The following is a 54321-nucleotide window of genomic DNA, read 5'->3' on the forward strand; positions in this document are numbered from 1 at the left end:
CCACTACTCCATCGACTCTTCCCGGCGTGTCGCAACCTCGGAGCAGCTCCAGGAGCTTGACGCAGGCGTCGCGCGGCCCTTCGGCCACGACCTCCACCCGGCCGTCGTCGGTGTTCCTGGCCCATCCTGCCAGGCCGAGCTCCAGCGCCCTGGCTCTGGTCCACCAGCGGAACCCGACTCCCTGCACCCGTCCGCGCACCCAGGCCGTCAGCCGTACGTCGTCCATATCACCCGCTGTGTCTCGACCAGTGTCCTCAGCCGCGTCTCCTGCGGCTCCTCCCGCGCCGGGCCGTCAAGCCACCATCGGCCCGGCCACCGCCGCTTGCCCGGCCGCCGCGGCGCCGAACGCCCGGATCACCGCTGTTTCCGCCTCCTTGACCCAGGCCAGCCCGAGTATCGACGGAGGCAGCCCGGTGACGGGCACGAAGCTCACGTCGGGGCGCCGGTGGTGAGCGGCCGTCGGCGCGCAGAACAGCATGCCACCCCGGCCGAGCGCCACCTGGGTCAGCCCCTCCTGACCGGTGGACACCGTACCCGCCCTGGGGATCACCCGCCCGCGCGGGGTCAGGGAGGGCGTGATCCGCTCCAGCCAGGCGCGGGGCGCGGGGCCGTCGAGCCCGATCAGGCGGATGCCGGCCAGTTCCTCCGCGTCGATCCCGGCCCGCCCGGCCCACGGATGACGGACGGATACGCCGAGCTCGTAGGAGACCCGGTTCAGGGCCTCACCCGTGGCCAGGTCAGGCTCGTCCACCGGCAGCAGCGTGAACGCGAGATCGATCCGCCCCTCCCGTAGCCTCCCGAACGGGTCGGAGAGCGGGATCTCCACCAACTCGACCTCGCACCCGGGATGGCGGCTCTCGAAAGCCCGCACGCTGCCCGTGACGACGTCTGTGGGACTGGCCAGGAACCCCACCCTGAGCACGCCGGTGACCTCCCGGGCGGCCGCCTTCGCCCGGCCCACCGCGCTCGCCAGACCGTCGTAGGCGGGCCGCAGATCGGACAGGAAACGCTCGCCGAGAGGCGTGAGGCGCACCCGCCTGCTGGTCCGGTGGAACAGCCTGGCGCCGATCCGGCTCTCAAGCGAGCGCATGAGCTGGCTCACCCGGCCCGGCGACAGGTAGAGACGCTCCGCCGTACGGGCGAAATGCAGCTCCTCGCTGAGCACGACGAAGCACTCCAGCTCTTTGAACTCCATCCCATCCTCCGCTGATCGCTTAACCTGACTCAACCAAGCCTTCGGCCTTCGTCATTGTTCCCGGGACGGGCCGGCGGCGAGTCTGAGCGGCATGACGACGACCGTTGAGCCCGCCTCCGAATCCGCCGCCGACCGGGCGCGGTGGCTCGCCGTGACCTCCTTGGCGGCGGGCACCTTCATCCTCGTGACCAGCGAGATGCTGCCCGTCGGCCTGTTGACGTCGATCGGGTCCAGCCTGGGCGTGTCCGACGGCACCGCCGGCCTGATGATGACCGCGCCCGGCCTGGTCGCCGCCGTCGCGGCGCCCGTGCTGGCGATCACCACCCGGCGGCTGGACCGGCGCGTCACGCTGCTGGGGCTGATGGCCCTGCTGGGGGTCGCCAACCTGGCGGGCGCGCTGGCCCAGGACTATCCGTTCATGCTGGCCGCCCGGGTGCTGACGGGAGTGAGCATCGGCGGGTTCTGGGCCTTCGCGGCCGCTCTCGGGCCGCGGCTGGTGCCGGACCGGTTCGTCGGCCGGGCCACGTCGATCATCCTGTCGGGCGTGTCCGTGGCGTCCGTGCTGGGCGTGCCGGCGGCGGCGTTCCTCTCCTCGTTCGCGGACTGGAGAGCGGCGTTCGCCGCCCTGGGGGTGGCCGCGCTTGCCCTGGTCGCCCTGCTGGCCGCGACGCTCCCGCCGCTGCCCGGCGAACCGCCCACCAAGCCCGGCCCGTCCGGGGCCGCGGCGGGTGGCACAGGGAAGCTCTCACGGCCGCTCAAGGTGGTTCTCGTCCTGACCGTGCTGATCGTGTCCGGCCACTTCGCCGCCTACACCTACGTACGGCCGTTCCTGGAGCAGGTAGCGGGCGCGGGTCCCGCCTTCGTCGGCGCGGCGCTCCTCCTGTACGGCGCCGCGGGCGTGGCGGGAAACTTCGCAGCGGGCGCGCGGGCGGCGGCAAGGCCCAGGGCCGTGCTCGTCACCCTGGCCGCGCTCATGGCCGTCGCCACCGCGGCGCTGCCGCTGATCGACCTGCCCCTGGCCGCGCTGGTGGTGTGGGGCGTGGGTTACGGCGGCGTGGGCGTGACCCTGCAGCTGTGGATCATGCGGTCGGGCGGCGGCGAGCTCGGCACCGCGCTCTTCGTCTGCGCCTTCAACGTCTCCATCGCGCTCGGCGCGTTCGCCGGCGGCCGGGTGGCGGACGGGGTCTCCGTCGCCGCGGTGATGTGGCTGGGAGCGGCGCTCGCCGCCGTCAGCGTGGCCGTCGCTGGCATCGGGGGCAGAAGTAGGAGGAGCGGTTCATGAACGGCTCGCGCCTGATCGGGGTGCCGCAGCGCGAGCAGGGCTGGTCCTGCCTCCCGTAGACCTCCAGCGAGCGGTCGAAGTAGCCGCTCTCGCCGTTGACGTTGACGTAGAGGCTGTCGAAGGACGTGCCGCCCTGCAGCAGCGCGGCGCCCATGACCTGGCGGACCGCCGCCAGCAGCTCGGTGATCTTGGGGCGTGTCAGTGTGTTGGTGGGCCGCGCCCAGTGGAGGCGGGCCAGCCAGAGCGCCTCGTCGGCGTAGATGTTGCCGACGCCGCTGATCAGCGACTGGTCGAGCAGCGCCCGCTTGATCTCGGTCCGCTTCCCGCGCAGGCCGGCGGCGAAGCGGGCGTCGTCGAAGGCCTCCTCGAACGGATCGGGCGCGATGTGCGTGATCGGCTCAGGCACGCCGGCGACCAGCGGGCTGACCATGATGTGGCCGAACGTCCGCTGGTCGACGAAGCGCAGGTCGGGGCCGCCGTCACGGAAGCGGATCCGCACCCGCAGATGCTTCTCCGGCGGCGCGTCCCGCTCCACCACGAGCAACTGGCCGCTCATCCCGAGATGGGCCATCAGCGCGTCCTCGTCGCCCGACAGCGGCAGCCAGAGATACTTGCCGCGCCGCTCGGCCGAGACCAGCGTGCGGCCGCGCAGCCGCGCAGCCAGCTCCAGGGCCCCGGGCAGGTGGCGCCTGATCGCGCGGGGATGGAGCACCTCGGTCGAGTCGATCTCCCGCCCGATCACCCACTGTCGCAGGCCGCGGCGGACGACCTCGACCTCGGGCAGCTCCGGCAACCTAGCCCGCCGGCTGGCTCTCGCGCTGCTCGCGGCCGGCCCTGATGCGGGTCCAGGCGGCCTCGGCGGCCTGCTGCTCGGCCTCCTTCTTGCTGCGGCCGGTGCCGGAACCGTAGGACTCGCCGCCCACCCGCACCTCGGCGGTGAACGACTTGGCGTGGTCGGGGCCGCTCTCCTCGACGTGGTATTCGGGCACGCCGAGCGCCTCCGAGGCGGTCAGCTCCTGCAGCGAGGTCTTCCAGTCGAGCCCCGCGCCGAGCGAGGCCGAGCGCACGATCAGCGGGTCGAAGAGGTGGTGGACGACCCGGAACGCCTCGTCGAGCCCCTTGTCGACGTAGACGGCGCCGATGAGCGCCTCCAGGGTGTCGGCCAATATGGAGGACTTGTCGCGCCCGCCGGTGCCCTCCTCGCCCCGGCCCAGCCGCAGGAACCGGCCGACGCCGAGCCCTCTGGCCACGTCGGCCAGGGCACGCATGTTGACCACCGCGGCCCGCAGCTTGGCCAGCTGGCCCTCGGGCAGGTCGGGGTGGTTGTGGTAGAGGGTGTCGGTGACCACGAGGCCGAGCACGGAGTCGCCCAGGAACTCCAGGCGCTCGTTGGTCGGCAGGCCGCCGTTCTCGTACGCGTAGGAGCGGTGCGTGAGCGCCCGCTCCAGGATGTCGGGGCCGAGAGCCACCGACAGGACTCGCTCGAGCTCGTCTTTGGCGACCTCCACGGCCACCGGCTTAGGACCTGCGCCCACGTGCTTTCCTCCTCGGACATCTCCACATGGCGCGACGGCCGCGGATGATGCCCGAAAACGTGGTGGGCGTCGGGGGATCGGATCCCCGGCGTCCACCACGGCCGCGGGCGAGACCGCCACCGCACACGTCTGAGACGGTAACGCCGACCGGGGCACAATGGCACCCGGCCGGAATCACGTCAACTCGGTGGATCAGGCAGACGGCTCGACGACCTGACGACGGTTGTAGGTGCCGCAGGTGGGGCACGCGATGTGCGGCTGCTTCGGAGACCGGCACTGCGGGCAGCTCACCAGGGCGACAGCAGTCGTCTTCCACTGGGAGCGACGGGCGCGGGTGTTGCTCCGCGACATCTTTCGCTTCGGGACGGCCACGTCACTTCTCCTGATCGTTATCGTTCTCGGTCATCAGACCCTGCAACGACGCCCAGCGGGCGTCGATCTTCTCGTGACGGTGATCGTCACCGGCCTCGGCCAGCTTGATCCCGCACTCCGTGCACAGCCCTTGGCAGTCGTCCTGACAGACGGGGCTCAGCGGAAGCGAGAGCACCACCGCGTCGCGGAACGTCGGCTCCAGGTCGAACAACTCGCCGTCGAGCAGCGAATCGTCCTCGGAGGCGTCCTCGTCGGAGTAGAAGAACAGCTCCTGCAGCTCGACCTCGATGTCGGAGGACACCGGATCCAGGCACCGCGCGCACTCCCCGGACAACGGGGCGTGCGCCGTGCCCGAGACGAGCACGCCTTCCATCACTGCTTCGAGCCGGAGAGCCAGCTCGACCTCGGCGTCCTTGAGGACGCCGATCATGTCGACGCCGAGATCCGCCGGCGCAGGGAGGACCAGGGAGAGCTCGCGCATCGTGCCCGGCCGCTTTCCCAGGTCATGGGTGGAGATCACCCAAGGGGAGCGGGGGTCGAGGTGCTGAGTCATCCTGCTCTCGCTAGGCATGGCGAAATCGCTGTCGTACAGGGCCGAAAAGAAAGGATACCAGGTCGCCGTCAGCCCTTGAGCCGCTCGACGAGCAGCTTGTGGACCAGGTCGGGGACCAGGCCAGACACGTCTCCACCGTACCGGGCGATCTCCTTCACCCGGCTCGACGACAGGAACGAGTATTCGGGATTGGTCGGCATGAACAGCGTCTCCACGCCCGACAACCGGTAGTTGAGCTGCGCCATCTGGAGCTCGTAGTCGAAGTCGCTGACCACCCGGATGCCCTTGACGATGGCCGGGATGTCGTTCTGCTTGCAGAAGTCGACCAGCAGGCCGTGGAACTTGAGCACCTTGACGTTCGAGTACTCCTTGGTCACCGTCTGCAGGATCTCGATCCGCTCGTCGACGGTGAACAGGCTGCTCTTCTCGATATTGATGAGCACGGCGACGACGACCTCGTCGTACAACCGGGCGGCTCTGGCGATGATGTCGAGGTGGCCGTTGGTGATGGGGTCGAACGACCCCGGGCAGACTACGCGGCGCAAGACGCCTCCTCTGGTCTACGGACGGTCATCATTCCCCGGCGGCGCGACCGTACCAAACGGACGCTTCGCCGTAACGACGGACCCTCTCCTCAATGAAACCATCCGGCCACACCAGGGCTTTTCCTCTGCTTTCCCGCTCAAAAGCCACCAAAGCGCTAGGCAGCAACCACCCGTTGTCCCGCAGCGACTCCAGCACCCGGGTCGCCTCCTCGCCGCCCACCGCGTACGGAGGATCGGCGAACACGATGTCGTACGGCTCCGCGCACGGCTTGGCCAGCACCCGCTCCACCCGGTCGGCCACGACCCCGGCGCCGTCGAGCCGGAGCGCCGCCATGTTGGCCCGGATCGTGCGCACCGCCTTCGGGTCGGACTCCACCATCAGCGCATGGGCCGCGCCCCGCGACAGTGCCTCCAGCCCGACCGCCCCCGAACCCGCGTACAGGTCCAGCACCCGGGCGCCCGCGAGCCCGTACAGCGAGTCGAGCGTCAAGAAGATGCCTTCGCGCGCCCTGTCACTGGTCGGCCTCGTGCCGCGGCCCGGCGGCACCTCCAGCCGCCGTCCACCTGCGGCGCCCGCGATGATACGAGTCATGTGGGCCATTGTTCCGCATGTTCACGCAGGTCAAGAGTGGACAAGTGTCGGCCTCGACTGCGCAAGGGTGATTCACACCGGTGCGCTCAGTGAGCAAGATGAGTTCTGCGGCCTTCGAGGTGACCCAGAGGAGGCCGACCGGCGTGATCGTGAGCCCTTCCGCACGTCGGTACCCTCGGCACCTGACCCGAGGGATGGGCCCAGCCGGGGACGGCATTCGGGGGGAGGCCGTCCCCGCGGCTGGGTCCTTTTCTTACTTCGTCCTTCTCCGGCGCGCGGCGCCTTGACGCCGCCCGGTCAGGTTTTCTCCAGGTATTCGGCCTTCTCGTCTTCCAGGAGTCTGTCGATCTCGGCCCTCAGCGCGGGGTGGGAGGCCAGCTCCGGGTCCTCGGCGAGGAGGGCGGCGGACTCCTCGCGGGCCGCGGCGATGACGTCCTCGTCCCTGAGGAGCTGCAGCAGCTTCAGGGACGAGCGCTTGCCCGACTGGGCGGCGCCCAGGACGTCGCCTTCACGGCGCTGCTCCAGGTCGACCCGGGAGAGCTCGAACCCGTCGAGTGTCGAGGCGACCGCGTCGAGACGGGCGCGGGCGGGGGTGCCGTCGGCGAAGTCGGTGACCAGCAGGCAGAGGCCCGGCAGGCCGCCCCGGCCGACGCGGCCGCGGAGCTGGTGGAGCTGGGAGACGCCGAACCGGTCGGCGTCCATGATGATCATGACGGAGGAGTTGGGCACGTCCACGCCGACCTCGATGACCGTGGTCGCGACCAGGATGTCGAGCTCGCCGCGGGTGAAGGCGCGCATGACCGCGTCCTTCTCCTCCGGCGGGAGCTTGCCGTGCAGGACGCCCAGCCTCAGGTCGTGGAACGGCCCCTGGCCGAGCAGCTCGGCCACGTCGAGCACCGCGAGCGGCGGGCGGCGCTCGTCGTCGGCCGCCGGGGTCTCCTGGGCCGCCAGGTCGCCCTCGTCGCCTTCGAGGTCGCCGATGCGCGGGCAGACGATGTAGGCCTGCCTGCCGAGCGCGACCTCCTCGCGGACCCGCTCCCACGTGCGCTCCAGGTAGTGGGGCTTCTGCGCGGCGGGCACCACGTGGGTGGTGATCGGCGCGCGGCCCGAGGGGAGCTGCGAGAGCGTGGACACCTCCAGGTCGCCGAAGACCGTCATGGCGACCGTGCGCGGGATCGGGGTGGCGGTCATCACCAGCACGTGCGGGCGCGCCTCGCCCGCCTTCTCGCGCAGCGCGTCGCGCTGCTCGACGCCGAAGCGGTGTTGCTCGTCGACCACCACGAGGCCCAGGTCGGCGAACTGGACGTGCTCCTGCAGCAGGGCGTGGGTGCCGACGATCACGCCTGCCGTGCCGGAGGCCGCGTCGAGCAGGGCCGCCCGGCGGGCCTGGGCGCCCATGGAGCCGGTCAGCAGGGTGACGGCGGTGCCGCCGAACATGCCGCCCTGCGCCAGATCGCCCAGCATCGAGGTGATCGAGCGGTGGTGCTGCTGGGCGAGCACCTCGGTGGGGGCGAGCAGCACCGCCTGGCCGCCCGCGTCGACCACCTGCAGCATGGCCCGCAGCGCCACCACGGTCTTGCCCGCGCCGACCTCGCCCTGCAGCAGCCGGTGCATCGGGTGCGCGGCGGCCAGGTCGTCGGCGATCTCCTCGCCGACCTGGGCCTGGCCCTCCGTGAGCGCGAACGGCAGCCGCCCGTCGAAGGCCGCGAGCATGCCGTCATCGCGGCGCGGCCGCGGCCTGGCCGGCCAGGCGACGGCCGCCTGCCGGCGCTGCAGCAGCACGGACTGCAGCACGAACGCCTCGTCGAACTTCAGCCGCTTGCGCGCCCGCTGCACGTCGGCATGGTCCTTCGGCCGGTGGATCGCCTCCAGCGCGTCGGCCAGGCCGGTGAGGCGGTGACGGGCGCGCAGCTCGCCGGGCAGCGGATCGTCCAGCGGGCCCAGCGTGTCGAGGACCACGCCGACGGCCCGCCTGATCGCCCAGGGCGTGATGTCCTTGCCCGCCGGATAGATCGGCACGGGTGCGGCGGCGAACTCCTCGGCGCTCGCCTCACCCTCCTCGAACAGCTCGAACTCCGGGTGGGCGAGCTGCCAGCGCGGTTTCGCGCGGGCGCCGAACAGGCCGACCTTGCCGGCGAACATGCCGCGCCGCCCCGCCTTGAGCCGCGACTCCGCGGCGTGGGAGCCCTTGCCGAAGAACGACAGGTAGATCTTGTTGCCGGTGCCGTCGACGACCTCGACCTCCAGCCACGTGCCGCCGCGGTTGCGCATCGGCTTGCGCATCAGCCGGGTCACCTCACCGACCACGGTGACGTGCTCGTCGACCGACAGCGCGTCGAGCGAGGTCAGCTCGCCGCGCTCGGCGTAGCGGCGAGGATAGTGGCGCAGCAGGTCGCCCACGGTCTCCAGGCCGAGCACGCCGCCCAGCAGCTTGGCGGTCTTCGGGTCGAGCGCCTTCGTCAGAGGCTCGTCGAAACGGCTCACGGCACCTAGTTCTACCGCGTACGGCCGACAGGAATCACTCGACACCGATGAGAAGCGGGTAACCGCCCTGCTCGCCGCCGTAGACGACGAGGTCCGCGTCGGGCCTGGCGCGCCGCAGGTGAGCGGCCACGCCGTCGGCGAGCCCGGCCGGCGCGCCGGCCCCGGTCACCAGCGTCACCAGCTCGCCGCCGCCCGCCAGCATCCGGTCGACCACCAGCGCGGCGACCTCCTCCAGCGTCCGCCCGATCACCGCCACGTCGCCGTCGATCAGCCCCAGGACGTCGCCGGGGTGGCACAGGCCCGCGCTGGTGACCCCCTCGCGGTCGGCGACAGCGAGATGGCCGTAGCGGGTGTGGCCGGCCGCGCCCGTCATGGCCACCACGTCGTCGTCGTAGCGCCGCAGCGGGTCGTGCACGGCCAGCGCCGCCAGCCCCTGCACGGTCGCCCTGGTGGGCAGCACGGTCACCACCACGCCGTCCTCGCGGGCGATCTCCGCCGCAGCCACGGCCACCGCGCCGGCGTCCTCGTCGTTGGGCAGCACCACGACCTCGCGGCCCGCCTGCCGGATCGCGGCGAGCATGGCGGGCAGCGCGGGCCGGCCGCCCGGCTCGCGGCGCACCACGACCGCGCCGCACTCCTCGAACAGCTTCGCGATGCCCTCGCCCGCCGCCACGGCCACCACTCCCCTGCCGTCGCCCACGCCCCTGGCGCGCTCGGCGAGGTAGGTGACCCTGATGCGGTGCGGCCTGCCCACCCGCAGCGCCGCCTCGATGGCGGGCCCGGCCTCCCCGACGTGGACGTGCACGTTCCACAGGCCGTCGCCGCCGACCACGACCAGCGAGTCGCCCATCGCGTCGAGCTCCTCGCGCAGCTTGCCGACCGCGCCGTCGTCGGCGTCGAGGAGGTACATCACCTCGTAGCCGGCGCCCACCTCGGTCATCGGCGTGACCCTCGCCGTCGGCGCGGGCACGTCGTAGCGCTCGCGGTGGCTGCCGGTGATCGCCGCGGCCAGCGACTCCAGCACGATGGCCAGCCCCGCGCCGCCCGCGTCGACCACGCCGCTGCGGGCCAGCACGTCGAGCTGGTCGGGCGTACGGCGCAGCGCGGCGCGGGCCTCCTCGGCGGCCCGCCGCGCCACCTCCGCCGGCCCGCTCTCCACCTCCTGCACGGCCGCGGCCGCCGCGGTCAGGACGCTCAGCACGGTGCCCTCGACGGGCCTGGCCACGCACCCGCGCGCCAGGTCGGCGGCCCTGGACAGCGCCGCGCGCAGGTCGGCGCCGTCCTTCAGGACCTCGGCCAGCCCGCGCAGCGCCTGGCTGACGATCACCCCGGAGTTTCCGCGCGCGCCCACGAGCGCCCCGTACGAGAGCGTCTGCCACATCACGCCGGCGTCCACGTCGTCGGGCAGCGACTCCACCGCCTCGGCGGCCGAGAGCATCGTGAGATGCAGGTTGGTGCCGGTGTCGCCGTCGGCCACCGGGAACACGTTCAGCGCGTCGATGTCGGCCCTGGCCCTGCCCAGCGCGTCGGCCGCCAGCCGCGCCCACCGCCGCACCGAGGGCGGATCGAGAACGTCCATGGGCACGCCCCGACCTCCCGGTGCTACAGTTTCGACACAGAGGAGAATATCGTCGCGTCACGCCCGGTCCCAGTGATCGGTTCGCACGCACTGGTGGCGATCCGATATTCTTGCCTGGCTAGCCGGTTGTCCCGGCATGCCCTCCGCCCTCACAGCATCAGCGGACAGGGCTACATCGACTGTTTTAAGGAGCGATACCGTGGCTTCCGTCTGCGATGTCTGCCGCAAGGGACCGACTTTCGGCAACAACGTGTCCCACTCCCACCGCCGCACCCGCCGCCGCTGGAACCCCAACATCCAGACGGTCCGCGCCGTCGTCGGCGGGACGCCGAAGAAGCTCAACGTGTGCACCTCCTGCATCAAAGCCGGCAAGGTCACCCGCTGAGCCACACCTGACGAAGAAGCCCGCACTCCGCGAGGGGTAGCGGGCTTCTCGCTTTCACCGCGCCCGCCTCTCCACGAGTGGCGGGCTTTCGCGCGTACGGGCCCGGCGGGTCAGCGCCAGCGCCAGGCGTGGTCCACGGGGCCGATGCCGGCGCCGAGCGGGAAGCCGTGGGCGATCGCGCCCGTGACGTACTCCTTGGCCTTGCCGACCGCGCCCGGCACGTCCTCGCCCAGAGCCAGGTACGAGGCGATCGCCGAGGCCAGCGTGCAGCCGGTGCCGTGCGTGTGACGGTTGTCGTGACGCTCGGCGGTGAACCGGTGCTCGGTGACGCCGTCCGTCAGCAGGTCCACCGGGGCGCCCGGCAGGTGGCCGCCCTTGATCAGCGCCCACCTGGGCCCGAGTGCGAGCACGGCGTCGGCGGCGCGGCGCAGGTCGTCCTCGTCCTCGACCTTGACGGAGGTGAGCTGCTCCACCTCCCACAGGTTCGGGGTCACCACGGTCGCCACCGGCATCAGCCGCGCCCGTACCGTCTGCACGGCCTCAGGCGCCAGCAGCGCGTCGCCGTGCTTCGACACCCCCACGGGGTCCACCACGACCGGGGCCGCGTACGCGCCGAGCGCCTCGGCCACGGTCTCCACCAGGGCCGGAGAGGCGAGCATGCCCGTCTTGACCGCCTGGGCGCCGATGTCGCCCAGCACCGAGTCGAGCTGCGCCCGCACCGCCTCGGGCGGCAGCTCCCAGTAACCCTGGACGCCGATCGAGTTCTGCGCGGTCACGGCCGCGATCACGCTCATGCCGTGCACGCCGAGGGCCAGCATGGTCTTCAGGTCGGCCTGGATGCCCGCGCCGCCGCCGGAGTCGGATCCGGCGACGGTGAGGACGCGTGCGGGACTCATGGGAGAAGCTGAATCCGTCATGTCCCCCATCCAACCACTTGACCAGCGACGCAGCGGCCGCGCTCCGGTCAGGCGACGGCGCACTCCCCGCCGACGAGGCCGCAGCTCTTCGGCGCGCCCGCCCTGCCGGTGGCCGAGATCGTCAGGTCGGCGGTGGCGCCGGTGGCGATCGGCGTGGTCATGTCCAGGATCAGCAGGTTGCCGTCCTGCGTCCAGTCAGCGCCCTCCACGTCCAGGACCTTGCCCTTGACCGGCATGGACAGGGTGAAGACGCTCAGCGTCTTCCGGGAGTCGTTCGTCACGCTCATCGTCGCCGTGTAGCCGGTCAGCCGCTGCCGGTCCACGTTGAACTGGACGTTGACCGAGCTCGCCCCGCCCGACAGCGGCCGGCGCGAGCTCCCCGTGTCGCTGGACGGCGGCGTGTCCTCCGGCTGGGGGACGCCCTGGGTCGGGATGGAGCCGTTGTCGACGTCGAGCGGCGTGTCGGTCGGCTCCTGGGTGACCTCTTCCTCGGAGATCTCCACCGCCGGCTCGTCGATCAGGTCCTCGGCGGGCGCCTTGGACTTGGTCCTGGTCGGCTTCGGCGTGGGCGTGGCGGTGCGGCGCGGGGCGGGCGCCTGGGTGTTCGCCCGCGTCGGCTCGGGCCGGGACTCCTCCTCCGTGGGGTCCTCCTCCGGCGTCGCCTCGTCCTCCTCCAGCGGCTCCGACTCCTCCTCCACCGCCGGCTCGGACGCCTGCGGGCCCGGCTGGCTGGAGCCCTGCACGGCGGCGCACTTGCCGCCGGGGCAGCTCGCCTCGGCCCCTGGAGAGCTCATCATCTTGACGCCCGCGACCGTGCCGCCCAGCACGACCACCACGGCGGCCACGGACAGCAGGGCCAGCTTCCCCCTGCCACCGCCGGACGGGGCGTCGAGCCGGTCGGGGTCCTTCTGCTGCTTGCGCCGGCCGCGTCCGCGGCGGGACTCCTGGGCGGGCTCCTGGCCCGACCAGCCCGAGTCGAGGAAGCCGGTCTCCGCCTCCGCCCAGGCCGGGGTACGGGCGACCATGGTGGGCTCGCCGGCCACCTTGACGTCACCGGGCTCGGGCGGGAGGCTGGGCGCCTCGAACCGGCCCGTCGCCTCCTGCCCGAACGGGTCGCCCTGCTCCCCGGCGGACTCCCGGCCGAACCGGTCGTCCTGGAAGTCGCCGCGCGGATTCCCGAACGGGTCGTCCTGCGCACGGAGCCCGCCCTGCGGATCGGCGCCGAACGGGTCACCCTGCGCGGAGCGGAACCCGCCCTGGGGATCGCCGGGGCCGAACGGATCATCCTGCGGGGACCGGAAGTCACCGCGCGGATTCCTGAACGGGTCGCCCTCCGCGGAGCGGAACCCGCCCTGCGGATCGCCGGGGCCGAACGGGTCGTCCTGGGGAGAGCGGAAGTCACCGCGCGGATTCGCGAACGGGTCGTCCTGCGCGGAGCGGAACCCGCCCTGGGGGTCGGCGGGGGCGAACGGGTCGTTCTGGGGGGCGCGGTAGGCGCTGTGGGGGTCGGCGGGGGCGTGTCCGGACGCGTGGTCCTGGTCCGGCAGGCGGCCGAAGGTCTGGGTGCTCTCCGGGACGTCGTCCCAGGACGGCGGCGGGGCGAACGCGCCGGTGGTCTCGTACGGCTGCTCGTCCTGCGGGTGCCCCTGGTCACCGCCGGGGCGCGGGGGCACCGCGAAGGCGCCGGTGGTCTCGAAGGGCGCGGACTGGTAGCCCCCGGCCGGCGGCGGGGTGTCCTGCTTCGGCATCGGCGCCCACTGACCGGTCACTTCCGGCTGATCGGGCAGGGCAGGCCAGCCCGGAGGCTCCGGCTGCTCACCTCTGCCCCAGAAGCTGTCGGACTGCTGGTTGTCAGGGCCCCAGAAGGCGCTGTCCCCCCGATCGTGCGCGTCTTCGGATCCACCTGTCCCGTGGCGGCCCATAACAGCCCTTTCTGCCGGTTACGGTTGGCCGCCAATCTTCATAACACCTCGGCTACGTCTTTGTCCCATCAATCTCCATAGTCACAGCCCAAATCCGGAAATTATTACTCAAATCGGGACAGTCGATCACCGAAAGTGATCCCAGCCGCCGCGGCCCGGCGCGCGTCCCCGCACGTGCACGCCCTCCCCCTCCGACACCCGGCCCACGACCCGCCATGACGCCGGCAACGACACCTCCGGAGGGAAGGTCGCGGCCAGCGCGTGGTCCTCCCCGCCGGTGAGCACCCAGTCGAGCGGATCGGCGCCCAGCTCCCCGGCCGCCGCCGCCACGGCGTCCGCCACCGCGAACGCCCCCGGGTCCAGGTCGATCCGCACTCCGCCGGCCTCCGCGACGTGCCCCAGATCCTGCAGCAACCCGTCACTCACGTCGATCATCGCGCTCGCCCCGAGCCGTGCCGCCTCCACGCCGCACGAGTACGGAGGCCGCGGCCGCAGATGCGCCCCCACAGCTTCCCCGAGCAGATCCCCAAGCGCTTCCCCGCCTCCCGCGCCGCCCCCCGGGGCGGGCACGACAGAGGCCCCGTGCGGAGCGCCCTCTGCCTCCGAACCTCCCCCGCACACGTCCCCCGCCTCTGAGCTTTCCCGGTGCGCGCCCTCCGGCCCGGAGCCTCCCCTGTACACACCCTCCGGCTCCGCGATCCCGCCGTACGCGCCGGACACGGAGGGCCCGAGCGGAGCGCCTCCCCCGGAGGCGGCGGCGGGCCCTCGCGGGCTGTCGGACGGCTTCCGGACTCCCTCGGATACGGCTCCTCCGGGGGCGGAAGGGTCGGGCGGGGATGCGGGCTCGTCCGGGGTGACCTCTGTCTTCTGGGGTTCCTCGTACGTGGTGGAGGTCGCGGGTGGGGGGACGCGGCCGGATTCGAGGAGGGCGAGACCGGCGGCCGACCAGCCGAGGCGGCCGGCGACCGCGACGACGTGCCCCGGCCGCGCGCCGGAACGCTCCACGGGCGGGCGGCCCTGAAGGTCGCCCAGCACCGTCACCCCGATCACCACCAGGTCGCACCGGGTGATGTCACCGCCCGCCACGCTCGCCCCCACCAGCGCGCACTCGTCGCGGAACCCGTCCGTCAGCGCGTCCAGCCACGTGACGGGAAGGCACGCCGGGATGCCCAGCCCGACCACGATGGCCGTGGGCACCGCGCCCATGGCCGCCACGTCGGCGAGGTTCTGGGCGGCGGCCTTGCGTCCGACGTCGTAGCCGCTGGACCAGTGGCGGCGGAAGTGTCTACCCTCGATGAGGACGTCCGTGGAGACCACCACGCGCCCGTCGGGCGCGCTCACCATGGCGGCGTCGTCGCCCGGGCCGAGAAGCACCGTCTCGCCCTGGGGCAGCCGCCCCGAAACACGTGCTATGACACCGAACTCGCCGAGATCTCCGACTGTGATGACGCACCTCCTGACGCACACAGGGTACGGTGGCCCTTCGGCGTGATCCAATCGCCTGGGAGGACGTAATGGTGCAGGCCTACATCCTTATTCAGACCGAGGTCGGCAAGGCCGCCGCAGTGGCTCACGAGATCTCCGGCATCCCCGGGGTGACTCAGGCGGAAGACGTGACCGGACCGTACGACGTGATCGTCCGCGCCGAGGCCCGCAACGTCGACGAGCTGGGCAAGCTGGTGGTGGCCCAGATTCAGGCGGTGGAGGGCATCACACGTACTCTTACGTGTCCGATCGTCCACATCTGAGGTTCCCATCGATGCGTGCGGCTTCCATCCTGTTCGTCCTTCTCGCGCTCGCCGGGTGCGGCGCCGTCCAGGTGGAGCCGCCAGTGCCGGAGGGTGAGGCGGTGGCCGCCTGCGAGCGCCTCGCCGGGCTGCTGCCCGAGACCCTCGACGGCGACGGCCGCACCGCGACCATGCCCGAGTCCCCGTACGTCGCGGTGTGGGGCGAGGGCGCCATCGCGCTGCGCTGCGGTGTGCCGCGCCCGGCCAGGATGGCGCCGACCGACCAGCTCCAGGAGATCGACGGGGTGGGCTGGTTCGCCGATCCGGAGACGCCCACCCTGTTCACGGCCGTGGCCGCGCCGCTCTACGTGGAGGTCGCGGTCGGCGGCTCGCACGTGGCCGGCGAGGTGCTGGCCCTGCTGTCGGGCCCGATCGGGCAGGTCTCACCGCAGGCCGGGTGACCGGTTCAGGGCGAGCTGGATGAGCCTGTCGACCAGCTCCGGGTAGGACAGCCCGGACGCCGCCCACAGCTGGGGCGCCACCGACAGCGAGGTGAAGCCCGGCATGGTGTTGATCTCGTTGAGCACGAGCTCGCCCTCGGGCGTGTAGAAGAAGTCGACCCGGGCCAGCCCCTCGCACTCCAGCGCCTCGAACGCGCGCACCGCCAGCGCGCGCACCTCCTCTGCCACCTCGGCGGGGATGTCGGCGGGCACGGTCAGCGACATCTGGTCGGGGTAGTACTTGGCCTCGAAGTCGAAGAACTCCTGCCCGCCCTCGACCTTGACCTCGCCGGGCCTGGAGGCGGCGGGCGGGTCGTCGCCGAGCGACTGCAGCACCGCGCACTCGATCTCCCTGCCGCCGACCGCCGCCTCGATGAGCACCTTGGGGTCGTGCTGGCGGGCGAACTCGACGGCACGCTCCAGCCCGGCCCTGTCGTGGGCCTTGGAGATGCCCTGCGAGGACCCGGCCCTGGCGGGCTTGACGAACATCGGCCAGCCGAGCTGCTGCTCGGCCTCCTTCATGATCCGGTCTCGGCCGAGCCGCCAGTCGCGGTCGCGTACGGCGAGGTAGCGGCCGATCGGCAGGCCGGCGGCGGCCAGCACGGCCTTCATGTAGCCCTTGTCCATGCCGACGGCGCTGGCCAGCACGCCGGAGCCGACGTAGCGGACCCCGGCCATCTCCAGCAGGCCCTGGATCGTGCCGTCCTCGGCGAACGGCCCGTGCATCACCGGGAAGACCACGTCGACCGACCCCAGCTCGACCGGGATGCTGCCCGGGTCGTAGGCGACCAGGCCGGTGCCGCCGGTGGGCAGCGCGAGCGACGCGCCGGAGGTGTCGACGGAGGGCAGCTCGCCGCACTCGATCTGGAACCGCTGGTCACCGGCGGCCAGCACCCATCTGCCGTCTTGGGCGATCCCGATGGGGACCACCTCGTACTTGCTCGTGTCGATCGCCTCCAGCACGCTCCCCGCCCCCATCAGGGACACGGCGTGCTCAGAATTGCGACCTCCGAAGACGACGGCGACGCGTGGCTTGCTCATGTCGTCCGAATCTACCGGGCGCGTTCCCGTCACAGCGAGCCGAGCACGCGGTAACGGGTCAGACTCCGTAACGCTCGGGCTTGGGCGAACGCGACATCAGGAGCATCCCGGCCTCGGTCGGGGACATGCCGTCGTGCACCACGCCCACCACGACCTCGGTGATCGGCATCTCCACTTCGTGCTTCCTGGCCAGCCCCAGCACGGACTCGCAGGACTTGACGCCCTCGGCGGTCTGGCGGGTGGCGGCGATGACCTCGTCGAGGGTCATGCCCCGGCCGAGGTTCTCGCCGAAGGTGCGGTTGCGCGACAGCGGCGACATGCAGGTGGCCACCAGGTCGCCCATGCCGGCCAGGCCGGCGAAGGTGTGCGGGTCGGCGCCGAGCGCGCCCCCGAGGCGGGAGATCTCGGCCAGCCCCCTGGTCATGAGCATGGCGCTGACGTTGGCGCCCATGCCCATGCCGGCGGCCACGCCGACGGCCAGCGCGATGACGTTCTTCACGGCGCCGCCCAGCTCGACGCCCACCACGTCGGTGTTGGTGTAGGGGCGGAACCAGGGCGGCAGGTGGCAGGCCTTCTGCAGCCGGGCGGCGACGCCCTCGTCGGAGCAGGCGACGACGGCGGCGGCGGGCTGGCGCAGCGCGATCTCCTTGGCCAGGTTGGGCCCGGACACGACGGCCACCTGCTCGTCGGGGACGCCGGCGACCTCGCGGATCACCTCGCTCATCCGCTTGGAGGTGCCGAGCTCGACGCCCTTCATCAGGCTGACCAGGACCGCGTCGCGCGGGATGTGCGGGCGCCAGGCGTCCAGGTTGGCCCGCAGCGTCTGGGAGGGCACGGCGAGCACCACGAACTCGGCCCCGTCGAGCGCCTCGGCCACGTCGGTGGTGGCGCGCAGCGAGGCGGGCAGCGCGATGCCCGGCAGGTAGTCGGTGTTCATGTGGGTGCGGTCGATGGACTCGACCACCTCGCGCCTGCGCCCCCACAGGGTGGTCCGGTTTCCCGCCTCGGCCAGGATCATCGCGAACGTGGTGCCCCATGACCCGGTGCCGAACACCGCGACCTTCGCCATCACGTCACCGCCCTTCGGGGTCGTAGGGAGTCTCCGGCGCCTTCTCGCCCCGGAGCTCTGCCAGCTGCGCGGTGATCGCCGCCATGATGTCGGCGGTGGCCTCGCGCAGCACCTGAGCGTGCGGCGGCAGGCCCGCGTATCCGGACAGGTCGACCGGCTCGCCGACCATGACGCGGAACGTCTTGCGCGGGAACAGCCTGGGCTTCTTCTCCCCGTACGGGAGCAGCTCCTGGGCTCCCCAGTGGGCCACCGGGATCACCTTCGCGCCGCTCTCCAGGGCCAGCCTGGCGACGCCGGTCTTGCCCACCATGGGCCACAGCCCGGGATCGCGGGTGCAGGTGCCCTCGGGGTAGAACAGGATCGCCCCGCCGGCCCTGAGCCGCTCCGACGACGCCTCCAGCGACCTGGCCGCCTCGCTGCTGCCGCGGTTGACCGGGATGGCGCGCAGCGACCGCACCGCGTGACCCAGGAACGGCACCTTGAACAGGGTGGACTTGGCCAGGACGATCGGCCAGCGGCCGTTGTTGTAGAGGAAGTGGGCCAGCAGCACGGGATCGGTCCACGACAGGTGGTTGGCCGCGATGATGACGCCTCCGGTGCGGGGGATGCGGTCGCCCCGGCGCCAGTCGCGCTTGACCAGGAGCGTCGAGAGCGGTTTCACGATCACGACGGCCAGCGTCTCCCAGAAACGCGATGGACGCGTAAAGCGGCTCATGGGCTCCTCCAGCACCGACGGATGCGCCCAAGTGTCCCGGTTGGCCGCGCGGGATGTCGAGGCGCGATGCTTAGCCTATGAGCTTGCGCTGGTCACTGGTGATCCCGGTGAAGACGCTGGTAGCGGCGAAGACCCGGCTGGCCGCCGCCACGGGTCCGCACCGGACGCGGCTGGCCGTCGCCGTCGCCTGCGACACCGTGACGGCGGCGCTCGCCTGCCCGCCGGTGGCGCGGGTGATCGTGGTGACGGCCGACCCCGCCGCCGCGGGGCCGCTGGCGGCCCTGGGCGCCGACGTGGTGGAGGACCCCGACCGGGGGCTGAACACCGCGCTGCGCACCGGCGCCGCGCACGCCGCGCGGCTGGCGCCCGGTGACGCGGTGGGGGCGCTGCAGGCCGACCTGCCGGCGCTGCGGCCGGCCGAGCTGGCCACGGCGCTGGCCGCCGCCGCCGAGTTCGACCAGGCGTTCGTGCCCGACGCGCTGGACGTCGGCACCACCTTCTACGGGGTACGGCCCGGCCGGCCGTTCCTGCCCCGGTTCGGCGGGGAGTCGCGGGCCAGGCACCTGGCGGGCGGGGCGAAGGAGCTGTGCCTGGAGGGCATCGACTCGCTGAGGCGGGACGTGGACACGCCCGACGACCTGCGCGCGGCGCTGGCGCTGGGATTGGGGCGGCACACCGCCGCGGTGGTGGCCGAGCTGTGGCCGGGCTCGGGCTGACCCTCTAGATTGGTTCACGTGCAGGGCACAGTGCGCAGCTTCGACACCGGCACCCGGTCCGGCACGGTCTTCCTCGACGACGGGACCGTGCTGGCCTTCCCCACGCGCGCCTTCGACGCGGGCCCGCTCCGGCTGCTCCGCACCGGGCAGCGGGTCAACATCGCGGTGACGGACGGCGAGATCACCTACATCACGCTGTCGACGTTCCCGCTGCCATGAAAGAGCCCGGGGCCGCGATCGCGGAACCCGGGCCTTCGCCGTCAGCGCTTACTTCTTCTTCGCGGCCTTCTTGCCGCCCTCGTTCACCAGCTCCTTGAAGTCGGAGCCGGGCCGGAACTTGGGCCCCCAGCTCTCCGCGACCTTGATCTCGGCACCGGTCGACGGGTTCCTCGCCGTGCGGGCGGGCTTGTGCACCATTTCGAAGGCGCCGAAGCCGGTGATCGAGACCTTGTCACCATTCGCCACGGCCTTCTGGACGGCGTCGATGATCGCGTTGACGGCCTCGGTGGCCGTCCTCTTGTCGCCCACGCGGTCCGCGATGGCGTCGACGAGCTCCCGCTTGTTCATGAAAGTTCTTTCCCCCCAAGTTGCGGCTCGGGGTTCCAGCTCACGAGTCCGGCGTAGAAACCCCGTACGCGCTCGAAAGTAGGCGGGATCGCGGGTGAACTCAATCACCATGCGTGTTTTCGGCATCGCGTGGCGTGTCGAGCAGCGCCATCAGGCTTTCGAGGCGGGCGGCGGCCCGCCCAGGATCACGTTTGGCGAGATCGCAGATGGCGAGGTAGCGGCGGCCCAGCCGCTCCCGGTCTGCGGCGGGCAGCATGCGGACGCGGCGGTGCGCTTCGCGCAGCCGCCGCGCCAGTTCGTCGTCTTCTAGACGGTGGTCGGCAACCATGGCTGCCGACCATTCTCGTACGAGGTGATGTCGTCGGCGTGACGCAGGGTCAGCCCGATGTCGTCGAGGCCCTCCATCAGCCGCCAGCGGGTGTAGTCGTCGATCTCGAACGCGACGGTCTCGCCGGCCCAGCGGACCTGGCGTTCGGCCAGGTCGACGGTCACCTGCAGCTCGGGGTCCGCCTCGATCGCCCGCTGCAGGTCCTCGACCCGCTCGCCCGGCAGCACGACCGGCAGCAGGCCCATCTTGGTGGAGTTGTTGCGGAAGATGTCGCCGAACCGGGCGGCGATGACGACGCGGAAGCCGTACTGCTGCAGCGCCCAGACGGCGTGCTCGCGCGAGGAGCCGGTGCCGAAGTCGGGACCGGAGACCAGGATCGAGGCGCCCGCGTGGACGGGGTCGTTGAGCACGAACGACGGGTCCTCGCGCCAGGCGGCGAACAGGCCCTTCTCGAACCCGGTGCGGCTGACCTGCTTGAGCCAGACGGCCGGGATGATCTGGTCGGTGTCGACGTTGCTGCGGCGCAGCGGCGCGGCCTTGCCGGTGTGCGTGGTGAAAGCGTCCATCGGTACGGGGTCTCCTAGAGGTCGGCGGGCGCGGTCAGGCGGCCGGTGATCGCGGTCGCGGCGGCGACCTGCGGCGACACCAGGTGGGTGCGGCCACCCTTGCCCTGGCGGCCCTCGAAGTTGCGGTTGGAGGTGGAGGCGCTGCGCTCGCCGGGCTGGAGCGTGTCGGGGTTCATGCCCAGGCACATGGAGCACCCGGCCTCGCGCCACTCGGCGCCGGCCTCCTTGAACACCTCGTGCAGGCCCTCCTGCTCGGCCTGCTTCTTGACCATCATCGAGCCCGGCACGACCAGCATGCGGGTGGTGACCTTGCGGCCGCGCAGGATCTCGGCGGCCGAGCGCAGGTCCTCGATGCGGCCGTTGGTGCACGAGCCGACGAAGACGGTGTCGACCTCGATGTCACGCAGTCGCGTGCCGGGGGTCAGCGCCATGTACTCCAGCGCCCGCTCGGCCGCGGACCGCGCCACCGGGTCGGCGAAGCTCTCCGGGTCGGGCACGCTCGCGCCGAGCGGCAGGCCCTGGCCGGGGTTCGTGCCCCAGGTGACGAACGGGGTGAGCGTCGTGGCGTCGATCTCGACGACCTGGTCGAACACGGCGTCGTCGTCCGTCTTGAGCGTCTTCCAGTACGCCACCGCCTGGTCCCACGCCTCACCGGAGGGGGCGTGCGGGCGGCCCTTGAGGTAGGCGAACGTGGTCTCGTCCGGGGCGATCATGCCCGCGCGGGCGCCGGCCTCGATGGACATGTTGCAGACGGTCATGCGGCCCTCCATGGAGAGCTTGCGCACGGCCTCGCCGCGGTACTCGATGATGTGGCCCTGGCCGCCGCCGGTGCCGATCTTGGCGATGATGGCCAGGATCAGGTCCTTGGCCGTGACGCCGACGGGCAGCTCGCCCGAGACCTCGATGGCCATGGTCTTCGGCCGGTAGGCGGGCAGCGTCTGGGTGGCCAGGACGTGCTCGACCTCGCTGGTGCCGATGCCGAACGCGATGCCGCCGAAGGCGCCGTGCGTGGAGGTGTGGGAGTCGCCGCAGACGATGGTCATGCCCGGCTGGGTGAGACCGAACTGCGGGCCGATGATGTGGACCACGCCCTGCCCGGCGTCGCCCATCGGGTGCAGCCGGATGCCGAACTCGGCGGCGTTCTTGCGCAGGGTCTCGACCTGGGTCTTGGAGACCGGGTCGGCGATCGGGCCGAGCACGGTCGGCACGTTGTGGTCCTCGGTGGCGATCGTGAGCTCGGGCCTTCGCACCTTGCGGCCGGCGAGCCGGAGCCCGTCGAACGCCTGCGGGCTCGTTACCTCGTGGATGAGGTGAAGGTCGATGTAGAGCAGGTCGGGCTCGCCGTCGGCACGGCGCACCACATGCTGCTCCCAGACCTTCTCCGCCAGTGTGCGGCCCATGATCTCCTCCTGTTTGCCTGCGATGCCTCGTCGCACCGCCGCTCCCTCGCGGGGCTGCCCCCGACTTGCCTTCTCATATGGCGAGACTGCAGTATCGATGCATGGACAACTCTAGCGGAGTCGGAGTACTGGACAAGGCCGTTCTGGTGCTCAACGCCCTCGAAGCCGGACCGGCATCCCTGGCGCAGCTCGTTCAGGCGACCGGCCTGGCCCGCCCCACGGCCCATCGGCTCGCCGTCGCTCTCGAACACCACCGCATCGTGAGCCGTGACACGCAGGGCCGGTTCGTGCTCGGCCCTCGCCTTTCGGAGTTGTCCACCGCCGCCGGCGAGGACCGGCTGCTGGCGGTGGCGTCGCCCGTGCTGACCCAGCTGCGCGACACCACGGGCGAGAGCGCGCAACTCTACCGCCGCCAGGGCGACGAGCGGGTGTGCGTGGCCGCGGCCGAGCGCTCCAGCGGCCTGCGTGACACCGTGCCCGTCGGCTCGGCGCTGCCCATGACGGCGGGCTCGGCGGCGCAGATCCTGCTGGCCTGGGAGGAGCCCGACCGGCTGCACCGGGGGCTGCGCGGCGCCAAGTTCACCGCCGCGACGCTGGCGTCGGTGCGGCGGCGGGGCTGGGCGCACAGCGTGGGCGAGCGCGAGCAGGGGGTGGCCAGCGTCTCCGCGCCCATCAGGGGCAACGGCGGCAAGGTGATCGCGTCCGTCTCGGTGTCCGGCCCCATCGAGCGGCTGACCAGGGCACCCGGGCGGCTGCACGCCGTGCCGGTGGTGGCCGCGGCGGAGCGGATCACCGAGGCGATGCGGCGCACCTCGTGATCGGTCGAAGCCGTGACGAACGGGAAACCGGCCCACCGGCCCGCCGCCAGCGGTTCCTATAGCACATTTCCCCTTCGTATTTCGGGAGCCGAGTGTCTCGCGGGAGCACTAGCCTGAGTGCGTGACCGATCGCATCGAGGTAGCCGCCACTGAGCTGCGACCCCTGCTCGAAGAGTTCATCTTGTGGGCGCGCACCAACGCGCCTGACAGCGACCCCGAGCTGGTGGGGCCCGCCGCACTCTGGCACCGCCTCGCCTTCTCGCCGGACCTCGGCACGTGGAAGCGCGCCGACCTGCGCGACCTGCTGCTGGACCGCATGCCGGAGGTCGTGGATGATCCTGACGCCGCGGCCGACGGCATGCTGCCGGCCGTCGACGCCTACCTGACGTTCCTCGCGCAGACCGGCAGGCTGACGGCGGGCTCCGACGGCCTCGACGACCTGCGGGCCGAGCTCGACGACGTCGAGGACCGCTTCGTCGAGCTCATGGAGGACCTCATCGACGACGTCGACGAGGACGAGGACGACGATGACGACGTCGGCGACCTCGGCGACCTGGAGCCGTTCGCCGACGAGCTCGCCGCTCTCCCGACGATCCGGCTGCGCCCCGACTCCGAGCTGGCCGCGGCCGCCCGGGGGGTGCCGCTGATCGCCAAGGCCCGCGACCTCGCCCTGTGGGTGGGCTCGGGCCGCCGCATGGGCGACGACACGCTGCTCAGCGACGCCGAGATCGAGGAGGCGCTGGCGACCGTCGGCCTGCCCAGGCCGGAGACGTCCGGCCCGCTGGCGGAGTCCGTCCCGCAGCTGTGGAACGTCTGGAACCTCGCCGTCGACCTGGAGTTCCTGGAGCCGGGCGAGGGCAACACGGTCGCGGTGCAGGACGACACCTCGGAGTGGCCGTTCGACGACGACGAGGACGTGCTCGACGCGTGGATGCTCGGCCTCCACTCGGTCGACTACGGCGATCCGGAGCCGTCCGACGACGACCTGGCCATGGCCCTGGCGGGCCTGACCCGCAACCTGCTCGTCAGGCTGCTGCTCGGGGGCGGCTCGCGGGCGCTGCCCGAGCTTCGCGAGGAGCTGGCGGAGGCCGTCGCCGACAACGACGAGCTGGGCGGCGACGCCTGGGCGGCGACCGGCGACCCGCTGGCGCCCGTGCTCGACTGGCTGACCGGCTACGGCATGGTCGAGCTCGACGGCGACACGCTCAGGCTCACCGCGCTCGGCACCGAAGGCGTCGTCCACCTGGTGGACGATTCCGACATCGAGATCGACGCCCGCCCGGCGATCGAGTCGATGAGCGCCCACGAGCTGCTGGTGCTCAGCGCCGAGCTGCCCGAGGAGGAGGCCGACGCCGAGCTGGCCGCGTGGATGCGGCTGCGCGAGCCGGCCAAGGCGGCGGAGGAGCTGCTGCAGGCGGCGGCCGAGGACGAGGCCGACGCGCTGATCCGGGTGCAGGCGGCCAGCGTGGTCGGCACGCTCGGCGCCGACGCGGTCCCGGCCTGGCAGGCGGCGCTGAAGGAGCCGTCGCTGCGCCCGTACGCGGCCACCCACCTGAGCCAGCTGGGGGTGGAGGGCGCGCCGCAGCCGACGGAGGACGACACCTACTGGCTGATCCTCGACATGTGGACGATCTCGGCCGGGCTGGGCCGGGCGGAGTTCGTGGGCAGCCTGCGTGACATCGACCCGGAGATGATCAACAACCTGCTCGAAGTGATCTGGAAGATCCCGCACGCGCACGTCGAGGAGCTGCTGGACCGGATCTCCCAGGTCCACCCGGACAAGCAGGTGGCCAAGGCGGCGCGAAGGGCGCTGTTCAAGGCCCGCTCCGCCAGTCAGTGACGTTTTCCCGAAACGCCGTCCGCCCAAGCAACAGGGCAGGCGGCGTTTTCTGGCATATGTCCTGAAATGCGAAAAGACCCGGTCGGCAGACCGGGTCTTCATGAAAGGTGGTAGTCCCGACCGGATTCGAACCGGCGCTACCGCCTTGAGAGGGCGGCGTCCTGGGCCACTAGACGACGGGACCTTCGTGAGCTTGCGACAGTGGTAGTCCCGACCGGATTCGAACCGGCGCTACCGCCTTGAGAGGGCGGCGTCCTGGGCCACTAGACGACGGGACCCTGTCCGCAAGCGGTGTGCCGGGGACCTCCCCGGCAACGGAGGTAACTCTACCGCACCCCGAGGAGCACTCCAAACCACTATGAGGCCAGCAGATCGGGCCTGTGGTGGCGCACCCACTCCCCCATCCGCCCGTTCTCCCAGGCCGGGTCCACGACTCCCAGGGGGATGCCGAGCCACTGCAGGCCGGTGTCCGGGTCGACCGGCACCCGGGCCAGATGGGCGCGCATCCAGCCGGGGACGCGCAGCGGCACCTCGCGCTCGCCCCAGCCGACCAGGCCGACGCTCCGCATGGCCCCGGCGCGCACCTGGACGCCCCCGGGCCGGCCGACGCGGCGCGGGCTGGCCATGCGGCTCTCGACCACGTCGACGCGCTCGATGCCGGCCCACGGCAGCCGGAGCAGGAAGCCGTACGTGTCGGCCATCTCGACGCCTTCGGCGGAGAAGCGGACGACGGTGCCGCGGACCATGCGGCGGTATCTGGACACCAGCACGCCGGTGAGCGCGGCGGTGGCGATGATCCCGATGAGCAGGCCCCGGGGCCCGTCGCCGGCGAGAATGCCGCCCAGAGCGGTGGTGACGGGGAGGAACAGCAGGAGCGGGAGCATGAAGGGGGCGACGAAGGCGCCGAAAGCCCGGTGCCGGATCCGAAACTCTTCCATAAAACAAGAAAACGGATGCCTTATCAGACATCCGTCACGTGCTGGGGTACCAGGACTCGAACCTAGACTAACTGAACCAGAATCAGTCGTGCTGCCAATTACACCATACCCCACCGCTCACGAGCTCCTTCGGAGCGCGCTCGGCGATGTCCGAAAGAATAGCCCAGCCGAGGGGGTAAGGCCAAAACGAATCCGCCACTCCCTTGGAGGCGTGCCAAGCTGAGGGGGACGAACCCCACGTGGAGGAGCCCCAGAGTTGGCCGAGAACCCGTTCTTCGCCCCGAGCAGCCTGCCCTACCGGCTGCCGCCCTTCGACGAGATCCGCGAGGAGCACTACCTGCCCGCGTTCGAGCGGGGGATGGCCGAGCACCTGGCCGAGGTGGAGGCGATCGCCGGCAGCGACGAGCCGCCCACGTTCGACAACACGATCGCCGCTCTGGAGCGCTCCGGCCGGATCCTCGACCGCACGGCCACGGTGTTCTTCAGCGTGGCCGCGTCCAACACCTCCGACACCCTCATGGAGATCGAGAAGCGCGTCTCCCCCGAGCTGACCCGCCACAGTGACGCGATCCGGCTCAACCGGGCGCTGTGGGCCCGCATCAAGCGGGTGACGACGGACGACCCCGAGCAGGCGTGGCTGCTGGAGAAGTACCGCGAGGACTTCATCAGGGCCGGCGCCGACCTGACCGAGCCCGAGCAGGAGCGGCTGCGCGGGCTCAACGAGGAGCTGTCCAGGCTGTCGACCGAGTTCTCGCAGAACCTGCTGAAGGCGTCGACCGAGTCGGCGCTGGTGGTCGACGACGCCGCGGAGCTCGACGGGCTGGACGAGGCCGCGATCAGGTCGCTGGAGAAGGACGGCCGCTACGTGCTGCCGCTGCTCAACATCACCAACCAGCCCGCCCTGGCCCAGCTCACCGACCGCGACGTGCGCAGGAGGCTGTTCGAGCTGAGCGTCGGCCGCGCGCCGGTCAACTTCGGGCTCGCCGTCCGCATGGCCACCCTGCGCGCCGAGCGCGCCGCGCTGCTCGGCTTCCCCGACCACGCCTCGTACGTGGTCGCCGACCAGACGGCCAAGACCGTGGCGGCGGTCGAGGAGATGCTGGGCCAGCTCGTCGGCCCGGCCGTGCGCAACGCCAAGGCGGAGGCCGAGGCGCTGGCCGGGCAGGCCGGGTTCCCGATCGAGCCGTGGGACTGGTCCTACTACGCGGAGAAGGTGCGGCGGGCCCGCTACGACTTCGACGCCGACGCCATGCGCCCCTACTTCGAGCTGGGCCGGGTCTTCCGCGACGGGGTGTTCGAGGCGGCGACGCGGCTCTACGGGGTGACGTTCACCGAGCGGCCCGACCTGTCGGGCTACCACGAGGACGTGCGGGTCTTCGAGGTGTTCGACGAGGACGGCTCCGCCCTCGGCCTGTTCCTGCTCGACCCGTACGCCAGACCGGGCAAGCGCGGCGGGGCGTGGATGAACAACCTGGTCGACCAGTCGTTCCTGTTCGGCGAGAAGCCGGTGGTGATGAACAACCTCAACATCACCAAGCCGGCTGAGGGGCCGACGCTGCTGTCGTACGACGAGGTGAACACGGCCTTCCACGAGTTCGGGCACGCGCTGCACGGGCTGTTCAGCGCGGTGCGCTTCCCCCGGGTGTCCGGCACGAGCGTGCCGCGCGACTTCGTGGAGTATCCGTCGCAGGTCAACGAGATGTGGGTGACCTGGCCGGAGATCCTGGCCAGCTACGCCCGCCACCACGAGACCGGCGAGCCGATGCCGGCCGAGCTGGTGGAGAAGCTGAAGGCGGCGGAGAGGTTCAACCAGGGGTTCAGGACGGTCGAGTATCTCGCGGCCACGCTGCTCGACTGGGCCTGGCACAGGCTGGCGCCGGGCCAGGAGGTCACCGACGCCGAGGCGTTCGAGCAGGCGGCGCTGGAGGCCGCCGGGATCGCCTTCCCGCCCGTCCCGCCGCGCTACCGGACCAGCTACTTCATGCACATCTTCTCGGGCGGCTACAGCGCCGGCTACTACTCCTACATCTGGAGCGAGGTGCTGGACGCCGAGAGCGTGGAGTGGTTCAAGGAGAACGGCGGGCTCAAGCGGGCGAACGGCGACCACTTCCGGCGGGAGTTGCTGTCGCGGGGCGGCAGCGTCGACCCGCTGGCGTCCTTCCGCGCCTTCCGCGGCCGCGAGCCGGGCATCGGCCCGCTGCTGGAGCGGCGCGGCCTGATCTAGGGCCTCACAGGAACGCCTCGGCGTGCTCGGCCGCCCACTGCGCGAACGTGCGCGGCGGGCGGCCGGTGACCGCCTGGACGGTGTCGGTGACCTGGTAGACGCCGTCGGGCACGTCGAACGCCTCGACCTGGAAGGCGATCAGCTCCTCCGGCACGCCCCGCGCCCGGTAGCGTTCGCGCATCTCCGCCACGCCGAGCTCCACGTACGCGATCTCGCGTCCGATGGCCTCGCCCAGGATGCGCACCTTGGCGGGCATGTCCAGCAGCTCCGGCCCGGTGAGCCCGTAGGAGTGGCCGGCGTGCCCGTCGCCGGTGAGCACGGTCGCGATCACCGCGCCGATGTCGGCCTCGTGGACCATCGCCGTCTTCGTGGCCCCGAACGGCTCCTCGACCACGCCTGCCGCCCGCACCGAATCGGCCCAGGCCATGGCGTTGACCATGAACTCGGTCGGCTGCACGTACGTCCAGTCGAGGTCGCTGCCGGTCACCGCGGCCTCCAGGGTGCCGGTGGACCAGCCGCTGAGCAGGGTGACCTTGCGCACCCCGGCCTCGCGCACGAGCTCCACCACCTCCTTGCCGTGCGGCTGGGGCGCGTAGTCGGGCCCGCCGACGTCGATGAGGTGCACGCCGGTCACCCCGCGCAGCGCGGGGACGAGCGTCTCGGGGCGCGCGAGGTCGCCGCGGACGACCTGCACGCCCGCGGGCAGGCCGGCCCCGGCGGGGTCGCGGGTGAGCGCCCGCACGGGCGCTCCCATCCTGAGCAGCTCGTCGACGACGTGCCGGCCGACGGATCCGGTGGCTCCGGTGATGAGGAAGGTCATGGGAGCGACCGTACGGATCAATGCGGAAGGTTCGGTTCCGCGATGCGCCGGCGGAGCGGTCAGAGCACCTTCGCCGGGAAGGTCACGCCGTTGACCTTGACCTTCCCGCCCGTGCAGGACACCTTCGGGTCGTCGGTGCCGGGCACCACGATCGTCAGCAGCTCCTTCGCCGCGGGCGAGACCACGACGTTGGTGCGCTGCTTGGACAGGTAGGTCGGCGACATCCAGCCGAGCCTGCCGCCCCGCTCCACCTTCTGCCCGCCCACCGGCCGGCAGGAGGAGAGCTGCACCAGCGTGACCTTGAACGAGCCGTCGCCGAGCACGACCCGGCCTCCCTTGTTCGAGATCAGCTTCAGCTCGTCGTCGAACCGCCACAGGTTGCGGATCTTCTTGCCGCCGGACGCCGTGTCGTGCACCGCCATCACGTCCTCGCCGTGGTTGACGAACACGGACCGGGTGCGGGTGACACCGTAGGCCTGGTCGGACAGCCTGAACGACTGGCGGTCCTTGCCGTAGCTGGTCTTGACGAGCTTGCTGGCGGTGCGCGGCCGGAACCGCTGGCCCACCACGGTCGGCACATTGTGCGCCTCGGGGGAGAGCGTCCAGTAGCGGTACGAGGTCTTCTCGTAGGAGTGGAAGCCGGCGTCGACGAGCACGTCGCGGCCCTGGGCGTAATAGGTGACGCCCAGGTGGTCCTCGTGGCCGTGGTACTTCATGCCGGGGCCGTACCTGATCGAGTAGTACGCCGAGTCGCGCTTGTCCCAGTCGGTGCGGCCGTAGGCGTAACCGGCCCGGTAAGTGCGGACCTTCTCCTTCGGCGTGCCCGTCTCCATCTTGGGCTCGGTCTCGGCGCTGCCGTCGCCGATGGGCACCATGAAGCCGTTCGGCTGGGTGGAATGGGCGATGAAGTCCTTCAGCGCCTCGGCCCGCTTGCCGATCTCGCCGGGCACCTTGCGGCCGCACGCGCGCATGTTCGTCATCGCGACCTGGAGTCGCCCGTACACGTAGACGGCGTAGCGGGGGGCCTGCTCCATCAGCGCGCCCTGGGAGTCGACGTCCAGCTTCACGGTGCCGGTCAGCCGCCTGGAGGCCAGGTCGGACCAGTCCTCGCGGTTGTAGCGGCAGCCGATGGCCATGAGCGCGATGTCTTGATCGATGCCGTGGTTGTGGCCCTTCTTGTAGAGCCGGGGGTTGGACAGCAGCCTGGCGTGGACGGTCAGGCTCTCCTTCAGCCAGCTCTCGTTCACGTGCCTGCTCAGGCAGACGAGCGGCTGGGTGCGCAGCGAGACCGGGTGGTCGGTCCACACGTAGGACTTGGTGCCCCGGGCGCCGTGCTTGTTGCGGGCCACCCAGTCCTTGGTGATCTCCTTGGCGCGGTCCAGGTAGCGCTTCTCGCCGGTGTTCTCGTACTCGACGACGAGGGTGCCCATCCAGCGCAGCGAGTGGTAGACGTACTCCCACGAGCGGTTCCGGTACGGGCTCGCGTTCCAGTCGATCTTCTTGCCCAGCTTGTAGGCGGGCAGGCCGACCAGGGAGATCTCGCCCTGCATCACGTCCGCGGCCGTCGGCGTGCCGGGCAGCCAGTCACCCTGGCACTCGGCGGTGCGCTTGACGGGGGTGTCCGCCTGCGCCGGGCTCCCAGCAGCGCCGAGGACGAGCGTGAGAGCAAGAGGGATCGCGAGGCGGCGCACGCCGATTCCTTTCGGGCCAAAGAGGTGAGGGTGAAACATGCTGGCCGAATCCGGATAACAAGGTCAAGTCGGGTGCGCGATCGTTAGCCGCCCGATGCGCTCCCCATCCGGGTCGGCCATGCTGATCTCATGAGATATGACGACATCGTGCTTCCCTACACCCCCGTGTGCCACGCCGCCCGCGAGATCGCCGCCAAGTACCACACGCCTTCCCTGATGAACCACTCGATCAGGGCCTACCTGTTCGCCGCCGCCTACGGGCAGGCGAACGGCATCGCGTTCGACGCCGAACTCCTGTACGTGTCCGCGATGCTGCACGACATGGGCCTGACGCCGGAGTTCGACAGTCACGCGGTGCCGTTCGAGGAGGCGGGCGGCCATCTGGCCTGGGCGGTCACGGCGGGCGCCGGATGGCCCGAGGAGCGGCGGGTGCGCGCCGCCGAGGTGATCGTCCGCCACATGTGGGACGAGGTGCCGGTGGACAGCGACCCGGAGGGTCACCTGCTGGAGCTGTCTACCGGCATGGACATCTCAGGCCGGCGCACCGACGACATCCCGCCGGGCGTGCGCGAGGAGGTGCTGCGCCGCCATCCGAGGCTGGACCTGGCCCAGGAGTTCGCCGGGTGCATCGCCGAGCAGGGGCGGCGCAAGCCGTCGAGCATCGCGGGGGCCTTCCTGCGCGGCGGCGTGCTCGACCGGATCGCCGCCAACCCGCTGGACCGCCTCTGAGACGCGGGCGTCAGGACGCCGGCGCCGCGTGCTGGATCACCTCGAACGTCCACACCTGGGAACCGGACGCGGCCGGGCCCTGCCCGTGCCCGTGTCCCTGTCCGTGTCCCTGTCCGTGTCCCTGGCCGTGTCCCTGGCCGCCGCGCTCGGCGGCGGCCTCGGCGTGGCCGCGCTGGAAGGCCTGGCTCTCCTGCCAGCGCTGGAAGTCCTCCTCGCTGCGCCAGCGGGTGTAGACGAGGTACTGGTCGGTGCCCTCGACCGGGCGGAGCAGCTCGAACCACTCGAAGCCGTCGGCCGACTCCACCAGCCCGGCCCGGTTGGAGAAACGCTTCTCCAGCGTCTCGCGCATCTCGGCGGGGACGGTCAGCACGTTGATCTTCACCACGGACACGGGAGCTCCTCCAAGACGTTCCGGTGCTTGCCCGACAAGCAAATCACGGCGGCGGCCCGCTCGCCGGGCGGGCCCCGCCGGTTAATCGTCCGGACCCCGCCGGTGTCGGCGATAGCCTTGTCAGGTGCGTATAGCGAGGTTCTCCGCAGGCGAAGGCGTGGCGTTCGGCGTGGTCGAGGGCGGCCCCGGTGAGGAGATGGTGTCCGCCGTCGCCGGTCACCCGTTCAGCCAGGTCCAGTTCACCGGCGAGCGGTTCCCCCTGTCGCAGGTGAAGCTGCTCGCCCCGATGCTGCCGAGCAAGGTCGTGGCGATCGGCCGCAACTACGCCGAGCACGCCCGCGAGATGGGCAACGAGGTGCCCGACGAGCCGCTGATCTTCATCAAGCCGTCCACCTCGGTGATCGGCCACGGCGAGTCGATCGCCTACCCGACGTCGCTGTCCCACCGCGTCGACTACGAGGGCGAGCTGGCCGTGGTGATCGGCAGACTGTGCCGCGAGGTGCCGGTCGAGCGGGCCAAGGACGTCATCTTCGGCTACACGTGCGCCAACGACGTCACCGCCCGCGACCTGCAGAAGAAGGACGTGCAGTTCACCCGGGCCAAGGGCTTCGACACCTTCTGCCCGCTCGGCCCGTGGATCCAGACCGACCTCGACGCGTCCGACCTGGCGCTCACCACGTCGGTCAACGGCGACATCCGGCAGAGCGGCCGCACCAGCCAGCTCATCCACGACATCCCCGCGCTCGTCGCCTACGTCAGCGCCGTCATGACACTGATCCCCGGCGACGTCATCCTGACCGGCACGCCCGCGGGCGTGGGCCCGCTGGAGATAGACGACGAGGTCAGCGTCGGCATCGAAGGCATCGGCACTCTGACGAACAAGGTGGTTGCTCGTGACTGATCTACGGGTGCGCTTCGCCCCGTCCCCGACCGGCATGTTCCACGTGGGCGGCGCCCGCACGGCCCTGTTCAACTGGGCGCTGGCCGAGCAGTCCGGCGGCCGGTTCGTGCTGCGCGTCGAAGACACCGACGCGTCGCGCAACCGACCCGAGTGGACCGAGGGCATCATCTCCGCCCTCGACTGGATCGGCGTCAACGGCACCAACCCGGCGTTCGAGGGCCCCTACTTCCAGTCGGCGTTCGAGCCGCAGCACCGCGAGGCGGTGGCCAAGCTGCTGGCCGACGGCAAGGCCTACTACTGCGACTGCACCCGCGAGCGGCTCGTCGCCCGCACCGGCTCCGAGCACCGCGGCTACGACGGTCACTGCCGCGAGCGCGGGCTGACCGCGGGCGCGGTGCGCTTCCGTACCCCCGACGAGGGGGTGACCGTGGTCGTAGACCTGATCAGGGGCAACGTGGAGTTCCCCAACGAGGCGCAGGAAGACTTCGTCATCGCCCGCACCGACGGCTCGCCTCTTTACGTGCTGGCCAACGCGGTCGACGACATCACCCAGGGCATCACCCACGTGGTGCGCGGCGAGGAGCACCTCGGCAACGCCGCCAAGCAGGAGCTGCTGTGGCCGGCGCTGGGCGCCACCCCGCCGGTCTGGGCCCACCTGCCGGTGATCGTCAACGAGCAGCGCAAGAAGCTTTCCAAGCGCCGCGACAAGGTCGCGCTGGAGGACTACCGCGCCGAGGGCTACCTCGCCGAGGCCATGGTCAACTACCTCATGCTGCTCGGCTGGGGTCCGGGAGACGACCGCGAGATCATGCCGTGGTCGGAGATGGTGCCGCTGTTCCGGCTCGAGGACGTCAACTCCTCCAGCGCGTTCTTCGACGAGAAGAAGCTGCGCGCCTTCAACGGCGAGTACATCAGGGCGCTGCCGCTGGAGACGTTCGAGGAGCGCTGCCTGCCCTACCTGGAGCCGTCCTGGGACCGCGAGCTGTTCAGCAAGGTCGCCCCGCTGGCGCAGACCCGGGTCGGGGTGCTGTCGGAGATCCGGCAGAACGTCGACTTCCTGTTCCTGGAGGAGCCGGTGTTCGACCAGGCCTCCTGGGACAAGGCGATGAAGAACTCCCCCGAGGAGATCCTGAGCGGCTACCTCGACCGGCTCGACACCGTGAGCTGGGACCCGGAGTCGCTCAAGGAGGCGCTGGAGGAGGTCGGCGCCGCCAACGGCCTCAAGCTGGGCAAGGCGCAGGCCCCGGTGCGGGTGGCGGTCACCGGCCGGACGGTCGGTCTGCCGCTGTTCGAGTCGATCGAGGTGCTCGGCCGCGAGCGCGCCAAGGAGCGCGTCCGCGCGGCGCTGGCGCGCCTGCGAGGCTGAGTGCCGGGGTAACCGCCGCGCTCTGGGGCTTTCTCCTCCACGCGCAGGGTTGGAGGGGCGCCGCAAGGACGCCCCTCCAACAGTTCAGGCGCTCAGCACTCGTGTCCGGCGCGGAGCAGGCCGTACGTGACCGCCTGCTCCAGCGCCTGCCAGGAGGCGTCGATGATGTTCTGGCCGACGCCGACCGTGGACCATCCGGTGGTGTCGTCGCTGGAGGTGATGAGCACGCGGGTGATGGCGCCGGTGCCGTGGGTGCCTTCGAGGATGCGCACCTTGTAGTCGACCAGCTCCACCTTGGCCAGGTCGGGGTAGAGCTTCTCCAGCGCCAGCCGTACCGCCTTGTCGAGGGCGTTGACCGGGCCGTTGCCTTCGCCGGTGGCGACGATCCGCTCGCCCTTGGCGTGCAGCTTGACCGTGGCCTCGCTGACCAGCTCGCCGCCCTTGGTGTGCTCGACGATGACGCGCCAGGACTCGACCTCGAAGTGGCGCCTGCGCTCGCCGTGGACGGTGTCGCGCAGCAGCAGCTCGAACGAGGCGTCGGCGGCCTCGAAGGTGAAGCCCTTGGACTCCAGGTCCTTGACCCGGTCGACCAGCTCCTTGGTGTTGCCGGGGGTGAGCTCGTAGCCCAGCTCGCGGCCCTTCAGCTCGACGGACGCGCGCCCCGCCATGTCGGAGACCAGCATGCGCATGTCGTTGCCGACCTCGGCGGGGTCGATGTGCTGGTAGAGGTTCGGGTCGACCTTGATGGCGCTGGCGTGCAGGCCGGCCTTGTGGGCGAACGCCGAGGCGCCGACGTACGGGGCGTGCGAGTTGGGGGTGACGTTGGTGACCTCGGTGATCGCGTGCGCGATGCGGGTCATGTCGGCCAGCGCCTGCGGCGGCACCAGCTCGAACCCGCGCTTGAGCTGCAGGTTGGCGACCACCGTGAACAGGTTGGCGTTGCCGGAGCGCTCGCCGTAGCCGTTGGCGCAGCCCTGCACGTGGGTGGCGCCGGCCTTGACCGCGGCCAGCGTGTTGGCGACCGCGCAGCCGGTGTCGTCGTGGCAGTGGATACCGACCCTGGCGCTGGTCTGGACGGCGTCGTGGACGATCTCGGCCAGTTCGTCGGGGAGCATGCCGCCGTTGGTGTCGCACAGGGCGATGACGTCCGCCCCGGCCTCGGCGGCGGTCCTGACGACCTCCAGCGCGTAGGCTGGGTTGGACTTGTAGCCGTCGAAGAAGTGCTCGGCGTCAAGGAAGACGCGCTGACCCTCCGCACGAAGGTGAGAGACCGTGTCGCGGATCATCGCGAGGTTCTCCTGGAGAGTCGTGCGGAGGGCCAGCTCCACGTGCCGGTCGTGACTCTTGGCGACAAGGGTCACGACCGGCGCGCCGGATTCGCGCAGAGCGGCGACCAGGGGGTCGTCGGCCGCCTTCACACCTGCCCGGCGGGTCGCGCCGAACGCGGCTAGCTGCGCGTGCCTCAGGTCGAGCTCTGTTCGAGCGCGCCTGAAGAACTCGGTGTCCTTGGGGTTGGCGCCGGGCCACCCTCCTTCGATGAAGCCGACGCCCAGCCCGTCCAGGTGGCGCGCGACAGCGAGCTTGTCGGCCACCGTGAGGTTGAGGCCTTCCTGCTGTGCGCCGTCACGCAGCGTCGTGTCATAGACGTGGAACCGGTCGTCGGCCATGGATTCTCTTTCTGAGAGTGGAGGAAAACAAAAAGACCCCTCACGGACGTGAGAGGTCTGCGCGCTGGCGGTGTCCCTGCGTTAGCCAGCGCGCCTGCCGATAATGAGCAGACCGTAGAACATGGTGCTCCCGAGTCTGCCATACGAATCCAGTGCCCGGGACATCGATCTCACAGTACGGACGAGATTTGGTCAGACGGTTACCCCGTCACCGCCCGTGATGGCCTTCTCCAGCGCGGCCGGGTCGAACGCCTCGTTGCCCATCACCCGGCCGTCGAGCACCAGGGTCGGCGTGCCCTCGACGCGGATGCCGGCGGTGTCGCGCAGGTGCGCCTCCGCGTACGCCTGGGAGTTGACGCACGACTCGGCGGAGGCGGCGCCGGCCTTGCGCGCGGCGGCCACCAGCTCCTCCACGGTGAACCCGGTGGCCACGCCGTGCGGCACCGGCTGCATCGCGTACAGCTCGTCCCGGAAGGCCAGCCAGCTCGACTCGGGGACGCACCGGGCGGCCGCGGCGGCCCTGATGGAGTTCGACCGCGACGGCTCGTCCCGGAAGATCGTGACGGGGTGGTAGACGACCTTGACCTTACCCTCCCTGGCCAGGCGTTCGATCGTGTCGTCGACCCGGGAGTGCAGCTCCCTGCAGACGGGGCATTCGAAGTCCTCGTACAGGACCAGCACCGGCGCCTGCCCGCCGCGGTCGGCCAGCACCATGGACCCGTCGGCCTGCCGCATCAGCCGCACGCCGTCGGAGGACGGCCCCGACTGGACCAGCGTCACGAATCCCATCACGGCCAGCACCGCAACGGCGGCCACGATGGCCGCCACCCTCTTGTTCATCCCCGCCCGCTCTCGTCCGCCGATCGCCGCGACCCTATCGGAACTGGGAACATAGGTGTTATCCGGCCACACCAGGCCAGAATCACCCTCATGAAGGCATTTCTCCTCGACCAGGCCATGGCCCGGTACATCCTCGACCACTCCACGCCGCCCGACCCGCTGCTGGAGGAGCTGGCCGCGGAGACCGTCGCGGCCACCGGCGACCACGCGGGCATGCAGATCTCGGCCGACCAGGGCACGCTCCTGACGATGATCACCCAGCTCGTGGCGCCTGAGGTGGCCGTCGAGGTGGGCACGTTCACCGGGTACTCCTCGCTCTGCATCGCCCGCGGGCTGTCCGGCGGCACGCTGCACTGCTTCGACGTGAGCGAGGAGTGGACGGCCGTCGCCCGCCGGTACTGGGAGAAGGGCGGGGTCGCCGACCGGGTCACGCTCACGCTGGGGCCGGCGCTGGAGTCGCTGCGGGACTTCACCGAGCCGATCGACCTGGCGTTCCTGGACGCCGACAAGCCGCGGTATCCCGCGTACTACGAACTGCTCGTCGGCAAGCTGCGGCCGGGCGGGCTGATCATGGTGGACAACACGCTGTGGTCGGGGCACGTGGCCGACCCCGGTAAAAATGACCCGGCTACGGTGAACATGCGCGAGTTCAACGCGCTGGTGCGCGAGGACCCCCGGGTGACCGTGGTCATCCTGCCGGTCGCGGACGGGCTGACCCTGATCCGCAAGCGGGTCACGCCGGCCTGAGGAAAATCCTGCCGGCCTCGTGTCCATCGGGCGGGGTCCCGTTCGTAGACATGGCACAAGCACGGCAGAAGGAGCCAGAACCATGAAGTACATGCTGCTGATCAACAGCGCCGGGACCGACCAGGCGCAGGAGGGCTGTGAGGCGTCCTTCGAGGACTGGATGGCCTACGACAAGGCCGTTCAGGAGGCGGGGATCTTCGTGGCCGGCCACTCGCTGGCCGACCTGACCACCGCGACCACCGTGCGGGTCGACGCCAAGGGCGAGCGGACCATCACCGACGGGCCGTTCGCCGAGACCCGCGAGGTCCTCGGCGGCTACTACGTGATCGACGTCCCCGACCTGGACGTGGCGCTCGACTGGGCGGCCCGCTGCCCGGGCGCCACCGGCGGCGGCTCGGTGGTGGTGCGGCCGATCGCCGACTTCGAGGGCTGACCGTCATGACCGGCCCGTACGCGGAGAACGTGGAGGCGGTCTTCCGGGAGGAGCGCGGCCGGCTGCTCGCCGCCCTGGTGCGCCGCTTCGGCGACCTGGACCTGGCCGAGGAGGTCACGTCGGATGCCATCGAGGCGGCGCTGGTGCGCTGGCCGGTCGACGGCGTGCCGCCCAAGCCGGGCGCGTGGCTGATGACCACCGCCCGGCGCCGGGCGGTCGACCGGCTGCGGCGCGACAGGACGTACGCCTCCCGGCTGGCCCTGCTGCAGGTGGAGGCCGACCGGGCGGCGCCCTCGCCCACCGGCGCGGGCGACGAGCTGCCCGACGAGCGGCTGCAGCTGTTCTTCACCTGCGCCCACCCGGCGCTGAACGCCGACGACCGCGGGGCGCTGACGCTGCGCTGTCTCGGCGGACTGGCCACTCCAGAGGTCGCGCGCGCCTTCCTGGTGCCGGAGGCCACGATGGCCAAGCGGATCGTACGGGCCAAGAAGAAGATCCGTGAGGCCCGCATCCCGTTCCGCGCCCCCGGCCCCGACGAGCTGCCCGCGCGGCTTCCCGGGGTGCTCCAGGTCATCTACTCGATCTTCACCGAGGGGTACGCGGCCAGCGCCGGACCCGACCTGCAACGGCTCGACCTCGCCGAGGAGGCCATCCGGCTGGCGCGGATCCTGCGCCGCCTGCTGCCCGCGGAGCGGGAGGTCGCGGGCCTGCTCGGGCTGATGCTGCTGATCCACGCCCGGCGCGACGCCCGCACCGGGCCCGGCGGCGAGCTGGTCCTGCTGGACGAGCAGGACCGGGGCCGCTGGGACCGCGCGATGATCGAGGAGGGCCTGCGGCTGGTGCCCGCCGCGCTGGCCGGCGGCCCGCCCGGCCCGTACGGGGTGCAGGCCGCGATCGCCGCGCTGCACGACGAGGCCGCGGACGTCGCGACCACCGACTGGCCGCAGATCGTCGCGCTCTACGACGTCCTGCTCGCGCTCGCGCCCTCACCGGTCGTCGAGCTGAACAGGGCCGCGGCGGTGGCGCTGCGCGACGGCCCCGAGGCCGGCCTGGCGCTGCTCGACGCGCTGGCCGGCGAGCCCAGGCTGCGCGCCTACGCGCCCTATCCGATGGCCAGGGCCGACCTGCTGCAGCGCCTCGGCCGGCTCCCCGAGGCCGCGGCCGCCTACCGTGAGGCGCTCGACCTGGCGGGCACCGAGCCCGAACGCGCCCACCTGCGCCGCCGCCTGGCCGCCGTCACTTGACCTGCTCTTTGCCGTTCCCGCGCCCTGGTATTACGCTCTGTCGCGCATCGATCACCCAGAGTCGGGAGCGGAGACATGATCAGGCCTGTCGAAGAGCGCTACCGCACCGTGCGGGACGTCTTCCCGGAGCTCCGCGTCGAGCTGGTCAACGGCCGCATCGTGGTCAACGAGCCCGGCACCTGGCAGCACAACACCATCATCGCCCAGCTGATCGCCCAGCTCGCGCCCGTGGTCGCCGGGCGGGGCTGGGAGATCTGGCCGAACATCACCGTCCACCTCGGCGACGAGGCCGACCGGTACGTCCCCGACCTGACGATCGTCCCGCAGGAGCCGGTCATGGAGACCGACGAGGCCGTCCACGGCGCCAGCACTCTGCTCCTGGTCGACGTGGTCTCGGCCGGCAACGCCTACGACGACCACGTGATCAAGCCGATGGGCTACGCCCCGGCCGGGGTGCCGCTCTACCTGGTGGTCGACCCGTTCCAGCGCCTGCTCAAGCTCCACAGCGACCCGGCGCCGAGCGGCTACGGACGCGAGACGGTGGAGCCGGCCGGCGCTCCCCTGACGCTGCCCCACCCGTGGGACTGCGCGATCGACACGACCTGCCTGCTCAACCTCTGACCCTCAGCCCGCGCGGCGGTAGGTCAGGCGGCGCAGCAACGTCTCGGCCGGTCCGCGCCGGCCCGTACGGGACATCGACGCCGCCAGCACCACGGTGGCCAGCCAGGTGAGCACGGCCACGGCGGAGGCGGCCGCGTCGCCGACACGGGTGCCGAGCCCGCCCAGGTACGGCACGAAGACCACGGTGAAGACCACGGACTGGAGCAGGTAGCACGTCAGCGACCACTGACCGCACGCGGCCAGCGCCCTGGCCACCGGGCCAGGCGCGGCGCGGCGGGCTCCACCGGCCACGGCGAGGCCTATCAGCGCGGCGTACGCGAGACCGCCGGCGATGCCGCTGACGCTGTGCAGGGCGTACGCGGACACGCCGATCGCGTCCGAGGGCGCCCAGAGCCGGGTGTCGACGAGCATGAGCGGCACGCCACCGGCGACCGCGATCGCGGTGCCCACGACGCCGGTCCGGAGGAGCAGCGTCCGGTGCGCCCACGGCTCCTCCAGCACGCGGCGGCGGGCCGCCCAGATCCCGAACAGGAAAGCGGGCACGACGCTCGCGGCGAAGTACGTGGGCGTCATCCCGGACCAGCCGACGACCCGCATCATGAGGGCCTCCGCCGGGTCGCCCATGCCGGCGATCGAGTCGCCCTTGTCGGCGCTCACGGTGAGCAGCCCGAACAGGGCGAGGACCGCGACGTGCAGAACAGTCGTGAGGCCGGCGGCCCACAGCAGGGCGCGGTCGCTGCGCCGGATGAAGCCCACGAGCACCAGGCCGACCAGGCCGTACGCGCCCAGGATGTCGCCGAAGAACAGCAGGAGGGCGTGGCAGAACCCGAACGCCAGGAGCCACAGGCTGCGGGCGCGCAGCACCCGCCGCACGTCCGGCCATGCGCGACCGGCGGCGAGTTGCCGGCTCGCGAGCTGCACCAGGCCGTAGCCGAAGAGGGCGGCGAACATCGGCAGCGCCCGCCCGTCCACGAGGAGGATCTGGATCCCGGCCACCAGCCGGTCGAGGGCGCTTCCGTCCAGCGTGTAGCCGCGGAACCCGACCGGGTGACCGGACAGGTACATGTGTGCGTGCGCCACCGCGATGAGCAGGAGCATGAGACCTCGGGCGAGGTCGGGGGCCAGGGACCGGCGGGCGAGCGGCACGGCCCTTCGGTCGGCGGGCATGGTGGTGGACATGACTATCCCCAGGGATTAGATACACGAGTGTAGCTTAGAATGAAGGTAAGATACACCGCTGTAGCCAACCAAGGGAACAGCCGTGAACAACAGCCGAACGCGGCGGCGGGGCGAGGAGCTGATCGCGGCCATCCACGCCGCGGTGCTTGAAGAAGTGGTGGAGGTCGGCGTCGCACGGCTGACCATGGACGGCATCGGCAAGCGGGCGGCGACCGCCCGCACGACCCTCTACCGTCGCTGGTCAGATCCGATCGAGGTGCTGCTGGACGCGCTCTACCACGCGCATCCGGTCGAGGAGCCGAGCCCGGGGGCGGACGACCTGCGCGGTGACCTGATCAGGGCGCTCCGGCTCATGCGCGACTGGATGCTCAGCCCCGCGGGCCACGCCGTCGCCTTGATCCTGACCGACCCGGTGAGCGCGTCCAAGATCTCCGAGGAGCTCGTCGACCGGGTCTTCGCCGTACGGGGCGGCACGTTCACCAACACCGTGCTGCGCCACTACGCCGAGCGCGGCCACTTCCCCGCCGAGCTCCTCACCCCGGTCGTGGCCGACATCGGGGAGGCGCTCGTCACCAAGCGGCTGATCGACACCAGGACGCCGCCCAGCGACGCCGACCTGGCGGACATGGTGGACCAGGCGATACTGCCGGCGATCGGGCTGGGCCCGGACGTGCGGGGACGGCGCCGTCCGGACCCTGAGGCGTGAAGCCGGCGGGCGGCTAGGCGATCTTGTGGATCCAGTCGCGGGTGTCGGGGCGCGAACCGTACTGGATACCGATGAGCTCCTCGCGGATGCGCATCGTCACCGCGCCGGCGTTCCCGTCGCCGACGGTCCAGGCGCGGTCGGCGCCCTTGACCGAGCCGACGGGGGTGACGACCGCGGCGGTGCCGCAGGCGAACACCTCCGTCAGCTCGCCGGACTCGCACCCGGCCTGCCACTCCTCGACGGTGATGAGCCGCTCCTCCGTCTCAAGACCGAGGTCGGCGGCGAGGGCGAGGATGGAGTCGCGGGTGATGCCGGGCAGCAGGGTGCCGGTCAGCGACGGGGTGACGAGCTTGCCGCCGATGACGAAGAACAGGTTCATCCCGCCCATCTCCTCGACGTAGCGGTGCTCGGCGGCGTCCAGCCAGACCACCTGGTCGCAGCCGTTCTCGACGGCCTGCCGCTGGGCGACGAACGCGGCCGCGTAGTTGCCGCCGCACTTGGCGAAGCCGGTGCCGCCGGGGGCGGCGCGGGTGTACTCGGTGGACAGCCAGACCGAGACGGGCTTGACGCCGCCGGAGAAGTAGGACGCCGCGGGCGAGGCGATGGCGAGGTAGCGGTACGTCTTGGAGGGCCAGTTCACGCCCAGCCCGACCTGGGTGGCGATCATGAAGGGCCGCAGGTAGAGGCTGTGGCCCTCGGTGGTGGGCACCCAGTCCCTGTCGGTCTGGACGAGGAGTTCGAGCGACTCGACGAAGGCGTCCTCGGGGAGCTCGGGCATGGCCATGCGGGTGGCCGAGCGGTTGAACCGGGCGGCGTTGGCGTACGGGCGGAACATCACCACAGAGCCGTTGACCTGCCGGTAGGCCTTGAGCCCTTCGAAGAGCTCCTGCGCGTAGTGGAAGACGGAGGTGGCGGGGTCGAGGGTGAGCGGCGCGTACGGCTCCAGGCGGGCGTCGTGCCAGCCCTGGCCCTCGGTGTAGTCGACGGAGACCATGTGGTCGGTGAAGACCTGCCCGAATCCGGGGTTCGCCAGTACCTGCTCGCGCTCGGCCGCGGTGCGAGCGTGGCCGGAGAGCTGCACGTCGAAGCTGAGCTTCTGAGCGATGGTCATGACGCTGGGTCCTTCTCTCTGCGATTTCGGGCGGCACTGCCACAAACAGGGGCAGTCCGTACTTCCTATTGTCTCGCCATTTGGAATGGCAAGGGGAGGGCGGGGGTGGACACGAAAAAGCGCCCGGCGGGTCCTGGGGGAACCGCCGGGCGCTGCTCGTCGAGCTGGGGGCGGCCCTAGCTCGATACTCGCTCGGTGATGTCGTCGCCGATCTCGCGGGTGGTGCGGCTGCTCCACCCGGTCAGGCGCTCGACGATGTCGTCGGCGACGGCCTGCTCGACCTTGGCGGCCTCGGCGGACAGGCCGAGGTGGTCGAGCATCATGGCGACGGACAGGATGGTGGCGGTCGGGTCGGCCTTGCCCTGCCCGGCGATGTCGGGGGCGCTGCCGTGGACCGGCTCGAACATGCTCGGCGCGGTGCCCTCGGGGTTGATGTTGCCGCTGGCGGCCAGGCCGATGCCGCCCGCGATGGCGGCGCCGAGGTCGGTGATGATGTCGCCGAAGAGGTTGTCGGTGACCACGACGTCGAACCGCTCGGGCTGGCTGACGAAGAACATCGAGGCCGCGTCGATGTGGCTGTAGTCGGTCGTGACGTCGGAGTATTCCTCCGCGACGCGGTCGACGGTGCGCTGCCAGAGGTCGCCGGCGTAGGTGAGCACGTTGGTCTTGTGGACCAGCGTGAGCTTCTTGCGCGGGCGGGAGCGGGCCTTCTCGAACGCGTAGCGCACGACCCGCTCGACGCCGTGGGCGGTGTTGAGCGACTCCTGGGTGGCGATCTCGTACGGGGTGCCGCGGCGCATGACGCCACCGGTGCCGGCGTAGAGGCCCTCGGTGCCCTCACGGACGACGATCATGTCGATGTTCTCGACGGGGGTGTCGGCCAGCGGCGTCTCGACGCCCGGGAAGAGCTTGACCGGGCGCAGGTTGACGTAGTGGTCGAAGGCGAACCGGATCTTGAGCAGCAGGTCGCGCTCCAGCACGCCGGGCGGGACGCTGGGGTCGCCGACGGCGCCGAGCAGGATGGCGTCGTAGCCGCGCAACTCCTCGAGCACGGCATCGGGCAGCGTTTCGCCGGTGCGGTGGTAGCGGGCGGCGCCCAGGTCGTAATGGGTGGCATCGATCTTGGTGCCGACGGCCTCCAGGACCTTCAGACCTTCGGCCACCACCTCGGTGCCGATGCCGTCTCCAGGGATGACGGCCAGGCGGATGTTGCGCGACTCCATGGGCGTACCTTACCGGCTCGTCTCGGCTGACGAACACTTGATCTCATTGTGTGGACAGGTGGTGCTGCTGACCCAAATCTTTCACACCGCGGGCGTACCGTGGCGTCATGGCTGCCGAGAAGGTGTGTCTCGACGGCGAGAAGGCCACGCTCCTCGCCACCCTGTACGGCCGGGCGCTGGACGCCCGCTCCCCCGAGCCGATCCTGAACGACACGATGGCCGTGCGGGCGGTCGAGCGGATCGACCACGACTTCACCAAGATAGGTATGAGCCCCCGCAACGCCGGAGCGGTGGCCTTCCGGGCCAGGTTCCTGGACCGGTGGGCGGCCGAGTTCCTCACCGCCCACCCCGGCGCCACCGTGCTGCACCTCGGGTGCGGCCTCGACACCCGGGTCCACCGGATGGACCCGCCGCCGGAGGTCGCCTGGTTCGACGTCGACTTCCCGGAGGTCGTCGAGCTGCGCGACAGGCTGTTCCCGGGGCGTCCCGGATACACGACGATCGGCTCGTCCGTCACCGAGACCGGCTGGCTGGACCGCGTCCCCGCCGGCAGGCCGGTGCTCGTGCTCGCCGAAGGGCTGGTCTACTACCTCGACGAGACGGGCGGCCGTGAGCTCTTCCGGCGGATCGTGGACCGCTTCCCGCACGGCGAGTTCGTCTTCGACGCCCTGAGCCCGTTCGGGCTGCGGCTCCAGGTGCTCAACAGCCCGGTGCGCAAGGCCGGGGCGCGGATGCACTGGGCCATCGGAGGCCCTGAGGACCTCGAGTCGATCCACCCGCGCCTGCGCTGCCGCGACGCGATCAGCGCGCTCGACCTGCCGGGCTACGACCGGCTGGCCAGAGGACTGCGCCTGGCCACCCGGCTGATGAGAGCGGTGCCCGCGATGCGGCGGGCGGCCGTCTTCTACCGGCTGGAGTTCTGAGGCGCGCCGCCGTTGTCGCGGCGGTCCAGGGCGGTCTGCAGGGCCTCGGCGGCCTCGTCACGGTGCTCGTCGGCGGCGTACTTGCGCATGGTGATCATCTCGTTTCGCGGGGTGTGTGCTTGCAGTGAGTCGGAACCCCGGTCGCGGACCCGACCGGGCCTGATCTCGCCAGTCCGGGTCACGGACTGGGCGATGGGGCTTACCGGCCGACGCGACGCCGCTCACCGCGGCGGGTCGTCGACCTGCCCTAACAGGCCCCGCCGCGGCAGGCAATGAGTACGAGCACCTGACGCATCACCAGCCAGGTTACCCGAGCATCTCGTTGGATGTCCTAGCATCTCGCATCGTGAGACAGCGAAACGGCCGCCGCCGGAAGCCCGGCGGCGGCCGTCGTCACTGGAGCCGTCAGTCCTCCAGGTCGACCGAGCGCCCGGTGTCGGCGCCGATCTCCTGGCCGATCTGCTCGACCACCTCGGCCGGGATGGCCGTGTCGACGGTCAGCGCGATGAGCGCCTTGCCGCCCTTGGCGTGGCGGGAGACCTGCATGGAGGCGATGTTGATGCCCTGCTCGCCGAGGATGCGGCCGACCACGCCGACGATCCCCGGACGGTCGGTGTAGGTGAAGAACGACAGGTGGGCGGTCGGCTCGATCTCCATCTCGTAGCCGTTGACCTCGACGATCTTGGTGATCTGCCGGGGGCCGGACAGCGTGCCGGAGACCGAGACCTGGCGGCCGTCGGCCAGCACGCCGCGCACGGTCACCACGTTGCGCCAGTCGGGGCTGTCGGAGCTGGTGACCAGGTCGACGCCGACGCCCCGGTCCTTGGCCAGCAGCGGCGCGTTGACGTACGTGACCTGCTCCTCGACGACGTCGGAGAAGACGCCCTTGAGCGCGGCCAGCTCGATGACCCGCACGTCCTGCGCGGCGATCTCGCCGCGCACCTCGATGTCGAGCTTGGTGGCCACCTCGCCGGCCAGGGCGGTGAAGACCCGGCCCAGCTTCTCGGCCAGGGGCAGGCCCGGCTTGACGTCCTCGGCGACCGCACCGCCCTGGACGTTGACCGCGTCGGGCACGAACTCGCCGGCCAGCGCCAGCTTCACGCTCCTGGCGACCTGGGTGCCGGCCTTCTCCTGGGCCTCATGCGTGGAGGCGCCCAGGTGGGGCGTGACGACGACCTGGTCGAGCTCGAAGAGCGGGCTGTCGGTGCAGGGCTCCTTGGCGAACACGTCGAGGCCGGCGCCGGCGACGCGGCCTTCCTTGATCGCGGCGTAGAGTGCGGCCTCGTCGACGATGCCGCCGCGGGCCACGTTGACGATGCGCACCGACGGCTTGACCTCGTGGAGCTCGCGGTCGCCGATGAGGCCGACGGTCTCCTTGGTCTTGGGCAGGTGGACGGTGAGGAAGTCGGCCTGCTTGAGCACCTCTTCGAGGCTCAGGAGCTGGACGCCCATCTGCGCGGCGCGGGCCGGCGGCAGGTAGGGGTCGTAGGCGATCAGCTCGACGCCGAACGGCTGCAGCCGCTGCGCCACGAGCTGGCCGATCTTGCCCAGGCCGAGGATGCCGACGACCTTCTCGTCGAGCTCGACGCCGGTGTACTTAGACCGCTTCCACTCGCCGTTCTTCAGCGCGGCGTGGGCCTGCGCGGTGTTGCGGGCGCTGGCCAGGATGAGCGCGACGGTCTGCTCGGCGGCGCTGGTGATGTTGGAGGTGGGCGCGTTGACCACCATGACGCCGGCCTTGGTGGCCGCCTCGACGTCGACGTTGTCGAGGCCGACGCCGGCCCTGGCCACGACGCGCAGCTTGGGCGCCGCGGCGATCGCCTCGGCGTCCACCTTGGTGGCGGATCGGACGATGAGCGCGTCCACGTCGGCGAGGGCGGGCAGCAGCTGGGACCGATCGGCGCCGTCGGTGTGGCGGACCTCGAAATCGGCACCGAGCACGGCCAGGCCGGCCTCGGAGAGCTCCTCTGCGACCAGTACGACGGGCTTGTTCACGAGCGTGAGTCCTTAGTAGCGTGCGGCGGGCGTCAGGGACACGTCGATGGGTCCCCCGGTCACCTGAGAGTCTATCGGTGGCTTGTGAACGCTTTCACGAAGGATCAGCATCTGAGATGACGCGGTCCGTACCCCTGGACGGGACAAGTCATCCACACCGCAGCCATCTTCATCTTGATCCGGAGAATTATTCGCCATTAGCCTGATAAGCCGTGGCCGACTACCTATGGTTCGTCATATGAGCATCGGGAATCCTGCGCTTGCCGACGTGCTCGCCCAGCATGGTGCTCCGCACCGGTTGCTGGCGGCTCTCGCTGACGGTGGAGTCCTGGTGGCCGTGCGACCGGATCGATCCGTCGTCCTGGGCACGACCCAGGCCGGTGACCGCGTGCTGCTCGGATACACCAGCGCGGCGACCTACGCCAGACACCACGGCAGCCATTCGCTCTCGGCCTGTGACGCCGACACCATCCTCGACATCGAGCGTGTCACCGGCGTCCGGGAGATCGTGATCGACGCCGCAGGCCCGGCCGCGGCCGCCGTTCCGATCGACGACCTGCAGCGTTTCCTCACCTCGACCCGCACCGGGCCCACCCCCGTCCTGTCCGGGGCCGCCCCCGCCGCGTACGCGACGGGCGCGATGGCCACGGTGTCGCGGAGCGGCGCGATCGCCCAGGCCGCACCTCGGTCGCAGGAGGCGCCCCCGCTCCCGTGGATCCCGGCGCCCAGACCGCATCTGTCGGGGCCGATGCAGCAGGTCGACCCCGGCTACCGCCGGTGCGCGCACCCGATCCTGCCCGCGCTGCGCCAGGCCGTCGCGCAACTGCTCATGGACTTCCCGCTGGTCCACCACGTGTGGATCTCCGAGGCCCGCACCGCCTCCGGCGCTCCCGGCATCATGCTGCACGTGAAGGTCCACATGACGGCCGCCGAGGACGTGGTGCGCGACCTCCACCGGGGCGTGCGCGCCCGGCTGCCGCAGCTCGCGGCGAGCGGGGCGCCGATCCTCATGGCCAGGGTGGCCGACTCGCTCAGCGAGCGCCGCATGGTGGAGATCGGCGCGCATGTGGTATGCGCCAACGTGAACGAATAGCGTGGATCCGTCGAACTAGGCCCTACCGAACGGTCTTCCGCTCGGCTTCAATGAGTTCCGTGATCGCACCCGCCGTGGCCGCCCCCACGGTCCCCAGAGGCGTGCGGCTGGGCTACGGTGTCGGCTCCTTCTGCACCGCCACCTTCGGTTCCGTGCCCGGACTGCTGCTGCTGTTCTACATGACCAACTTCCTGGCGGTGCCCGCGTGGCTGGCCGGGATCGTGGTGACCGCGCCCAAGGTGTGGGACCTGCTGATCAACCCGCTGGTGGGCCGCTGGTCCGACCGGACCGTCTCGCGGCTCGGGCCGCGCCGGCCGTGGCTGCTGGCCGGCGCCTGCACGCTGCCGGTCGCCTTCTTCCTGGTGTTCGCCGGCCCGCCGCTCACGGGCATCCCCGCCGCCTTGTACGTGGGAGCCTGCTTCATGGCGGCGGCCACGGCCTACGCGCTGTTCGAGGTGCCGTACAAGGCGATGCCCGCGGAGATGACCGACGACTACCACGAGCGGACGTCGCTGCTGCAGTGGCGGATGGTGTTCGTCGGCGCGGCGACGGCGATCGCCGGCGTCGCGGCCCCCGCGATCGTCAACAGCCAAGGCGAGAGCGGCACGCTGGCGAGCTACCGCCTCATGGGCGTGGTGATCGCCGTGGTGCTGTTCGCCGCCATGCTGGGATCCTTCTTCGGTACGGCACGCGCCCCCATGACGGGTGCGCCAGAGGCCGACACCGGCAGCCTGATCAAGCAGTTCGCGGTGGTCAGGGGCAACAAGGCGTTCATCTGGCTGACGGCGCTGAGCTGCACGCAGCAGCTCGCCGTGGCCATCATGCTGGCGGCCGCCCCCTACTTCGCCACGTACACGATCGGCGATCCCCGGGCCACCACCACGCTGTTCGCCGCGCTGGTGGTGCCGATGATGCTGACGATGCCGATGTGGACGTGGCTGTCCAAGCGCTTCGACAAGCGGAACGCGATGATCATGGCGGCCTCCACCTTCGCCACCGGCACGGCGCTGGCGCTGGCCACCCCGATCTTCGGCGGCTGGTACGCGCACGTGATGATCCTGCTGGTCGGCACCGGGGTCGCGGGGGTCACCCTGCTGCAGTTCTCGATGCTGGCCGACGTCATCGCGGTGGACGCCGCCACCACGGGCAAGCGGCGGGCGGGCGTGTTCACCGGCCTGTGGACGGCGATCGAGAGCGGGGTCAGCGCGTTCGGCGCGCTGATCCTGGGATCGATCCTGAGCATCGGCGGGTTCCTGTCGTCCGTGGCGAGCCAGCGGGTCGAGCAGCCGGACAGCGCCGTGACCGCGGTGCTCATCGGGCAGACCGCGGTCCCGGCGCTGATCATCCTGCTGTCGGTCGTGATGACGCTGCGCTACCAGCTCAGGGACCCTAAGCGAACCGTCTCCCCGGCGGTCCCTGACGCGACCGTGTGACGAGCCCGGCCACCAGCGCCGCCAGCAGCGGCGGCCCGAGCACCACCAGGGCCGTGGCCGCCCACGGCACGGCGATCACGGCAGGCCCCAGGCCGTCCAGGGCACCCAGCGGCTGTCGCTCCCTGGTCAGCGGCACGGCCATCGCCGCGCCCATGACCGCGCCGCCGGCCGCGCCCACGAGGGCGCCGATCCCGGCGATGAAGCCGGCCTGAGCGGCCAGGATCGCCCTGCGCGTCCTGGGCGGCCCGCCGACCGCCGACACGATGTCCAGGTCGCGGCGCAGGTCGGCCGCGGCCAGCCCGGTGGCGGCCAAGGTGCCGCCGAGGCTGAGGAGCAGCGCCAGGCCGAACACCCACCAGAACATGCCCAGGGTCGAGGGCGCCTCCCTGTCCAGGACGGCCACGTCCGCGCGCGCGGACGGCATGCTGAGCTGCCGTTGCAGGCGCTGGACGTCGGCGGACCGGTGCGTGGCGTACAGCACCCGCTCGGCCACCGTGTACCCGGCCTTCTCCAGGGCCGCGGGCGGGATCACGACACCGGTCCTGCCCGGGTCGCCGGACGCCGCCGCCACGGCGGGGATCCGGACGAGACTGCCTCCTCCCCCGCCGTCCGCGGTCAACTGGAGGGCGAGGGTGCCGTTCTGGAGCAGCGCGGGATCGAACACCACCGCTTTGCCGTCGGCCAGCGCCTCGGCCGCCCGCGGGTCGGGCCGTCCCTGGAAGAAGGCCAGCAGGCGGGCGTCGCCGATCGGCGGGTCCACGAGGAAGTAGCCGATCCGGGGGTTCTCGTCCGCCAGGATCTGCACGGCCCTCCCCTCGCCGTCGAACGCCTTGCCCGCGGGCACCAGCGGCACGCCCGGCAGCGCCTTGGCCGCGGCCGCGCGCAGGTCGGCCCATCCCCGGTCGTCGACCTGCCTGGCCGCGATCCGCAGCGTGTCCGGCGGCTGCTGGGCCCGGTGCGTCGTGAGGGCGACGGTGATCGAGCTCTCCACCCCGATGCCCAGCGTGACGGCCCCCATCGTGGCGGCCATCACCGCCGCCGCCGCGGACGCCGTACGGGTCCGGTGGCGGGCGGCGTCGCGTACGGCCAGCCGGAGCGGGAGCGGCAGCCGCGCGGCGAGCCCGCCGAGGGCCGTCACCATGACCGGGATGAGCGCGACCAGTCCCAGCACCACCAGAACACCGGCCGGCAGGAGAAACGCGTCGGCGATCACCCCGTACGGACGCCCGCCACGCAGCGCGTACACGGTCACGGCAAGCCCGCCCACCAGCAGGAGTCCTGCCAGCACGGGAAGCCGCCCACGCCGCGAGCCGGCGAGCGCGGGACGCCGGGCACCGCGCGGGTTGATGACCCCGAAACGCCGGGCACGGCGCGCGACGACGCCGGCTCCCGCGCTCTCCTCGCGGTCGGCCAACACGCGGGCCGGGTCCTGGCGCCCGGCTGACACGGCGGGGACGAGGGCCGCGACGAGCGCGCCCGCCACGCCGAGGGCCGTCACGCCGAGGACCGGGCCCCAGGGCACGTCCGCCGGGCCGGACTGGCCCAGCAGCCGCTTGAGCAGCGGCATGAGCGCCAGCGTGCCGCCGGTGCCGAGCGCCGCGCCGAGCAGGGCGGCCACCCCGCCCAGCACCAGCCCGTCGGCCAGCACGATCACCTTCAGATGACGGGCGGAGCCGCCCTGCGCGGCGATCAGCGCCAGTTCCCTGCGCCTGCGCCGCAGCCCGACGGCGAAGGCCGGGCCCGTCAGCAGGGCCATCTCCATCACGACCAGCACCGCCATGGCGGCGAGCGTCATCAGGGCGGGCGCGCCGAGCGCGCGGTCGAACGGGTCACCGTACGCGCCGGCCACCGGCGGGCCGGTCAGCACGGCACGGGAGGTCACGAGCATGCCGATGCCGTTCAGTCGCTGCACGTCCTCCCACAGGACCGGCCGCGCGGAGTCGGCGAGCCACCCGGGACCGTGCCCGCCGCGCTTGTCCAGCAGGAGCGTGTGCTGGAGGCCGACCACCTCCTGGATCTCCACGTTGTGCGGGTGCTCGACCACGCCGACCACGCGGACCCGCCGGTCCCTGGCCGTCACCGTGATCGTGTCGCCGACGCGCAGGCCCGACCCCCGGGCCAGGGCGGGTGTCACGGCCACCTCATCCGCGGAGGCGGGGAAACGGCCCTCGGCCAGGAGGCGGATGCCCTGGGTCATCGGGTCGCGCAGGTCCAGCTCCAGCGCACTGACCTCGTGGTAGCGGTCGGTGTCGCGGATCTCCACCGATCCCACGTCATAGGGGATGAGCCGGGCGTCCAGCAGCGCGGTCACCTCGTCCGCGGTCCGCACCGTGCCGTCCGTCGCGGGGCCCTCGGCCGCCAGCATGAACCAGCCGTGCACGGGCTGGGAGACGCGGCCGTCGTGGGCCGTGGTGACGATCCGCGCGTCCGCGGCGCCCAGCTCGGCCGTGATGTCCTCGCCGGGTGCGACGTCCACGGTGGCGTCGTAGGTGAGCAGGGCGGTGAAGACCAGCACGGGCAGCCCGATCATGGCCATGACGAGCGCGGTGCGGCCCTTGGCGCGCAGCGCCTCCCTGCGGGACAGGCGCAGCGCCGCCAGGAACGCGCTCATCTCGCGCTCTCCAGGGGCTCCGCGGTCGAGTCGGCCACCCGGCCGTCACGCAGGTAGACCACGCGGTCGGCCCAGGCCGCGTAGCGCGGCTCGTGCGTCACCAGCAGCACGGCCGCGCCCGCGTCGCACCGCTCGCGCAGCAGCCGCAGGATGTCGTCGCCCGTCGCGGTGTCGAGCGCGCCGGTCGGCTCGTCGGCCAGCAGCAGGCGTCGCTCGCCGACCAGCGCCCTGGCGATCGCCACCCGCTGGCGCTGGCCGCCGGACAGCTCGCCGGGGAAGCGGCCGGCCACCTCGCCCGCGCCCACCTCGCGCAGCGCGGCCTCGGCCTCCTCGCGGGCCCGACCGGCGCGCACGCCGTCGAGCTCGCGCGGCAGCATGACGTTCTCGGCGGCGGTCAGCGACGGGATCAGGTTCAGGTCCTGGAACACGTACCCGATGCCGCCGCGCCGCAGCGCGGCCGGATCACGCACCGAGGCCAGGTCGGCGCCCTCGACGGACACGCTCCCCGAGGTGGGCCGGTCGAGCCCGCCGGCCAGGTTGAGCAGGGTGGACTTGCCGGACCCGGACGGGCCCATCACGGCCAGCAGCTCGCCGCGTCCCACCGCCAGGGTGACGCCGCGCAGCGCGGGCACGTCCCCGAACGTCCGGGTGACCTCCCGCATCTCCAGCACGCTCATGCCTTCCTCTCCTTGAGTACGGCCTCGCAGTGGTCCAGCCAGCGCTGTTCCGCCTCGGCCTTGAAAATCATGGAATCCAGGACGAGCCGCTGGGCGGCCCCGTCCGCGGCGCCGCGCTTGGCCCTGGTCAGCTCCTGCAGCGTGCGCATGGTGGCCATCCGCTGGGCCAGGATCACGCCGGCCACGTCCACGTCGGCGGCGGCGACCGCCATGGCGATCTTGATGACCAGCTCGTCCCTGGGCCTGTCGGTCTGGCCGACAGGGGTGGCGAACCACGTCGCCAGTTCTTCCCGGCCCGCCTCGGTGATCGCGTAGAGGGTGCGGCCCTGATCGTCGGCGCCGCCCGGCGCCACCAGGCCGTCGCGTTCCAGGCGGGAGAGCGTCGTGTAGACCTGGCCGATGTTCAGCGGCCAGGTCGCCCCCGTCGACGCCTCGAACTCCACCCTGAGCTGGTAGCCGTAGCGTGGCTCGCCGCTCAGGAGGGCGAGCAGTCCGTGTCTGATCGACATGCATACTGAGTATGCATACTCGGTATGCATGTCGTCAACAGATCCGCGTATTCTGGACAGGGTGCGCACTCGCGGCCGATACTCGGGAGATGAGCTCGACGCACCCACCGTTCCGCGCCTCTGATGGCGAACGGGATCGCGCGATCGACGAGCTCCGCGAGCGCGCCGCCGAGGGGCGGCTCTCGCACGACACCTTCGTGGTCCGCGTCGACCAGGCGCTGCGCGCCCGCAACCAGCAGGAGCTCGACGCGCTCGTGGCCGACCTGCCGCGGCGGCTCACGCTGCGCCGGCGGGTGACGAACGCGGTCACCGGCGCGGTGTCGGCGGTCTCCGGCTTCACCACCAGCCTGCAGTCCGCCTGGCGCAAGCCCCGGCTGCCCCGCCTCGCCCTGCCCGACGACGCCCGCCGGCGATACGTGGTCGGCCGCGGGTCCGCGTGCGACCTCGTCCTGTCGGACCTGACGGTCTCCCGGGTCCACGCCGAGCTGCGCCGCGACGACGACGGCGAGTGGATGCTGGTCGACCTGGGCTCGCTCAACGGCACCCGGCTCAACGGCTGGCGGCTGGTGGGCCCGGCCCGGGTCAAGCCCGGCGACGAGGTCTCGTTCGGCGACTGCGGGTTCGTCATGAACGCCGAAGGGCCCTAGTTCCACAAAGATACGGATATTTGCGGATTACACCGTGCGCCGCCTGGTTCATGATCACAGGCGAGCCCCTGTCGCATCCCTTTGGAGACCCCCTATGCGGCGCACCTCAGCATCCCTCGTCGCGGGCGCGCTCGTCGCGGCCCTCGCGTGGGCGTCCGGCCCCTCCTCCCCCGCGGTCGCGCTCGAACCCTCGCCCGGCGTGGCCGACCTGGCCCAGGACATCAACCAGATCCTCGCCGACTCCCGGCTGACCATCGCCCAGGCCGGTGTGATGGTCAAGAGCGCGGCGAACGGCGAGGAGCTCTACTCGACCGACGCGGGCAAGCTCCTGATGCCGGCGTCCAACACCAAGCTGTTCACGTCGGCCGCGGCGGCGGAGGTGCTCGGCCTCGACTACCGGTTCACCACCAGCGTGCTGAGCTCCGGGCGCAAGGCCGGTTCCGTGCTCACGGGCGACCTGGTGCTGCGCGGCACCGGTGACCCGACCATGCTGGCCGACGACTACGACGCGCTGGCCGCCGAGGTCGCCGGCTCGGGCGTCAAGCTGGTCACCGGCAAGCTCGTGGCCGACGACACCTGGTTCGACGCGGTCCGGCTCGGCCAGGACTGGGCGTGGGACGACGAGACGGCCTACTACGCGGCCCCGATCTCCGCGCTCACCGCCTCCCCCGACCGCGACTACGACGCGGGCTCGGTGATCGTCACCGTCGCGCCCGACGGCGGCAAGGTCAAGGTGACCACCACGCCGGACACCGACTACCTGGAGATCGTCAACAAGGCCACGGTGGGATCGTCCACCGATGTGCTCATCGAGCGCACGCACGGCACGAAGACCGTGGTCATCACCGGCACGGTCGCGTCCACGTACAACGAGTGGGTGTCCGTGGACGACCCGGCCTCCTACACCGCGGCGCTGTTCCGCGACGCGCTCAAGAAGCACGGCGTGCGGGTGCT

The 54321-nt window shown here is 71.5% G+C and carries 55 protein-coding genes and 3 tRNA genes (2 of these 58 only partly in view); 22 read left to right on the forward strand and 36 right to left on the reverse strand.

Annotated features, from left to right (window positions below):
- On the reverse strand, window positions 1–226 hold the 5' portion of the coding sequence (locus ACIBF7_RS31640) for an acylphosphatase (protein WP_148029525.1). It extends 50 nt beyond the left edge of the window; the window shows 226 of its 276 coding nt (coding positions 1–226); its start codon is at window positions 224–226; its stop codon lies beyond the left edge, outside the window.
- Window positions 227–292: 66 nt separating this feature from the next.
- Window positions 293–1195, reverse strand: coding sequence for a LysR family transcriptional regulator (locus tag ACIBF7_RS31645; RefSeq protein WP_148029524.1), 903 nt, complete (start codon window positions 1193–1195; stop codon window positions 293–295).
- 91 nt (window positions 1196–1286) lie between these two features.
- Here ACIBF7_RS31645 and ACIBF7_RS31650 point away from each other — a divergent pair, with 91 nt between their 5' ends.
- Window positions 1287–2477: an MFS transporter gene (locus ACIBF7_RS31650; protein ID WP_397198788.1), complete on the forward strand. Its 1191-nt coding sequence runs from the start codon at window positions 1287–1289 to the stop codon at window positions 2475–2477.
- Here the strand turns inward: ACIBF7_RS31650 and mutM are convergent.
- From mutM to ACIBF7_RS31690, 8 genes are all read right to left on the reverse strand, one after another.
- Window positions 2425–3270: a bifunctional DNA-formamidopyrimidine glycosylase/DNA-(apurinic or apyrimidinic site) lyase gene (gene mutM / locus ACIBF7_RS31655; protein ID WP_148029522.1), complete on the reverse strand. Its 846-nt coding sequence runs from the start codon at window positions 3268–3270 to the stop codon at window positions 2425–2427. The genes ACIBF7_RS31650 and mutM overlap by 53 nt on opposite strands.
- A 1-nt stretch (window position 3271) precedes the next feature.
- Window positions 3272–3991, reverse strand: coding sequence for a ribonuclease III (gene rnc, locus ACIBF7_RS31660; protein ID WP_148034313.1), 720 nt, complete (start codon window positions 3989–3991; stop codon window positions 3272–3274).
- Between the two features lie 213 nt (window positions 3992–4204).
- Window positions 4205–4384 (reverse strand): 50S ribosomal protein L32, encoded by a 180-nt coding sequence (gene rpmF / locus ACIBF7_RS31665; protein WP_082535183.1) that lies wholly within the window; start codon window positions 4382–4384, stop codon window positions 4205–4207.
- A 1-nt stretch (window position 4385) separates the two neighbouring features.
- On the reverse strand, window positions 4386–4937 hold the full coding sequence (locus ACIBF7_RS31670) for a YceD family protein (RefSeq protein WP_397198789.1): 552 nt from the start codon (window positions 4935–4937) through the stop codon (window positions 4386–4388).
- Between the two features lie 68 nt (window positions 4938–5005).
- Window positions 5006–5482 (reverse strand): pantetheine-phosphate adenylyltransferase, encoded by a 477-nt coding sequence (gene coaD / locus ACIBF7_RS31675; RefSeq protein ID WP_148029520.1) that lies wholly within the window; start codon window positions 5480–5482, stop codon window positions 5006–5008.
- 28 nt (window positions 5483–5510) lie between these two features.
- The gene (gene rsmD / locus ACIBF7_RS31680) at window positions 5511–6074 is read right to left on the reverse strand and encodes a 16S rRNA (guanine(966)-N(2))-methyltransferase RsmD (RefSeq protein WP_148029519.1); all 564 of its coding nucleotides are present in this window, start codon (window positions 6072–6074) and stop codon (window positions 5511–5513) included.
- A gap of 297 nt (window positions 6075–6371) precedes the next feature.
- Window positions 6372–8558: an ATP-dependent DNA helicase RecG gene (gene recG, locus ACIBF7_RS31685; RefSeq protein WP_397198790.1), complete on the reverse strand. Its 2187-nt coding sequence runs from the start codon at window positions 8556–8558 to the stop codon at window positions 6372–6374.
- A 34-nt stretch (window positions 8559–8592) separates the two neighbouring features.
- Window positions 8593–10137 carry a DAK2 domain-containing protein gene (locus tag ACIBF7_RS31690; protein ID WP_397198791.1) on the reverse strand — a complete coding sequence of 515 codons (1545 nt, stop codon included), beginning with the start codon at window positions 10135–10137 and terminating at the stop codon, window positions 8593–8595.
- A 199-nt stretch (window positions 10138–10336) separates the two neighbouring features.
- Between ACIBF7_RS31690 and rpmB the strand changes: the two genes are divergently transcribed.
- Complete coding sequence (gene rpmB, locus ACIBF7_RS31695) at window positions 10337–10522, forward strand: 50S ribosomal protein L28 (protein WP_043618345.1); 186 nt, start codon at window positions 10337–10339, stop codon at window positions 10520–10522.
- Between the two features lie 110 nt (window positions 10523–10632).
- Here the strand turns inward: rpmB and thiD are convergent, their stop codons facing one another.
- The 3 genes from thiD to ACIBF7_RS31710 all read right to left on the reverse strand — a co-directional run bounded on the left by thiD (window position 10633) and on the right by ACIBF7_RS31710 (window position 14735).
- On the reverse strand, window positions 10633–11418 hold the full coding sequence (gene thiD, locus ACIBF7_RS31700; RefSeq protein WP_148029516.1) for a bifunctional hydroxymethylpyrimidine kinase/phosphomethylpyrimidine kinase: 786 nt from the start codon (window positions 11416–11418) through the stop codon (window positions 10633–10635).
- A 68-nt stretch (window positions 11419–11486) separates the two neighbouring features.
- The gene (locus ACIBF7_RS31705) at window positions 11487–13187 is read right to left on the reverse strand and encodes a hypothetical protein (RefSeq protein ID WP_397198793.1); all 1701 of its coding nucleotides are present in this window, start codon (window positions 13185–13187) and stop codon (window positions 11487–11489) included.
- 300 nt (window positions 13188–13487) lie between these two features.
- Window positions 13488–14735, reverse strand: a complete 1248-nt coding sequence (locus ACIBF7_RS31710) for a thiamine-monophosphate kinase (protein ID WP_397198794.1) — start codon at window positions 14733–14735, stop codon at window positions 13488–13490.
- A gap of 140 nt (window positions 14736–14875) precedes the next feature.
- Here ACIBF7_RS31710 and ACIBF7_RS31715 point away from each other — a divergent pair, with 140 nt between their 5' ends.
- Window positions 14876–15109: an Lrp/AsnC family transcriptional regulator gene (locus tag ACIBF7_RS31715; protein WP_138708324.1), complete on the forward strand. Its 234-nt coding sequence runs from the start codon at window positions 14876–14878 to the stop codon at window positions 15107–15109.
- A gap of 11 nt (window positions 15110–15120) precedes the next feature.
- A complete protein-coding gene (locus ACIBF7_RS31720; protein ID WP_148029513.1) occupies window positions 15121–15549 on the forward strand; it encodes a DUF3515 family protein in 429 nt (142 codons plus the stop codon).
- Here ACIBF7_RS31720 and ACIBF7_RS31725 read toward each other — a convergent pair.
- Genes ACIBF7_RS31725 through ACIBF7_RS31735 form a run of 3 tightly spaced genes read right to left on the reverse strand, consistent with a single transcriptional unit; the run spans window position 15532 to window position 18413 of the window.
- Window positions 15532–16629 (reverse strand): D-alanine--D-alanine ligase family protein, encoded by a 1098-nt coding sequence (locus tag ACIBF7_RS31725; RefSeq protein WP_397198795.1) that lies wholly within the window; start codon window positions 16627–16629, stop codon window positions 15532–15534. The genes ACIBF7_RS31720 and ACIBF7_RS31725 overlap by 18 nt on opposite strands.
- 58 nt (window positions 16630–16687) lie before the next feature.
- The gene (locus ACIBF7_RS31730) at window positions 16688–17698 is read right to left on the reverse strand and encodes an NAD(P)H-dependent glycerol-3-phosphate dehydrogenase (RefSeq protein ID WP_271280228.1); all 1011 of its coding nucleotides are present in this window, start codon (window positions 17696–17698) and stop codon (window positions 16688–16690) included.
- Window positions 17699–17702: 4 nt separating this feature from the next.
- Window positions 17703–18413 (reverse strand): 1-acyl-sn-glycerol-3-phosphate acyltransferase, encoded by a 711-nt coding sequence (locus ACIBF7_RS31735; RefSeq protein ID WP_271280227.1) that lies wholly within the window; start codon window positions 18411–18413, stop codon window positions 17703–17705.
- 77 nt (window positions 18414–18490) lie between these two features.
- On the opposite strand from ACIBF7_RS31735, the gene cofC reads away from it, so the two are divergent.
- The gene (gene cofC, locus ACIBF7_RS31740; protein WP_148029509.1) at window positions 18491–19129 is read left to right on the forward strand and encodes a 2-phospho-L-lactate guanylyltransferase; all 639 of its coding nucleotides are present in this window, start codon (window positions 18491–18493) and stop codon (window positions 19127–19129) included.
- An 18-nt stretch (window positions 19130–19147) separates the two neighbouring features.
- Complete coding sequence (locus ACIBF7_RS31745; RefSeq protein WP_219543711.1) at window positions 19148–19348, forward strand: hypothetical protein; 201 nt, start codon at window positions 19148–19150, stop codon at window positions 19346–19348.
- Window positions 19349–19396: 48 nt separating this feature from the next.
- On the opposite strand, the gene ACIBF7_RS31750 is transcribed toward ACIBF7_RS31745, so the two are convergent.
- From ACIBF7_RS31750 to leuC, 4 genes are all read right to left on the reverse strand, one after another.
- On the reverse strand, window positions 19397–19696 hold the full coding sequence (locus ACIBF7_RS31750) for an HU family DNA-binding protein (protein WP_148029507.1): 300 nt from the start codon (window positions 19694–19696) through the stop codon (window positions 19397–19399).
- Window positions 19697–19796: 100 nt separating this feature from the next.
- Window positions 19797–20024 (reverse strand): hypothetical protein, encoded by a 228-nt coding sequence (locus tag ACIBF7_RS31755; RefSeq protein WP_148029506.1) that lies wholly within the window; start codon window positions 20022–20024, stop codon window positions 19797–19799.
- Window positions 20003–20590: a 3-isopropylmalate dehydratase small subunit gene (leuD, locus tag ACIBF7_RS31760; protein WP_148029505.1), complete on the reverse strand. Its 588-nt coding sequence runs from the start codon at window positions 20588–20590 to the stop codon at window positions 20003–20005. Before leuD ends, ACIBF7_RS31755 begins: the two co-directional genes overlap by 22 nt.
- A 14-nt stretch (window positions 20591–20604) precedes the next feature.
- Window positions 20605–21990 carry a 3-isopropylmalate dehydratase large subunit gene (gene leuC / locus ACIBF7_RS31765; protein ID WP_148034312.1) on the reverse strand — a complete coding sequence of 462 codons (1386 nt, stop codon included), beginning with the start codon at window positions 21988–21990 and terminating at the stop codon, window positions 20605–20607.
- Between the two features lie 101 nt (window positions 21991–22091).
- On the opposite strand from leuC, the gene ACIBF7_RS31770 reads away from it, so the two are divergent.
- Both ACIBF7_RS31770 and ACIBF7_RS31775 read left to right on the forward strand, forming a co-directional pair.
- Window positions 22092–22808, forward strand: a complete 717-nt coding sequence (locus tag ACIBF7_RS31770; RefSeq protein WP_148029504.1) for an IclR family transcriptional regulator — start codon at window positions 22092–22094, stop codon at window positions 22806–22808.
- A gap of 121 nt (window positions 22809–22929) precedes the next feature.
- A complete protein-coding gene (locus tag ACIBF7_RS31775; RefSeq protein WP_148029503.1) occupies window positions 22930–24648 on the forward strand; it encodes a hypothetical protein in 1719 nt (572 codons plus the stop codon).
- A 108-nt stretch (window positions 24649–24756) separates the two neighbouring features.
- Here ACIBF7_RS31775 and ACIBF7_RS31780 read toward each other — a convergent pair.
- The 4 genes from ACIBF7_RS31780 to ACIBF7_RS31795 form a co-directional block, all read right to left on the reverse strand.
- Window positions 24757–24832: transfer RNA gene (locus ACIBF7_RS31780), tRNA-Glu, on the reverse strand.
- Between the two features lie 18 nt (window positions 24833–24850).
- Window positions 24851–24926: transfer RNA gene (locus tag ACIBF7_RS31785), tRNA-Glu, on the reverse strand.
- Window positions 24927–25004: 78 nt separating this feature from the next.
- A complete protein-coding gene (locus ACIBF7_RS31790; RefSeq protein ID WP_397198796.1) occupies window positions 25005–25586 on the reverse strand; it encodes a hypothetical protein in 582 nt (193 codons plus the stop codon).
- A gap of 41 nt (window positions 25587–25627) precedes the next feature.
- A tRNA-Gln gene (locus ACIBF7_RS31795) sits at window positions 25628–25699 on the reverse strand.
- Window positions 25700–25842: 143 nt separating this feature from the next.
- Between ACIBF7_RS31795 and ACIBF7_RS31800 the strand changes: the two genes are divergently transcribed.
- Window positions 25843–27810, forward strand: coding sequence for a M3 family metallopeptidase (locus ACIBF7_RS31800; RefSeq protein WP_397198797.1), 1968 nt, complete (start codon window positions 25843–25845; stop codon window positions 27808–27810).
- A 4-nt stretch (window positions 27811–27814) separates the two neighbouring features.
- Here ACIBF7_RS31800 and ACIBF7_RS31805 read toward each other — a convergent pair whose 3' ends face one another.
- Window positions 27815–28630, reverse strand: a complete 816-nt coding sequence (locus ACIBF7_RS31805) for an NAD(P)H-binding protein (RefSeq protein ID WP_148029500.1) — start codon at window positions 28628–28630, stop codon at window positions 27815–27817.
- Between the two features lie 59 nt (window positions 28631–28689).
- Window positions 28690–30321 (reverse strand): heparinase II/III family protein, encoded by a 1632-nt coding sequence (locus ACIBF7_RS31810; RefSeq protein ID WP_397198798.1) that lies wholly within the window; start codon window positions 30319–30321, stop codon window positions 28690–28692.
- 129 nt (window positions 30322–30450) lie between these two features.
- Here ACIBF7_RS31810 and ACIBF7_RS31815 point away from each other — a divergent pair, with 129 nt between their 5' ends.
- Window positions 30451–31050: an HD domain-containing protein gene (locus ACIBF7_RS31815; RefSeq protein ID WP_397198799.1), complete on the forward strand. Its 600-nt coding sequence runs from the start codon at window positions 30451–30453 to the stop codon at window positions 31048–31050.
- 10 nt (window positions 31051–31060) lie between these two features.
- Here ACIBF7_RS31815 and ACIBF7_RS31820 read toward each other — a convergent pair whose 3' ends face one another.
- Entirely contained in the window at window positions 31061–31441 is a 381-nt protein-coding gene (locus ACIBF7_RS31820; protein WP_397198800.1) for an antibiotic biosynthesis monooxygenase family protein, read from the reverse strand.
- Between the two features lie 124 nt (window positions 31442–31565).
- Between ACIBF7_RS31820 and ACIBF7_RS31825 the strand changes: the two genes are divergently transcribed.
- Window positions 31566–32342: a fumarylacetoacetate hydrolase family protein gene (locus ACIBF7_RS31825; protein ID WP_397198801.1), complete on the forward strand. Its 777-nt coding sequence runs from the start codon at window positions 31566–31568 to the stop codon at window positions 32340–32342.
- Window positions 32335–33708 (forward strand): glutamate--tRNA ligase, encoded by a 1374-nt coding sequence (gene gltX, locus ACIBF7_RS31830; RefSeq protein ID WP_397198802.1) that lies wholly within the window; start codon window positions 32335–32337, stop codon window positions 33706–33708. The genes ACIBF7_RS31825 and gltX overlap by 8 nt, the downstream gene beginning before the upstream one ends.
- 92 nt (window positions 33709–33800) lie before the next feature.
- Here the strand turns inward: gltX and cimA are convergent, their stop codons facing one another.
- Both cimA and ACIBF7_RS31840 read right to left on the reverse strand, forming a co-directional pair.
- Window positions 33801–35375: a citramalate synthase gene (cimA, locus tag ACIBF7_RS31835; protein ID WP_148029494.1), complete on the reverse strand. Its 1575-nt coding sequence runs from the start codon at window positions 35373–35375 to the stop codon at window positions 33801–33803.
- 192 nt (window positions 35376–35567) lie between these two features.
- Window positions 35568–36215 carry a thioredoxin domain-containing protein gene (locus ACIBF7_RS31840; protein WP_148029493.1) on the reverse strand — a complete coding sequence of 216 codons (648 nt, stop codon included), beginning with the start codon at window positions 36213–36215 and terminating at the stop codon, window positions 35568–35570.
- A gap of 90 nt (window positions 36216–36305) precedes the next feature.
- Here ACIBF7_RS31840 and ACIBF7_RS31845 point away from each other — a divergent pair, with 90 nt between their 5' ends.
- From ACIBF7_RS31845 to ACIBF7_RS31860, 4 genes are all read left to right on the forward strand, one after another.
- The gene (locus ACIBF7_RS31845) at window positions 36306–36962 is read left to right on the forward strand and encodes an O-methyltransferase (RefSeq protein WP_219552335.1); all 657 of its coding nucleotides are present in this window, start codon (window positions 36306–36308) and stop codon (window positions 36960–36962) included.
- An 82-nt stretch (window positions 36963–37044) separates the two neighbouring features.
- Entirely contained in the window at window positions 37045–37395 is a 351-nt protein-coding gene (locus ACIBF7_RS31850; protein ID WP_397198803.1) for a YciI family protein, read from the forward strand.
- Window positions 37396–37400: 5 nt separating this feature from the next.
- Entirely contained in the window at window positions 37401–38639 is a 1239-nt protein-coding gene (locus tag ACIBF7_RS31855) for an RNA polymerase sigma factor (RefSeq protein WP_397198804.1), read from the forward strand.
- A gap of 75 nt (window positions 38640–38714) precedes the next feature.
- Window positions 38715–39260, forward strand: a complete 546-nt coding sequence (locus ACIBF7_RS31860; protein WP_271277430.1) for a Uma2 family endonuclease — start codon at window positions 38715–38717, stop codon at window positions 39258–39260.
- A 3-nt stretch (window positions 39261–39263) separates the two neighbouring features.
- On the opposite strand, the gene ACIBF7_RS31865 is transcribed toward ACIBF7_RS31860, so the two are convergent.
- Entirely contained in the window at window positions 39264–40439 is a 1176-nt protein-coding gene (locus tag ACIBF7_RS31865; RefSeq protein WP_397198805.1) for a DUF418 domain-containing protein, read from the reverse strand.
- 82 nt (window positions 40440–40521) lie between these two features.
- On the opposite strand from ACIBF7_RS31865, the gene ACIBF7_RS31870 reads away from it, so the two are divergent.
- Window positions 40522–41145 (forward strand): TetR-like C-terminal domain-containing protein, encoded by a 624-nt coding sequence (locus ACIBF7_RS31870; protein WP_397198806.1) that lies wholly within the window; start codon window positions 40522–40524, stop codon window positions 41143–41145.
- 13 nt (window positions 41146–41158) lie between these two features.
- On the opposite strand, the gene ACIBF7_RS31875 is transcribed toward ACIBF7_RS31870, so the two are convergent.
- Together ACIBF7_RS31875 and ACIBF7_RS31880 are read right to left on the reverse strand one after the other, a co-directional pair.
- Window positions 41159–42256 carry a branched-chain amino acid aminotransferase gene (locus tag ACIBF7_RS31875; protein WP_148029486.1) on the reverse strand — a complete coding sequence of 366 codons (1098 nt, stop codon included), beginning with the start codon at window positions 42254–42256 and terminating at the stop codon, window positions 41159–41161.
- Between the two features lie 176 nt (window positions 42257–42432).
- Complete coding sequence (locus ACIBF7_RS31880; protein WP_148029485.1) at window positions 42433–43479, reverse strand: 3-isopropylmalate dehydrogenase; 1047 nt, start codon at window positions 43477–43479, stop codon at window positions 42433–42435.
- A gap of 107 nt (window positions 43480–43586) precedes the next feature.
- Here ACIBF7_RS31880 and ACIBF7_RS31885 point away from each other — a divergent pair, with 107 nt between their 5' ends.
- Window positions 43587–44402, forward strand: a complete 816-nt coding sequence (locus ACIBF7_RS31885) for a class I SAM-dependent methyltransferase (protein ID WP_397198807.1) — start codon at window positions 43587–43589, stop codon at window positions 44400–44402.
- Window positions 44403–44807: 405 nt separating this feature from the next.
- Here ACIBF7_RS31885 and serA read toward each other — a convergent pair whose 3' ends face one another.
- Complete coding sequence (gene serA / locus ACIBF7_RS31890) at window positions 44808–46397, reverse strand: phosphoglycerate dehydrogenase (RefSeq protein ID WP_148029483.1); 1590 nt, start codon at window positions 46395–46397, stop codon at window positions 44808–44810.
- 238 nt (window positions 46398–46635) lie between these two features.
- On the opposite strand from serA, the gene ACIBF7_RS31895 reads away from it, so the two are divergent.
- Together ACIBF7_RS31895 and ACIBF7_RS31900 are read left to right on the forward strand one after the other, a co-directional pair.
- A complete protein-coding gene (locus ACIBF7_RS31895; RefSeq protein WP_219548453.1) occupies window positions 46636–47490 on the forward strand; it encodes a hypothetical protein in 855 nt (284 codons plus the stop codon).
- Between the two features lie 50 nt (window positions 47491–47540).
- A complete protein-coding gene (locus ACIBF7_RS31900; protein ID WP_148029481.1) occupies window positions 47541–48923 on the forward strand; it encodes an MFS transporter in 1383 nt (460 codons plus the stop codon).
- On the opposite strand, the gene ACIBF7_RS31905 is transcribed toward ACIBF7_RS31900, so the two are convergent.
- Genes ACIBF7_RS31905 through ACIBF7_RS31915 form a run of 3 tightly spaced genes read right to left on the reverse strand, consistent with a single transcriptional unit; the run spans window position 48880 to window position 52720 of the window.
- On the reverse strand, window positions 48880–51534 hold the full coding sequence (locus ACIBF7_RS31905; protein ID WP_271280018.1) for an FtsX-like permease family protein: 2655 nt from the start codon (window positions 51532–51534) through the stop codon (window positions 48880–48882). The genes ACIBF7_RS31900 and ACIBF7_RS31905 overlap by 44 nt on opposite strands.
- Window positions 51531–52211 carry an ABC transporter ATP-binding protein gene (locus ACIBF7_RS31910; protein WP_271280017.1) on the reverse strand — a complete coding sequence of 227 codons (681 nt, stop codon included), beginning with the start codon at window positions 52209–52211 and terminating at the stop codon, window positions 51531–51533. Before ACIBF7_RS31910 ends, ACIBF7_RS31905 begins: the two co-directional genes overlap by 4 nt.
- Window positions 52208–52720, reverse strand: a complete 513-nt coding sequence (locus ACIBF7_RS31915; RefSeq protein ID WP_148029478.1) for a PadR family transcriptional regulator — start codon at window positions 52718–52720, stop codon at window positions 52208–52210. The genes ACIBF7_RS31910 and ACIBF7_RS31915 overlap by 4 nt, the downstream gene beginning before the upstream one ends.
- 89 nt (window positions 52721–52809) lie before the next feature.
- Between ACIBF7_RS31915 and ACIBF7_RS31920 the strand changes: the two genes are divergently transcribed.
- Both ACIBF7_RS31920 and dacB read left to right on the forward strand, forming a co-directional pair.
- On the forward strand, window positions 52810–53367 hold the full coding sequence (locus ACIBF7_RS31920; RefSeq protein WP_271280016.1) for a DUF1707 and FHA domain-containing protein: 558 nt from the start codon (window positions 52810–52812) through the stop codon (window positions 53365–53367).
- A gap of 94 nt (window positions 53368–53461) precedes the next feature.
- Window positions 53462–54321, forward strand: partial view of a D-alanyl-D-alanine carboxypeptidase/D-alanyl-D-alanine-endopeptidase gene (dacB, locus tag ACIBF7_RS31925; RefSeq protein ID WP_271280015.1) — the 5' portion only. Its footprint extends 682 nt past the window's final position; only the first 860 of its 1542 coding nucleotides appear in the window; its start codon is at window positions 53462–53464; its stop codon lies beyond the right edge, outside the window.

Origin of the sequence: Nonomuraea sp. NPDC050478 (assembly GCF_044458265.1) — a bacterium.
In the GTDB taxonomy this organism is placed as follows: domain Bacteria; phylum Actinomycetota; class Actinomycetes; order Streptosporangiales; family Streptosporangiaceae; genus Nonomuraea; species Nonomuraea ferruginea.

Excerpts from the sequence above, each read along its gene's own strand:
- ACIBF7_RS31645 (WP_148029524.1), bottom strand. The coding sequence starts at position 1,195 with ATGGAGTTCAAAGAGCTGGAGTGCTTCGTCGTGCTCAGCGAGGAGCTG.
- ACIBF7_RS31650 (WP_397198788.1), top strand. The coding sequence starts at position 1,287 with ATGACGACGACCGTTGAGCCCGCCTCCGAATCCGCCGCCGACCGGGCG.
- ACIBF7_RS31670 (WP_397198789.1), bottom strand. The coding sequence starts at position 4,937 with ATGACTCAGCACCTCGACCCCCGCTCCCCTTGGGTGATCTCCACCCAT.
- rsmD (WP_148029519.1), bottom strand. The coding sequence starts at position 6,074 with ATGACTCGTATCATCGCGGGCGCCGCAGGTGGACGGCGGCTGGAGGTG.
- ACIBF7_RS31690 (WP_397198791.1), bottom strand. The coding sequence starts at position 10,137 with ATGGACGTTCTCGATCCGCCCTCGGTGCGGCGGTGGGCGCGGCTGGCG.
- thiD (WP_148029516.1), bottom strand. The coding sequence starts at position 11,418 with ATGAGTCCCGCACGCGTCCTCACCGTCGCCGGATCCGACTCCGGCGGC.
- ACIBF7_RS31705 (WP_397198793.1), bottom strand. The coding sequence starts at position 13,187 with ATGCCGAAGCAGGACACCCCGCCGCCGGCCGGGGGCTACCAGTCCGCG.
- ACIBF7_RS31715 (WP_138708324.1), top strand. The coding sequence starts at position 14,876 with ATGGTGCAGGCCTACATCCTTATTCAGACCGAGGTCGGCAAGGCCGCC.
- ACIBF7_RS31720 (WP_148029513.1), top strand. The coding sequence starts at position 15,121 with ATGCGTGCGGCTTCCATCCTGTTCGTCCTTCTCGCGCTCGCCGGGTGC.
- ACIBF7_RS31725 (WP_397198795.1), bottom strand. The coding sequence starts at position 16,629 with ATGAGCAAGCCACGCGTCGCCGTCGTCTTCGGAGGTCGCAATTCTGAG.
- ACIBF7_RS31730 (WP_271280228.1), bottom strand. The coding sequence starts at position 17,698 with ATGGCGAAGGTCGCGGTGTTCGGCACCGGGTCATGGGGCACCACGTTC.
- ACIBF7_RS31735 (WP_271280227.1), bottom strand. The coding sequence starts at position 18,413 with ATGAGCCGCTTTACGCGTCCATCGCGTTTCTGGGAGACGCTGGCCGTC.
- cofC (WP_148029509.1), top strand. The coding sequence starts at position 18,491 with ATGAGCTTGCGCTGGTCACTGGTGATCCCGGTGAAGACGCTGGTAGCG.
- ACIBF7_RS31750 (WP_148029507.1), bottom strand. The coding sequence starts at position 19,696 with ATGAACAAGCGGGAGCTCGTCGACGCCATCGCGGACCGCGTGGGCGAC.
- ACIBF7_RS31755 (WP_148029506.1), bottom strand. The coding sequence starts at position 20,024 with ATGGTTGCCGACCACCGTCTAGAAGACGACGAACTGGCGCGGCGGCTG.
- leuD (WP_148029505.1), bottom strand. The coding sequence starts at position 20,590 with ATGGACGCTTTCACCACGCACACCGGCAAGGCCGCGCCGCTGCGCCGC.
- leuC (WP_148034312.1), bottom strand. The coding sequence starts at position 21,990 with ATGGGCCGCACACTGGCGGAGAAGGTCTGGGAGCAGCATGTGGTGCGC.
- ACIBF7_RS31770 (WP_148029504.1), top strand. The coding sequence starts at position 22,092 with ATGGACAACTCTAGCGGAGTCGGAGTACTGGACAAGGCCGTTCTGGTG.
- ACIBF7_RS31790 (WP_397198796.1), bottom strand. The coding sequence starts at position 25,586 with ATGGAAGAGTTTCGGATCCGGCACCGGGCTTTCGGCGCCTTCGTCGCC.
- ACIBF7_RS31805 (WP_148029500.1), bottom strand. The coding sequence starts at position 28,630 with ATGACCTTCCTCATCACCGGAGCCACCGGATCCGTCGGCCGGCACGTC.
- ACIBF7_RS31815 (WP_397198799.1), top strand. The coding sequence starts at position 30,451 with ATGAGATATGACGACATCGTGCTTCCCTACACCCCCGTGTGCCACGCC.
- cimA (WP_148029494.1), bottom strand. The coding sequence starts at position 35,375 with ATGGCCGACGACCGGTTCCACGTCTATGACACGACGCTGCGTGACGGC.
- ACIBF7_RS31840 (WP_148029493.1), bottom strand. The coding sequence starts at position 36,215 with ATGAACAAGAGGGTGGCGGCCATCGTGGCCGCCGTTGCGGTGCTGGCC.
- ACIBF7_RS31845 (WP_219552335.1), top strand. The coding sequence starts at position 36,306 with ATGAAGGCATTTCTCCTCGACCAGGCCATGGCCCGGTACATCCTCGAC.
- ACIBF7_RS31850 (WP_397198803.1), top strand. The coding sequence starts at position 37,045 with ATGAAGTACATGCTGCTGATCAACAGCGCCGGGACCGACCAGGCGCAG.
- ACIBF7_RS31855 (WP_397198804.1), top strand. The coding sequence starts at position 37,401 with ATGACCGGCCCGTACGCGGAGAACGTGGAGGCGGTCTTCCGGGAGGAG.
- ACIBF7_RS31860 (WP_271277430.1), top strand. The coding sequence starts at position 38,715 with ATGATCAGGCCTGTCGAAGAGCGCTACCGCACCGTGCGGGACGTCTTC.
- ACIBF7_RS31865 (WP_397198805.1), bottom strand. The coding sequence starts at position 40,439 with ATGTCCACCACCATGCCCGCCGACCGAAGGGCCGTGCCGCTCGCCCGC.
- ACIBF7_RS31875 (WP_148029486.1), bottom strand. The coding sequence starts at position 42,256 with ATGACCATCGCTCAGAAGCTCAGCTTCGACGTGCAGCTCTCCGGCCAC.
- ACIBF7_RS31880 (WP_148029485.1), bottom strand. The coding sequence starts at position 43,479 with ATGGAGTCGCGCAACATCCGCCTGGCCGTCATCCCTGGAGACGGCATC.
- ACIBF7_RS31885 (WP_397198807.1), top strand. The coding sequence starts at position 43,587 with ATGGCTGCCGAGAAGGTGTGTCTCGACGGCGAGAAGGCCACGCTCCTC.
- ACIBF7_RS31895 (WP_219548453.1), top strand. The coding sequence starts at position 46,636 with ATGAGCATCGGGAATCCTGCGCTTGCCGACGTGCTCGCCCAGCATGGT.
- ACIBF7_RS31900 (WP_148029481.1), top strand. The coding sequence starts at position 47,541 with ATGAGTTCCGTGATCGCACCCGCCGTGGCCGCCCCCACGGTCCCCAGA.
- ACIBF7_RS31905 (WP_271280018.1), bottom strand. The coding sequence starts at position 51,534 with ATGAGCGCGTTCCTGGCGGCGCTGCGCCTGTCCCGCAGGGAGGCGCTG.
- ACIBF7_RS31910 (WP_271280017.1), bottom strand. The coding sequence starts at position 52,211 with ATGAGCGTGCTGGAGATGCGGGAGGTCACCCGGACGTTCGGGGACGTG.
- ACIBF7_RS31915 (WP_148029478.1), bottom strand. The coding sequence starts at position 52,720 with ATGTCGATCAGACACGGACTGCTCGCCCTCCTGAGCGGCGAGCCACGC.
- ACIBF7_RS31920 (WP_271280016.1), top strand. The coding sequence starts at position 52,810 with ATGAGCTCGACGCACCCACCGTTCCGCGCCTCTGATGGCGAACGGGAT.